General features: G+C 67.2%; 48 protein-coding genes and 1 tRNA gene (1 of these 49 running past the window's edge). 17 read left to right on the top strand and 32 right to left on the bottom strand.

Going from position 1 to position 57,671, the window contains the following annotated elements:
* From LWH48_RS06965 to LWH48_RS06930, 8 genes are all read right to left on the bottom strand, one after another.
* On the bottom strand, nt 1-43 hold the start of the coding sequence (locus tag LWH48_RS06965) for an AbrB/MazE/SpoVT family DNA-binding domain-containing protein (protein WP_232912013.1). The gene continues 197 nt to the left of window position 1, outside the view; only the first 43 of its 240 coding nucleotides appear in the window; its start codon is at nt 41-43; its stop codon lies off the left edge, out of view.
* Between the two features lie 66 nt (nt 44-109).
* A complete protein-coding gene (locus tag LWH48_RS06960) occupies nt 110-784 on the bottom strand; it encodes a zinc metallopeptidase (protein WP_161431442.1) in 675 nt (224 codons plus the stop codon).
* A gap of 159 nt (nt 785-943) precedes the next feature.
* Nucleotides 944-2,389, bottom strand: a complete 1,446-nt coding sequence (gene cysN, locus LWH48_RS06955; RefSeq protein WP_232912012.1) for a sulfate adenylyltransferase subunit CysN — start codon at nt 2,387-2,389, stop codon at nt 944-946.
* Complete coding sequence (gene cysD, locus LWH48_RS06950) at nt 2,389-3,360, bottom strand: sulfate adenylyltransferase subunit CysD (RefSeq protein ID WP_232912011.1); 972 nt, start codon at nt 3,358-3,360, stop codon at nt 2,389-2,391. The genes cysN and cysD overlap by 1 nt, the downstream gene beginning before the upstream one ends.
* Before the next feature lie 111 nt (nt 3,361-3,471).
* Nucleotides 3,472-4,218, bottom strand: a complete 747-nt coding sequence (locus LWH48_RS06945) for a phosphodiesterase (RefSeq protein WP_232912010.1) — start codon at nt 4,216-4,218, stop codon at nt 3,472-3,474.
* A gap of 101 nt (nt 4,219-4,319) precedes the next feature.
* Complete coding sequence (locus LWH48_RS06940; RefSeq protein WP_232912009.1) at nt 4,320-4,769, bottom strand: DUF1249 domain-containing protein; 450 nt, start codon at nt 4,767-4,769, stop codon at nt 4,320-4,322.
* Between the two features lies 1 nt (nt 4,770).
* Nucleotides 4,771-5,412, bottom strand: coding sequence for an NUDIX domain-containing protein (locus LWH48_RS06935; RefSeq protein ID WP_232912008.1), 642 nt, complete (start codon nt 5,410-5,412; stop codon nt 4,771-4,773).
* Nucleotides 5,413-5,483: 71 nt separating this feature from the next.
* A complete protein-coding gene (locus tag LWH48_RS06930) occupies nt 5,484-6,131 on the bottom strand; it encodes a tetratricopeptide repeat protein (protein WP_232912007.1) in 648 nt (215 codons plus the stop codon).
* A 137-nt stretch (nt 6,132-6,268) separates the two neighbouring features.
* Between LWH48_RS06930 and greB the strand changes: the two genes are divergently transcribed.
* Nucleotides 6,269-6,808: a transcription elongation factor GreB gene (gene greB, locus LWH48_RS06925; protein WP_232912006.1), complete on the top strand. Its 540-nt coding sequence runs from the start codon at nt 6,269-6,271 to the stop codon at nt 6,806-6,808.
* Between the two features lie 78 nt (nt 6,809-6,886).
* On the opposite strand, the gene LWH48_RS06920 is transcribed toward greB, so the two are convergent.
* Both LWH48_RS06920 and LWH48_RS06915 read right to left on the bottom strand, forming a co-directional pair.
* A complete protein-coding gene (locus tag LWH48_RS06920; RefSeq protein WP_232912005.1) occupies nt 6,887-7,942 on the bottom strand; it encodes a class I SAM-dependent methyltransferase in 1,056 nt (351 codons plus the stop codon).
* Complete coding sequence (locus LWH48_RS06915) at nt 7,939-8,769, bottom strand: methyltransferase domain-containing protein (RefSeq protein ID WP_232912004.1); 831 nt, start codon at nt 8,767-8,769, stop codon at nt 7,939-7,941. The genes LWH48_RS06920 and LWH48_RS06915 overlap by 4 nt, the downstream gene beginning before the upstream one ends.
* A 165-nt stretch (nt 8,770-8,934) precedes the next feature.
* Here LWH48_RS06915 and LWH48_RS06910 point away from each other — a divergent pair, with 165 nt between their 5' ends.
* Nucleotides 8,935-10,869, top strand: coding sequence for an FUSC family protein (locus LWH48_RS06910; protein WP_232912003.1), 1,935 nt, complete (start codon nt 8,935-8,937; stop codon nt 10,867-10,869).
* Nucleotides 10,870-10,995: 126 nt separating this feature from the next.
* On the opposite strand, the gene LWH48_RS06905 is transcribed toward LWH48_RS06910, so the two are convergent.
* Entirely contained in the window at nt 10,996-13,017 is a 2,022-nt protein-coding gene (locus LWH48_RS06905; protein WP_232912002.1) for a TonB-dependent receptor domain-containing protein, read from the bottom strand.
* A 441-nt stretch (nt 13,018-13,458) separates the two neighbouring features.
* Here LWH48_RS06905 and LWH48_RS06900 point away from each other — a divergent pair.
* Nucleotides 13,459-13,535 (top strand) — tRNA-Arg (locus LWH48_RS06900).
* 23 nt (nt 13,536-13,558) lie between these two features.
* Here the strand turns inward: LWH48_RS06900 and LWH48_RS06895 are convergent.
* A complete protein-coding gene (locus LWH48_RS06895) occupies nt 13,559-15,523 on the bottom strand; it encodes a sensor domain-containing diguanylate cyclase (protein ID WP_232912001.1) in 1,965 nt (654 codons plus the stop codon).
* 317 nt (nt 15,524-15,840) lie between these two features.
* On the opposite strand from LWH48_RS06895, the gene LWH48_RS06890 reads away from it, so the two are divergent.
* Both LWH48_RS06890 and LWH48_RS06885 read left to right on the top strand, forming a co-directional pair.
* Entirely contained in the window at nt 15,841-17,001 is a 1,161-nt protein-coding gene (locus LWH48_RS06890; RefSeq protein ID WP_232912000.1) for a DcaP family trimeric outer membrane transporter, read from the top strand.
* Between the two features lie 387 nt (nt 17,002-17,388).
* Complete coding sequence (locus LWH48_RS06885) at nt 17,389-18,564, top strand: hypothetical protein (protein WP_232911999.1); 1,176 nt, start codon at nt 17,389-17,391, stop codon at nt 18,562-18,564.
* 138 nt (nt 18,565-18,702) lie between these two features.
* Here the strand turns inward: LWH48_RS06885 and LWH48_RS06880 are convergent, their stop codons facing one another.
* The 8 genes from LWH48_RS06880 to LWH48_RS06845 form a co-directional block, all read right to left on the bottom strand.
* Entirely contained in the window at nt 18,703-19,746 is a 1,044-nt protein-coding gene (locus tag LWH48_RS06880; protein ID WP_232911998.1) for a hypothetical protein, read from the bottom strand.
* Nucleotides 19,747-19,850: 104 nt separating this feature from the next.
* Nucleotides 19,851-20,966 carry a porin gene (locus LWH48_RS06875; protein ID WP_232911997.1) on the bottom strand — a complete coding sequence of 372 codons (1,116 nt, stop codon included), beginning with the start codon at nt 20,964-20,966 and terminating at the stop codon, nt 19,851-19,853.
* A gap of 399 nt (nt 20,967-21,365) precedes the next feature.
* Entirely contained in the window at nt 21,366-22,454 is a 1,089-nt protein-coding gene (locus LWH48_RS06870) for a ProQ/FINO family protein (RefSeq protein ID WP_232911996.1), read from the bottom strand.
* 103 nt (nt 22,455-22,557) lie between these two features.
* Nucleotides 22,558-23,100 (bottom strand): dihydrofolate reductase, encoded by a 543-nt coding sequence (locus tag LWH48_RS06865; RefSeq protein WP_232911995.1) that lies wholly within the window; start codon nt 23,098-23,100, stop codon nt 22,558-22,560.
* On the bottom strand, nt 23,097-23,870 hold the full coding sequence (locus tag LWH48_RS06860) for a thymidylate synthase (protein WP_232912048.1): 774 nt from the start codon (nt 23,868-23,870) through the stop codon (nt 23,097-23,099). The genes LWH48_RS06865 and LWH48_RS06860 overlap by 4 nt, the downstream gene beginning before the upstream one ends.
* A gap of 111 nt (nt 23,871-23,981) precedes the next feature.
* Complete coding sequence (gene lgt / locus LWH48_RS06855; protein WP_232911994.1) at nt 23,982-24,779, bottom strand: prolipoprotein diacylglyceryl transferase; 798 nt, start codon at nt 24,777-24,779, stop codon at nt 23,982-23,984.
* A gap of 23 nt (nt 24,780-24,802) precedes the next feature.
* Nucleotides 24,803-25,597, bottom strand: coding sequence for a sulfite exporter TauE/SafE family protein (locus LWH48_RS06850; protein ID WP_232911993.1), 795 nt, complete (start codon nt 25,595-25,597; stop codon nt 24,803-24,805).
* Entirely contained in the window at nt 25,594-26,595 is a 1,002-nt protein-coding gene (locus LWH48_RS06845; protein ID WP_232911992.1) for a response regulator, read from the bottom strand. Before LWH48_RS06845 ends, LWH48_RS06850 begins: the two co-directional genes overlap by 4 nt.
* 107 nt (nt 26,596-26,702) lie before the next feature.
* Between LWH48_RS06845 and LWH48_RS06840 the strand changes: the two genes are divergently transcribed.
* Nucleotides 26,703-27,467 carry an NRDE family protein gene (locus LWH48_RS06840; RefSeq protein ID WP_232911991.1) on the top strand — a complete coding sequence of 255 codons (765 nt, stop codon included), beginning with the start codon at nt 26,703-26,705 and terminating at the stop codon, nt 27,465-27,467.
* A 78-nt stretch (nt 27,468-27,545) separates the two neighbouring features.
* Here the strand turns inward: LWH48_RS06840 and ptsP are convergent, their stop codons facing one another.
* Entirely contained in the window at nt 27,546-29,804 is a 2,259-nt protein-coding gene (gene ptsP, locus LWH48_RS06835) for a phosphoenolpyruvate--protein phosphotransferase (protein WP_232911990.1), read from the bottom strand.
* Nucleotides 29,805-29,855: 51 nt separating this feature from the next.
* Entirely contained in the window at nt 29,856-30,347 is a 492-nt protein-coding gene (locus LWH48_RS06830; protein ID WP_232911989.1) for an RNA pyrophosphohydrolase, read from the bottom strand.
* A gap of 155 nt (nt 30,348-30,502) precedes the next feature.
* Here LWH48_RS06830 and LWH48_RS06825 point away from each other — a divergent pair, with 155 nt between their 5' ends.
* Nucleotides 30,503-31,156 carry an HAD family hydrolase gene (locus LWH48_RS06825; protein WP_161431414.1) on the top strand — a complete coding sequence of 218 codons (654 nt, stop codon included), beginning with the start codon at nt 30,503-30,505 and terminating at the stop codon, nt 31,154-31,156.
* Nucleotides 31,157-31,297: 141 nt separating this feature from the next.
* On the opposite strand, the gene LWH48_RS06820 is transcribed toward LWH48_RS06825, so the two are convergent.
* On the bottom strand, nt 31,298-32,272 hold the full coding sequence (locus LWH48_RS06820) for a malate dehydrogenase (protein ID WP_232911988.1): 975 nt from the start codon (nt 32,270-32,272) through the stop codon (nt 31,298-31,300).
* Nucleotides 32,273-32,497: 225 nt separating this feature from the next.
* Here LWH48_RS06820 and LWH48_RS06815 point away from each other — a divergent pair, with 225 nt between their 5' ends.
* Both LWH48_RS06815 and LWH48_RS06810 read left to right on the top strand, forming a co-directional pair.
* Nucleotides 32,498-33,622 (top strand): efflux RND transporter periplasmic adaptor subunit, encoded by a 1,125-nt coding sequence (locus LWH48_RS06815; protein ID WP_232911987.1) that lies wholly within the window; start codon nt 32,498-32,500, stop codon nt 33,620-33,622.
* A 1-nt stretch (nt 33,623) separates the two neighbouring features.
* Nucleotides 33,624-36,695 (top strand): efflux RND transporter permease subunit, encoded by a 3,072-nt coding sequence (locus LWH48_RS06810; protein ID WP_232911986.1) that lies wholly within the window; start codon nt 33,624-33,626, stop codon nt 36,693-36,695.
* A gap of 75 nt (nt 36,696-36,770) precedes the next feature.
* Here the strand turns inward: LWH48_RS06810 and rsd are convergent, their stop codons facing one another.
* Nucleotides 36,771-37,274 carry a sigma D regulator gene (rsd, locus tag LWH48_RS06805; protein ID WP_232911985.1) on the bottom strand — a complete coding sequence of 168 codons (504 nt, stop codon included), beginning with the start codon at nt 37,272-37,274 and terminating at the stop codon, nt 36,771-36,773.
* 250 nt (nt 37,275-37,524) lie between these two features.
* On the opposite strand from rsd, the gene LWH48_RS06800 reads away from it, so the two are divergent.
* From LWH48_RS06800 to LWH48_RS06780, 5 genes are all read left to right on the top strand, one after another.
* Nucleotides 37,525-38,667, top strand: a complete 1,143-nt coding sequence (locus LWH48_RS06800; RefSeq protein ID WP_232911984.1) for an ABC transporter substrate-binding protein — start codon at nt 37,525-37,527, stop codon at nt 38,665-38,667.
* 59 nt (nt 38,668-38,726) lie between these two features.
* Nucleotides 38,727-39,647 (top strand): branched-chain amino acid ABC transporter permease, encoded by a 921-nt coding sequence (locus LWH48_RS06795; protein ID WP_232911983.1) that lies wholly within the window; start codon nt 38,727-38,729, stop codon nt 39,645-39,647.
* An 85-nt stretch (nt 39,648-39,732) separates the two neighbouring features.
* On the top strand, nt 39,733-40,674 hold the full coding sequence (locus LWH48_RS06790) for a branched-chain amino acid ABC transporter permease (RefSeq protein WP_232912047.1): 942 nt from the start codon (nt 39,733-39,735) through the stop codon (nt 40,672-40,674).
* Nucleotides 40,667-41,410: an ABC transporter ATP-binding protein gene (locus LWH48_RS06785; RefSeq protein ID WP_161431406.1), complete on the top strand. Its 744-nt coding sequence runs from the start codon at nt 40,667-40,669 to the stop codon at nt 41,408-41,410. The genes LWH48_RS06790 and LWH48_RS06785 overlap by 8 nt, the downstream gene beginning before the upstream one ends.
* 5 nt (nt 41,411-41,415) lie before the next feature.
* Nucleotides 41,416-42,096 (top strand): ABC transporter ATP-binding protein, encoded by a 681-nt coding sequence (locus LWH48_RS06780; protein WP_232911982.1) that lies wholly within the window; start codon nt 41,416-41,418, stop codon nt 42,094-42,096.
* Here LWH48_RS06780 and LWH48_RS06775 read toward each other — a convergent pair.
* The 4 genes from LWH48_RS06775 to LWH48_RS06760 all read right to left on the bottom strand — a co-directional run bounded on the left by LWH48_RS06775 (nt 42,081) and on the right by LWH48_RS06760 (nt 47,557).
* Nucleotides 42,081-42,947, bottom strand: coding sequence for an alpha/beta hydrolase (locus tag LWH48_RS06775; protein ID WP_232911981.1), 867 nt, complete (start codon nt 42,945-42,947; stop codon nt 42,081-42,083). The two genes, LWH48_RS06780 and LWH48_RS06775, sit on opposite strands and share 16 nt — an antisense overlap.
* 19 nt (nt 42,948-42,966) lie before the next feature.
* Nucleotides 42,967-43,470 (bottom strand): disulfide bond formation protein B, encoded by a 504-nt coding sequence (locus LWH48_RS06770; protein ID WP_232912046.1) that lies wholly within the window; start codon nt 43,468-43,470, stop codon nt 42,967-42,969.
* Between the two features lie 5 nt (nt 43,471-43,475).
* A complete protein-coding gene (gene gshA / locus LWH48_RS06765; protein ID WP_232911980.1) occupies nt 43,476-45,086 on the bottom strand; it encodes a glutamate--cysteine ligase in 1,611 nt (536 codons plus the stop codon).
* A 107-nt stretch (nt 45,087-45,193) separates the two neighbouring features.
* Nucleotides 45,194-47,557, bottom strand: a complete 2,364-nt coding sequence (locus LWH48_RS06760) for a Tex family protein (RefSeq protein ID WP_232911979.1) — start codon at nt 47,555-47,557, stop codon at nt 45,194-45,196.
* Nucleotides 47,558-47,763: 206 nt separating this feature from the next.
* Between LWH48_RS06760 and LWH48_RS06755 the strand changes: the two genes are divergently transcribed.
* The gene (locus LWH48_RS06755) at nt 47,764-49,473 is read left to right on the top strand and encodes an AMP-binding protein (protein ID WP_232911978.1); all 1,710 of its coding nucleotides are present in this window, start codon (nt 47,764-47,766) and stop codon (nt 49,471-49,473) included.
* Nucleotides 49,474-49,805: 332 nt separating this feature from the next.
* Here the strand turns inward: LWH48_RS06755 and LWH48_RS06750 are convergent, their stop codons facing one another.
* The 4 genes from LWH48_RS06750 to LWH48_RS06735 all read right to left on the bottom strand — a co-directional run bounded on the left by LWH48_RS06750 (nt 49,806) and on the right by LWH48_RS06735 (nt 54,578).
* On the bottom strand, nt 49,806-51,359 hold the full coding sequence (locus tag LWH48_RS06750; RefSeq protein WP_161431400.1) for a phosphoenolpyruvate carboxykinase: 1,554 nt from the start codon (nt 51,357-51,359) through the stop codon (nt 49,806-49,808).
* Between the two features lie 283 nt (nt 51,360-51,642).
* Nucleotides 51,643-52,518: an Hsp33 family molecular chaperone HslO gene (gene hslO / locus LWH48_RS06745; RefSeq protein ID WP_232911977.1), complete on the bottom strand. Its 876-nt coding sequence runs from the start codon at nt 52,516-52,518 to the stop codon at nt 51,643-51,645.
* 43 nt (nt 52,519-52,561) lie between these two features.
* A complete protein-coding gene (locus LWH48_RS06740) occupies nt 52,562-53,566 on the bottom strand; it encodes a glutathione S-transferase family protein (RefSeq protein WP_232911976.1) in 1,005 nt (334 codons plus the stop codon).
* 97 nt (nt 53,567-53,663) lie between these two features.
* Complete coding sequence (locus LWH48_RS06735; RefSeq protein ID WP_232911975.1) at nt 53,664-54,578, bottom strand: LysR family transcriptional regulator; 915 nt, start codon at nt 54,576-54,578, stop codon at nt 53,664-53,666.
* A gap of 101 nt (nt 54,579-54,679) precedes the next feature.
* Between LWH48_RS06735 and LWH48_RS06730 the strand changes: the two genes are divergently transcribed.
* Nucleotides 54,680-55,534: a pirin family protein gene (locus LWH48_RS06730; RefSeq protein ID WP_232911974.1), complete on the top strand. Its 855-nt coding sequence runs from the start codon at nt 54,680-54,682 to the stop codon at nt 55,532-55,534.
* Between the two features lie 229 nt (nt 55,535-55,763).
* Complete coding sequence (locus LWH48_RS06725) at nt 55,764-57,563, top strand: peptidoglycan DD-metalloendopeptidase family protein (RefSeq protein ID WP_232911973.1); 1,800 nt, start codon at nt 55,764-55,766, stop codon at nt 57,561-57,563.
* Nucleotides 57,564-57,671 lie beyond the last annotated feature (108 nt).

The raw sequence follows: 57,671 nt of genomic DNA, 5'->3' as shown, positions 1-57,671 counted from the left end.
GCACTCCCTTCGAGTTACCGATCTTTCTAAGGTGCGTCCGCATTTTTCCCTCCTACCAACAGGCCCGCCAAAAGTAATTACTTAGTTATTACATTCAGCCACCAGGATGTCAACGCCGCAGGATCACCAACCAGCGGCCCAGGTTGAGGATGCTGGACAGCGACGCCGCCACATAGGTGAAGGCACAGGCAGTCAGCACATGGCGGGCGCCGGCCATGTCGCCCGGCGGGATGTACTCCTTGAGCAGCGGCAAGGCGCGCTGGAAGCTGGCGTCGAACTCGACCGGCAGAGTCACCAGGTGCACCAGCGCCGCGGTGCCGAAGCTGATCACCGCCGCGACGACCACGATGGCGAGGCCGCCGGGCAGGCGGGTGAGCAGGAACAGGAACGGAGCCGCCATCATCAACAGCGCTCCGAGCTTCTCGGCCTTCTGGGCCACAGCCACCAGCCGCGAACGCGCCAGCAGCGGCGCATAGCCCCGGTGGTGCTGGATGGCGTGGCCCACCTCGTGGGCCGCCACCGTGACCGCGGTGAGCGAGCGGCCGCCATAGACCGACGGCGAGAGCCGCACACGGCGCGCCACGGGGTCGTAGTGGTCACCCTGCTCGGTGGGCTCCACCTTGACCCCCTCGATGCCCAGCCGGCGCAGCAGGTGGTCAGCCAGCTCCGCGCCGGTGCCGGGGTAGTCGTCACGGCCACGGGCATGACGCTTGAGCACCCACTGGGCCCAGACGTTGGGCAGCAGGAACAGGGCCAGCAACAGGGCAAGGGCGAGAAAAATCATCAGGGGTTGGCTCCGGAGCGGCTATGTCGCTTTGGACACAGCCTACCAGAGCCGGTTTCCCCGGTGGCCACTGTCCGGTATCGCTCAAGGCTGTTCCGGCGACAGGCCCTCGAGGGGGCGCGACATGGGCAACCGCGATTGAGTTGAGTCGCGGTATTGCTACTTCAGAAGCTCACGCAGGTCCTTCGCCTCCCAGTGGGGGAAGTAGCGGCGCACCAAGGCATTGAGCTCCAGTTCGAAGCCAGCCCAGTCCACCTCGGTGGCACTCGCCGACTCGCCCTCACCTTCCACGACGCTGCGGATCATCCCCGCCCCCACGGTAACGTTGGTCAGCCGGTCGATGACGATGAAGCTGCCGGTGCCGGGGCTGCGCGCGTATTCATCCAGCGCCACCTCGGCGGTCAGCGCTACCCGGCAGCGGGCGATGGCGTTGAGATCGAGCCTCTCGGCGGGATGGCGCTCCAGGGTATTGACGTCCACCTGATAGTCGATGGCACTCACCTGCCCCGCCACCGAGCGTCCCGCCAGGCGGATATCGACCTGACGGCCGGGCGCGAGAGGCTCTTCGTGCATCCACACGATGTCCGCCTCGAAGGCGTGGGAGAGCGCCACCTCGGCACCATCGGCGACGATCCAGTCCCCCCGTGAGATATCGAGCTCATCAGCGAGGGTCACGGTGATCGCCTGACCGGGAAAGGCCTCCTCCAGGTCGCCCTCCCAGGTCACGATGCGCTCGACCATGGAGCGCTTGCCCGACGGCAGCACCTTGACGGCCTGGCCGGGGCGCAGCAGTCCCGCCTCCAGGGTGCCGGCATAGCCGCGGAAGTCGAGGTCGGGGCGGTTGACGATCTGCACCGGCAGGCGCAGGTCGGTGAGGTTGCGGTCACGGCTCACCTCCACCGTCTCCAGCAGCTCGAGCAGCGTCGGTCCCGGCTTGCCGTCGACGGAGTACCAGGGCATGCGCTCGCTTGGGTTGACCACGTTGTCGCCCTTGAGGGCCGAGATCGGCACGAAGCGGATGTCCCGGGCGGAGAGCTTCTCGGCGATCGCCTGGTACTCGGCGACGATCTCCTCGAAGCGCGCCTCGGAGTAGTCCACCAGGTCGAGCTTGTTGACCGCCACGACCAGGTGCTGGATGCCCAGCAGGTCGGCAATGAAGCTGTGCCGGCGGGTCTGGGTCTGCACGCCGTGGCGCGCATCGACAAGGATGATGGCGAGGCTCGCATTGGAGGCGCCGGTGGCCATGTTGCGGGTGTACTGCTCGTGCCCCGGGGTGTCGGCGATGATGAACTTGCGTCGGTCGGTGGAGAAGAAGCGGTAGGCCACATCGATGGTGATGCCCTGCTCGCGCTCGGATTGCAGGCCGTCGACCAGCAGCGCCAGGTCGACCTCCTCGCCGGTGGTGCCGCTCTTCTTCGAGGCCTGGGTGATCGCCGCAAGCTGATCGTCGAAGATCATCTTGGAGTCGTGGAGCAGCCGGCCGATCAGGGTCGACTTGCCGTCATCGACGCTGCCGCAGGTGATGAAGCGCAGCAGGTCCTTGTTCTCGTGCTCGTGCAGGTACTGCTCGATATTGTCGGCAATAAGGCTCGATTGGTGTGACATCAGAAATAGCCCTCGCGCTTTTTCTTCTCCATGGAACCGGCCTGGTCGTGGTCGATGGCGCGGCCGCTGCGCTCGCTGGTGCGGGTCAGCAGCATCTCCTGGATGATCTCGGGCAGGGAGGCAGCCGTCGACTCCACCGCCCCGGTGAGCGGGTAGCAGCCCAGGGTACGGAAGCGCACCCACTTCTCCTCGGGCACCTCACCCTCGGCCAGCGGCATCCGCTCGTCGTCGACCATGATCAACATGCCGTCACGCTCCACCACCGGTCGCGGCGCGGCGTGGTAAAGGGGCACGATGGGAATGCCTTCGAGGTAGATGTACTGCCAGATGTCCAGCTCGGTCCAGTTGGAGAGCGGGAAGGCACGGATCGACTCGCCCTTGTTGACTCGGGCGTTGTAGAGGTTCCATAGCTCGGGGCGCTGGTTCTTGGGATCCCAGCGATGGAAACGGTCGCGGAAGGAGAACACCCTCTCCTTGGCGCGGCTCGCCTCCTCGTCGCGACGCGCCCCGCCGAAGGCGGCGTCGAAGCCGTACTTGTCCAGGGCCTGCTTGAGCGCCTGGGTCTTCATCACATCGGTATAGCCGCTGGAGCCGTGGTCGAAGGGGTTGATGCCTGCGGCGCGCCCTTCCTCATTGGTGTGCACCAACAGCTCCATGCCCGCCTCTTTCGCCATGCGGTCACGGAAGGCGATCATCTCGCGAAACTTCCAGGTGGTGTCCACGTGCAGCAGCGGAAAGGGCGGCGGCCCCGGATAGAAGGCCTTGCGGGCCAGGTGCAGCATCACCGCCGAGTCCTTGCCGATGGAGTAGAGCATCACCGGATTGGCGAACTCGGCGACCACCTCGCGGATGATATGGATCGACTCCGCCTCGAGCTGCTTGAGGTGGGTCAGCCGCCGCGGGTCGGGCGCGGCCACGGTGGCACCTGTCTCGGGCGACGCCGCACGCTGGGGGGCTTGAAGAAGGGTCATGGCCGGCTACCTCGCATGACGTGGCAAAGATGACGTGAAACATGTCGATGCCACGCAGGGTAACGCCGCCCTATAATAACCCAAAAGAATTAATATCTATCTTTTTATAACTTATTTATGGATATCGACCCGTTCTACCCGGGTGGCATGGCTCACGCCGTCCAGATCGACGACGCGATAGCCGGGACGCGCAACCGGGTCGACGGCGAAGGTCTCGCTGCCCGGCAGGAAGGGGTCGATGGTGGAGGGGCAGCCGTAGACCATGATCTCGCGCTCTCCCGCTGCATGGCGGCCCACGAAGGCCTGGTGGATATGCCCGCAGAGGATCGCCTGCACCCGAGGGAAGAGCGCCAGGGTCTCCCAGAACGCCTCGGCATGCCGCAGGCCGATGGCATCCAACCAGGCGGAGCCCACTTCCAGGGGTGGATGGTGCATGGCGATCAGCACCGGCCGCACCGGGTCCGCGGCGAGGCGCCGGGCCAGCGCCTCCAGGGCCGCCTCGCCAAGCTCGCCATGGGGCTTGCCGGGCACGTGGGTATCGAGCAGCAGGATGCGCCAGTTGCCGAGTGTCAGCTCCGCCGGCAACGGCCGGGTGGCTGCCATGGGTTCGATCACGTCGTGATTGCCGGGCAGCCACTCCCAGGGGGCCTCGAGGGCGTCCAGGGTGCGCCTGGCCAGGGCGTAGGAGGCGGAGCTGTCGTCGTTGCTGATGTCCCCGGTGACCAGCACCCGATCCGGCCGCTGATGGTTGACGGCCGCCACCACCGCCTCCAGCTGGCGCAGCGGAACACCGCACCGGCCGCGGGCCCGAGGGTCGGCACACAGGTGACAGTCGCTGATCTGGATCAGGCGGGGCATGGCAGGACTCCGGGGGGCATCAATGGCTCAGGGTGAATCCGGGAGGCAGTTTCGCGGCGACGCTTGAGGCGATGTTTCAGGGCAGCGCTTCAGGGCTTCAGTCAGGGAAGCTCGGGCAGGTCCAGGGAGTGGCCGTGGGCCAGGCCATGCTCCAGCCACTCGCCGAGGAAGCGGTTGAGCTGCAGCTTCTCGTCCGGCTGGTGCATCTGGGCATTGGGATAGCGGTAGCGACCGTGGAAGTGGCGCTGGCGCTGGAAGTCGGTCACCTCGGCCATGCGCACGTCGTGGTAGAGGTGCACCCGCATGCGTGGCGTCTCGAGGTAGTCGTCGAGGATGCCGCGCTGGGAGACGCGCACGATGCTGGTATAGGGCGCACGCTCCTGCAGCTTGAGACACAGCTCGCCCACCCGGCGGCCATGGCTCACCAGCTCCACCTCACGGGTCTCGCCCGGCTCCAGCTCGCCCATCAGGCGCACGAGCCGCAGGTAGTTGACGCTGCACTCGCCCTGCAGGCTCTTGAGGTCGGTCACATAGGCGTTTCTATTCGGCACGCTACCTCCTCGCTCGCAATGAGGCCCGCTCGCCCGCCAGCCAGTGGAAGGCGATCAGACACATGGCATTGTCGAGTCGTCCAGCCTGCAGGAGTTCCCAGGCCCGCGCAAACGGCAGCACATGCACGCGGATATCCTCGTGCTCCGCGTCCAGGCCGTGCACCCCGCCCAGCCCGCGGCTGTCGACCAGGCCACAGAACAGCGTGACCCGCTCGTCGCAGGCGCCGGGGCTGGGATAGTAGGCATGCAGCTCGATCAGCTCGCCCACCTCACAGCCCGCCTCTTCGAGGGATTCCCGGCGTGCCACCTCGGCGACACTCTCACCGCGCTCCACCAGGCCTGCCACCACCTCGAGCTTCCAGGGCGAGGCCGGGTCGTCGAGGGCACCGGGGCGGAACTGCTCCACCAGCACCACGGCGTCGCGCTCGGGATCGTAGAGCAGCACACCCACGGCGTCGTGGCGGTGGTGCACCTCGCGCACCATCGGCTCGCTCCAGCCGCCCTCGAACAGGCGGTGGCGCAGGTGCAGCTCCTCGAGCCGGAAGAAGCCCTGGTGCAGGCAGCGCCGCTCCAGCAGTTCCACATCGGCGCGGGTGAAGGGCGCCGCCGTTGCCGGGTCAGGTACCTCTGGCGTGTCACTCATGGCGGTCTCCACTGGCGCAAAGACGACCATTATCCTGACCCGAGGCGTGGATGCCAACCGCCGGCCTGGCGTCAGAGGCGTTGCTGCAGCGCACGCGCCTCGTCGCGGAGTGCCTCGTCGGAGGCCTGGCGATCGGGGCGGGCCTCGCCCTCCACCGCCCGGCGGGCATGCTCGCGAGCCTCGTCCAGGCGCCCCTCCTCCTCGAGGAAGGCGGCATAGTAGAAGTTGACGTCGATGCCGTCGGGGCGAATCGAAAGCGCCTGCTCGAACATCTGCTCGGCGGTCGCGCTGTCACCGAAACCCATCAGCCCGCCCGGCACGCGATCGTAGAGGGCTCCCAGGGTGACATAGGCGGAGCCGTTATGGCCCTGGGGATCGAGCTCGACGGCCCGCTCCAGGGCCTTGCGGGCGCTCTTGGCGCTGGAGAGCGCCCCCAGGCCGCTGCGCTCGCGGGCCCATGACGCCTCGATGATGCCCTGCCACACCAGCGGCACCGCCACGTCGGGGTGCTCGGCCACCAGCCGCTCGGCCTGGCCAGCGAGGGCCTTCAGGCCATCGCCGCGCTGGCCCTCGGGCTGCTCGGTAATCAGGCGTTCCCAGTGATTCTTCATGCCCTCCACGCGGGCCTCCCAGGCATGGGCAGCGGCCAGCGGCAGGACGGCGAGGCCGAGGCTCAGCCCCAGGCCAATGGCGGTATTCAGCAGACGACGACGCGGCATATCGGATCTCCTTCGGGGTGTTGGTATTGTGCTCCCGCCCTGAAATGTAACGAACGTTTGAATGATTGGCCAGCGGCTTGGCCGCCTGGCTGCCATGGCGTATGTTCGCCGCCATAGCCCGGATCAAGAGGAAGAGCATGAAAGGCCGCAACATGACCCGCTGGCGCGATCCGGCCAAGGACCCGCGCCAGGAACCCAAGAGCAACCTGATCACCGCCGAGGGGGCCGAGCGGCTGCGCGGCATTCTCGACCATCTCTCGCGGGTGAAGCGTCCCGCCCTCTCCACCAAGGTGGGCGAGGCGGCGGCCCTGGGCGACCGCAGCGAGAACGCCGATTACACCTACAACAAGAAGGAGCTCAATCGGGTCATCGCGCGCATCCGCTACCTGACCAAACGCCTCGACGAGCTGACGGTGGTGGATCGGTTGCCGGCGGATACCAGCAAGGTCTACTTCGGCGCCTTCGTCACCCTGGAGGACGAGGAAGGCGAGGAGATGAAGGTACGCATCGTCGGCCACGACGAGATCGCTCCGGACAAGCGCTGGATCAGCGTCGATTCCCCCCTGGCCAAGGCGCTGCTCGGCAAGCCTCTCGACGAGGAGGTGACGGTGGCCGCCCCGGGTGGCGAGACCACCTGGATCATTACCGAGATCGCCTATCGCGACCCTGGGAAATAGCCCAGCCATCGCCCGATAAATCGGACTCCTACATGCGCCGCAGGAGCGCGATTTATCGCGCGATGACTTTTCCGCTGATCAGCGCCTGACCGCCCGGTAGACCCGGAAGCGGCGGTCATCGGCGAGGATCTCGAAGCCGCCGAAGGCGCGTTCGAGCAGGTCGGGATAGGGCAGGAAGGCGTTGGCGACGATGACCAGCGCACCACCGGGTCGCAGGTGCGCAGGGGCATCAAGGATCAACCGTGCCGCCGGCCCATAGTCGATGGCTCGCTCCTGGTGGAACGGCGGATTGCTGACGATGGCATCGAAGACCCGGCCATCCAGCGCCGAGTAGACATCACTCTCCAGCGTTTCTCCAGACAAGGCCTCGCCGGCGAGTTGGTTAGCCGCCAGGCTGCGCCGGGTCGCCTCCACCGCGAAGGCGTTGACATCCACCGCGGTGACTCCTGCCCCCTGACGCGCCAGCCAGGCGGCCAGGATGCCGTCGCCGCAGCCCAGATCGAGGACATCGCCCGCAAGACCAATGGGCGCACTCCCCTCTCCCGACAGGGTCTCAATCAGCAGCCGGGTGCCGTCATCCAGCTTGCCGTGGCCGAATACCCCGGGATGGCTGGTCAGGGTCAGCCGCTCGCTGCCCAGCTCGGCATCGAAGGTGGTCCAGGCGGCATCGGGGTCGATGCCGACACGCCCGAGGCGGGTCTCGAACAGCGAGCAGCGCCGCGCGCTGTCGAGCTTGCGACAGCCCAGCCCGAGTGCCGCCAGCACCTTGAGCACCCGCCTGATGCCGCCCTGGTTCTCACCCACCAGCTGCAGCGGCGTGCCCTCGGGTAGCGTGGCGCACAGCCACAGCAGCCACCACTCGCCCAGGGCATGGCTCTTGGGCCAGAACAGCACCGCCCCGGCCGGCGTACCCACATCACCTGCGGATCCCGCCGCAAAGGGCGAGAGCGCCGAGCGCCCGGCGGCCTGCCAGGCCTCGCGCACCGCCAGGTCGGCACTGATCGCCGTGCCCTGCCCCGTCTCGAGCCAGGCATCCCGGGGCGGCGCCACCCACCACCAGCCGCGATAGTCGGCGGCCTGGCGCTCCAGCAGCTGGCAGACCGGATTCTCGGCACGAACCGTCTCGGCACTCATCTCGGGGACTCCTCGGTGGAAGAAGGCGATGCGCCGGGGCGCACCAGGGTATAGAGCAGGTAACGCCCCAGCCGCCAGTGGGGCTCGACCCGGCAGTAGCGCCACTCGAGCTCGAACAGCCGCTGTCGGTCGGCGTCACTTTCCGGGGGCTTGCGCAGGTAGTCGTGGAACACCCGCACTCCCGCCACGCTGCGCACTTCCAGGCCCAGTTCTTCGCTCCAGGCCATGAGCTGGGCGTGGGTCAGCGGCGAGATCGGCGTCAGCCGCCGGCGCAGCCCCTTGCCCTCCAGGCGGTCATCCAGGGCCTTCTCCAGATTGCCCTTCACCACATTGGAGAAGCGCAGGGCATCACGATTGAAGACCATCAGCGAGAGCTGCCCGCCCGGGGCCAACAGGCCCGCCAGGGTGGCCAGCGCTCCCCGCGGGTCGCCCAGCCACTCCAGCACCGCATGGCAGGCGATCAGAGACCAGGGCCCGGCGGCACGTTCGGGCAGCGCCTGCAGCGGCGCCTGCAGGAAGGTGACCTCGCGCTCCACCGATGCTTCCAGGAGCGCCTCGCGGGCCCGCTCCAGCATCTCGGCGGAGGGCTCGGCCAGGGTCACCGGGTGGCCGCGCCCGGCGAACCACGCCGCCAGCTGACCCAGGCCCCCACCCACGTCGAGCAGCGGCTGGCCACGGAGGTCGAGCATCTCCGGCAACAGGCGGTCGAGCAGCGCCAGGCGCAGCTCGCCACGCACGCCACCGTAGAGGCTGGCGGCGAACTTGTCGGCCAGGCCATCGAAGTGGCGATCACCATGGACGGAGAGCGGAGATGCGGGAGTGGTCATGGGGCTACCTTGAACAGAGATGCCGGCATTCTACCCGCAAGCCGCGCCGGTCTCATGCCCGTGACGCCGGCTTCACCAAACAGGGCCGCGTGATAAAGTCGCCGGCTAATAGTTTCAACCTTCAGTATTCAACCCTCACTGTTCACCACACCACGAGGACCGCCCATGCCTCTCTCACGCTGGCTCTCAGGCCAGGGCTTCGATCTCGAGCGGCTGCGCTTTTCCCTGCGCACGGCCCTGGCTGCCTGCCTGGCCCTGAGCGTGGCCTGGGCGATCGGCCTGGAGCATCCCCAGTGGTCGGCGATGACCGTATGGGCCGCCTCCCAGCCGGTGCGTGAGCTGCTGGTCGAGAAGAGCCTCTACCGTGCCCTGGGCACTCTGGTGGGCACCGCTGTAGGCCTGCTTCTGCTGCTCGCCACCGGCGACAGCCTGCTCTGGCTGGTGATCGGCCTGGCGCTCTGGGTCGGCCTGTGCGCCGGCATCGGCAACGCCCTGCACAGCATGATCGCCTACGCCACCCTGCTGTCGGGGTACTCCGCCTCCATGGTCGCCCTGCTCGGCACCGCCTCCGGCATGAACACTCTTGCGCTGGGTGCCGACCGCCTGCTAACCGTGCTGGTCGGCGTGATCATGGCGCTGGTGGTGGGGCTCGCGCTCACACCCCGCGCCTCGCGCAGCGCGCTCGAGGAGCGCGGCCGGCGCAGCACCGCACGGGTCCTCCACCTGCTGGCCCAACGACTGGGCCCGCAGCCACGCGGTACCCGCCTGGCCCCCAACGAGCTGCTCTCCGATATCGCCATCCTCGAGGCTGAGCTGGAGCCCAGCGCCGCCGGTTCTCGGCGTGCACGCCATTCGGCGCGCTCCCAGCGGGCGATTCTCGCCGCCCTGACGGCAGCGTTGCTGTGGGTTCGCCGTCGCGAGCATGGCCAGCGCCAGGCCGCCGCCCATGAGGCCGTGGCAGAGGCAGCACTCGCCATGGATAACGCCGAGCCCCTGCCCAGGGTGGCGGCGCACCTGAACCGGGCCAGCCAGCTGGCCGAAGCGGAGGACCCGGCCCTGGGCGAGGTACTGGGAAGGCTGGCCGCCACCCTGACCCAGCGCCAGCAGTTCCGCGATACCGGCCGCACCGACCGCGACGCGAGTCGCCGCCAGGTAACCCGGCACCGTGACTGGATCCACGCCCGCCATGCGATGCTGCGCACCACCGGCGTGCTGCTGGTGATCGGCCTGGCCTGGGTGGCCACCGGCTGGTCCGCCGGTGCCTACGTGATGCTGGGTACCTCGGTGATGGTGACCCTGTTCTCCACCTTCGAGAACCCCGCCTGGATCATGCGCCGCATCCTGGCCTGGCAGGCGGTCGGTGCGCTGCTCGCGGTGGCCCTGCGCTGGCTGGCCTGGCCTTTGGCCAGCGCCGAATGGCAACTGATCGCCATGCTGCTGCCGCTGATCCTGGTCACGGTGGTGCCCTTCTCCCACCGCCGCACCCAGAACGGCTCCATGGACTATGTGATGATCCTGCTGCTGCTGTCGCAGCCGAGCCTGCCGCTCACCGGCACCTTCGCGCACTCCCTGGCCCTGGCCCTGGCCGTGGTGGCCGGCCCGCTGCTGGCGTTGATCGCCTTCCGCCTGATCTTTCCCACCAATGCCCGGCGTCGTCAGCGCCACCTCGAGGGGATGATGCTCCACGAGTTGGAAACCCTCGCCTCCCGCGGCGACAGCCAGCGCGAAGCGCTATGGCAGGCGCGCCTCTACCATCGGGTGATGCGCCTGGTGCACTGGGCCCACCTGCAGGGCGAAGCGACCCACCGAGTGGTCGATGCCAGCCTGGCGGCCCTGACCCTGGGCGAGACCCTCGAGGCGCTGCGTCACTATAGTCAGGGTCAGAACCAGAATCAGGCCGACCCGGGCACCCGACGCCGCCTGGAGGCCAGCCTGCGCCGTGTCGCCCGGCTGCGCGAGGCCCCGTTGGAAGCCGCCGCGGCCCTGGAGCGCCTGGCGCGCACCCTGGCACGCCGCCAGCAGGTCGAGTTGGCCCGCCAGGCCAGGCACTCGGCCACGCTGCTGCGCGAGAACCGCGCCTTCTTCCAGGGTAAGACCTGAATCGCGCCCCGCCTCGAATCAGTCACCGCTGACCAAGAACGGCCTGCACAGCCCCAACGCAAGCGCCGCCAGCGATAGCTGGCGGCGCTATGTATCGCCTGTTCAACAGGCTGAACGACGATGCCTCTAGAAGGCATAGTCCACGGCCAGCCAGACACTGCGTCCCGGCTCGTTCAGCGGCAGCTCCGCGCTCTCCGGATCGCTGCTGAGGAAGGGGTCACTGCTGGAGCGATTGCGGTTCAGGAAGTCGCTGTAGGTCTTGTCCAGCAAGTTGCTGACGCCAGTGCGCAGGGTCAGCGCCTGCCACTGCCAGGCGGCCTCGGCATCCAGCACCACATAGCCGGAGGTGGCGACTTCATCCGGGCCCAGGCGGTCCTGATCGTCGGAGAAGCGCGCGGTCAGGCCCGCCTCCCAGGCATCGGCCACGTAGAACTGGGAGAGCTGGCCACGCAGCGGGGCGATATCCGACAGCGCGCCACCGTCATCGAGGTTGTCGCCGCGCACCCAGCTCAGCTGGCCACGGGTCTCCCAGTTATGGGCCCAGCGCAGGTCGCCGGTGAGTTCCAGGCCGTAGAGGGTAGCGTCGATATTGCGATAGGTGCTGACCCCATCGGCATTCGCTGACCGGAAGATGTAGTCGTCGACTCGGTCGGCGAAGGCCACCACCTCGAAGCCAGCCATATCCAGGCGGCGCTCAAAGCCCAGATCCAGCTGGTGGTGCACCTCAGGATCCAGCTCCGGATTGCCGACCCAGTCGTTCTTGGCGAAGTAGCGCTCGGTGGCGTCGGCATCGCGTTCGGCGCGGCTCACGCTGGCGAAGACGCTGTCGGACTCGTTGAGGCGCTGCTCGCCACGCAGGAAGGCGCCCACCAGCCAGGCATCATGGTCCAGATCGCCTTCGACGCCGTAGACATTGCGGTAGAGATCGGCAGCCACCACGCCGCTGTCACTGGACTGATAGGCCGCATCGGCGCTGGCCTCGGAGTAGTCCACCCGCAGACCCCCGCTGACAATGGTGTGCTCGCCCAGGTAGTGATCCAGCTCGGCGAAGGCGCCAGCCTGGCGGGTGGTCACATCCGGCCAGGAGAGGAAGGCCACCATATCCTTGGAGTCATTGATGATCTCGGCATTGCGCTCGTTCTGCAGCACATTGACCCCGTAGCGCAGGTCGCTGTCGGCCAGCTGCTGCGTGAACATGCTCTTCCAGGTGAAGGTGTCGGACTCGGTGGGCGAGCGCATCTGCTTGGTCGGCGGCGCATCACGCAGCGAGTAGTTGTCCATCACATGGTCGATGGTGGTGTACTGAAGCCGATTCTCCATGCTCAGGGTATCGGAGAAGGCATGGTCGAGGCGCAGGCGCACGGTGTCGTTATCGCTCTCGGGAGAGTCCATGCCGGCGCCGGCAAACTTGACGTCGCGCTCGCGCACCGCCTCATAGCCCAGGGCCAGTTCGGTGTTCTCGCTGGGCGTCAGGCCCAGGGTGATGCCGCCGCTGGTGGTCTCGAAGCCGCTGTGGATGCGCTGTCCGTCGCCGTCCTCGTAGTCGCTGGCATTCTGGTGCTCGCCGAACACCTGCAGGTAGCCCTGCTGGTTGCCGGCCTCCAGGTTGGCATACAGGCCGACACGCTCACCGTTATCGTCGTAGCTGGCACCCACGCTGCCCTGCTGGCCGACCACATCGCCCTCGAACTCCGGTGCACTGCGCTCGAACAGGACTGTACCGCCACTGCCCCCGGCACCATGCTGCAGCGTGGTCACGCCCTTGCTGACCGTCACGCGATCGATGCTGTGCAGCGGCGCATAGGCGGTGGGCGGATCCATGCGGTTGGGACAGCCACCGAACACATAGCCCCCGTCGATCAGGACATTCAGGGCGTTACCCTGCTGGCCGCGGATCACCGGGTCGAGGCCATGGCCACCCATGCGAATGCCTTCTACGCCATTCAGGCGCCGCAGCCATTCACCGGCATCGGCCGCCGGCGCGGGTGAGGATTTGGGCGAGAGCGACAGCTCCCCGGGCACCTGTTGGGTGCCTTCCACCACGATGGTGGAGAGGGTATCGGTGCCCTGTGCCTGGGCAAGCGAGCCCCAGGCCGCGGCAGCAACAAGGGCTACCAGTGGCAGGCGGCGTGGCATTTGGCTAGTCATGGATCCCGAGCTCATCTTCTTTTAGGTGTGTGTATAAGCGCCGGGAATATTAAATGCATGTTATGTGATGAGGTATGGGGCACGTTGCCGCAGCGATGTGCGAACCGTGAACTGACAGCTGTCGCACCAGAGCTATCGCAGTTACCGATAGGCTGATAGCGAAAGGTGCCGGGGGCAGGTCGGAGAGGGGGTCCGAGGACCAGGGGTGAGGAGCATTGCTCCGAACGGGCTGGCCAAGGATGGCCAGCACCGGACCTGCAAGCGGAGCGGGACACGAGAGCGCAGCAGGGCCGAGGTAGCCTACAAGGAAGTACTCGTAGCGCCCCCTCGACGGCCTGTCGTCGGAACAGCCTTGAGCGGTGCTGGCATCTGGGATAACCCTATGACAGCGGCACCACGGTTCCCCTCGGCGGTGCATTTCCCTATAATGCGCCGCGTGTTGCCCCCTTAGCTCAGCTGGATAGAGCGTCCCCCTCCTAAGGGGAAGGTCTCAGGTTCGAATCCTGAAGGGGGCGCCACCCCGCCCCACTCAACCGGCATATCACCCGAGACTCATCTCCTCGGCCATCACCACCCGGTTACGCCCCAGCCGCTTGGCCCGATAGCTGGCCTGATCGGCACGCTCCATCAGCGCCTCCGGCGACTCCTCCTCCGCCGTCAGCATGGCCACGCCGACACTGGCCGAGACCAAATAATGCTCCCCGGCATGCTCGAACACCATGCGCTCCAGCGCCTCGCGGATACGCTCGGCGACGTGCAGGGAGGCATCATGGGGTGCCGGTGCCAGCAGCACGGCAAACTCGTCACCGCCCAGCCGCGCCACCTGATCCTCCTCGCGCACCACCTCGCCCAGCACCCGTGCCACCTGCTGCAGCAATGCATCACCGACCGCATGGCCGGCGCGGTCATTGACCGTCTTGAAGTGGTCCAGGTCGAGCATCACCAGCGCACGGGGTGTCTCCGGCGCGGCACCCAGGCGGCTGGCATCCGCCAGCCGACGCAGGAAACCCCGGCGATTGAGGCTGCCGGTCAGGGCATCGTGCTCGGCCTCCCAGCGGTGGCGACGCTCACGCTCATGGTGCTCGGTAACATCGCGGATCAGGCCGACGAAGCCCAGCGGACGCCCATCCAGCACCACCCGGCTGGCCTGGACGTCGAGACGCCGCCAGCCCCCCGCCGGACCACGAAGGCGGTAGTGCTGCTGCAGGGCCGAGCCCTGACTCAGCGCCTCGCGCCAGCCGGCCAGGAAGCCGGCACGATCCTCGGGGTGTATGCGTCGCAGCCAGGCCAGCGGCCGATAGCTTGACAGCGAGACGCCGGTCAGGCGTTCCAGGGCGGGATTGAGGTAGCTGACATGGCCCCGGGTATCAGCGATAAACATGCCCACCGGTGACGATGCCAGCACCGCTCGCAGGAAGGCCTCGCGCGCCTCCAGCGAGACATGCACCGCGCGGCGCTGCCCCTCCAGGCGATTGAACGCCTCCTCCAGCTGACGCAGCTCCTGCATCCCGGTGGCCAGCTCCAGACGCTGCGACTCGCCACGCCCGATCCGGGCGATCTGGCGCTCCAGTCGGTGTAGCGGGCGCAGCCCAAGGCCCAGCAGCCACCACAGCAAAGGCAGCATCAGCAGCACCGTGCCGATCCCCACCCAGCGCAGCTCGACGGCATAGCGCCGCAGCGGCGCCTTTACCTGCTCCAGGGGCAGATAGACCCCCACCACCCAGTCGGCGGCCCAAACCTGGCGAAACGACGCCAGGGCCGGCTCGCCATCGAGGGTCAGCGTGGTGCCACCGCCCTGCCAGCCCAGCAGGGCCTGATCGAGCAGGGGGCGCTCTTCGAGATCCTCCAGCGGCAGCATCAGGCGCTCAGGGTCCGGGTGGCTGATCACCTGACCCTCGGCAGTCATCAGCAGCACATGGCCAGCCTCGCCCAGGTAACGTCCACGCAGGTTGAGATAGGCCTCGCCGTCGCGCAGTGCGGTGTTGCCGCCGAGAATGCCCAGGAACTCGCCCTGCTCACCAAGCAGCGGCTGCACCACCATCACCTGATCGATGGCGGTCTCGCCGCCGCTATAGGGCTCGGTGACCAGCGGGCGCCGAAAGGCCCTGACCTTCTTGAAATAGGGCCGCTCGGCAATGGTCGGCCCACCCTCGGCAAAGGGCGGCCAGTCGGCCACCGGCCTCCCCTCGGCATCGAACACCATCAGCCGGTCGAACATCGCCAGCAGCGGTTGCTGGCCGCGCAGCCGTTCGACCAGTTCGGGATCGTCGAGATCTATCTCCTGGGCCAGCCGCGCCAGCAGCGCCTGGCGCTCGGCCAGCTCCCGGGTCATCTGATCAGCGACCAGCCGCACCTCATACTCCAGGTGCACCAGGTTCTCGTGCCGGGTCAGCTTGCCGCCGCTCAGGTGGCTGTAGCCCAGCAGCGCCGCCACCAGAGCCAGCCAGCCCAGGCCGATGCCGAGCAGCAGGCGGGTACGCAGGGAGAGAGGAAGAAGGATCGACAACGGGCGGCTCCAGGAGCGTCGTTCACTGGCGACATGATGCCACAGAGCCGAACCCCCTGAAGGTGAAACGGGCAACAGCGGTCAACGCTGGGGTCGAGGCCCAGAGACGAACGCTCGGGTGGAAACGCCGGATAGGAAAGTTCCTACAACTTTGGTCGCCTTGGGCATTCATGGCGTTGTCATCAACGCAGCGTCTCGCTTCTTTCACCCTGACGTTAACGTCAGACGCATCGCCAATCCGCGAGATCGGCATGCATCGCAGGACCAACACAATAACGCCGCCTCTGCGCGGCCAGACGATTCAAGGAACAACGCACGTGACCCAATACAACAAGCTCAAGCTGGCATCGGTCTTTACCGCCTCCGCCCTGGCATTGGCGGTCGCCAGCGCCTCTCACGCCGTGGATTTCGAAGTCGGCGATACCAAGGCCAGCGTCTACGGCTACGCCAAGCTGGATATCATCTATGACGTGGATGCCGATATGGGCAACCTCGTCACCCATAGCAACATCAAGCTGGATGGCGAGCCTAGCCAGGACGGGCATTTCAATATGCACGCCTACCAGAGCCGTATCGGCTTCAAGACCGTGACCCCGGTATCCGGCAGCGACCTGGTGACCCAGATCGAGGGCGACTTCTACGGAACCAACAACAACTTCCGCCTGCGTCACGCCTACGGTTCCTGGAACGGCATCCTGGCCGGCCAGTACTGGACCAACTTCTACGGCTTCGTCGCCGGCACCCCGACCATTGACTTCCGCGGCCCGCCCGGGGTCGGCAACCAGGCGCGCCAGCCGCAGCTGCGCTATACCGCCGGCAACTTCTCGGCATCCATCGAGGATCCGGACACTCTGGGCTCCTCAGAAACCACCGAAAATAATGTGGTCCAAACCTCAGCGGACGCTGCCAAGAGCGAACTCCCGGACGTGACAGCGCGCTATACCGATACCTCCGGTCCGTTCAAGTACTCCGCCTCAGCGGTGCTGCGTCAGCTCGAATTTGATGCCGAAGCCGATCCCAATGCCACCGTCAATGACGACTCCGCCTTTGGCTGGGGTATCGCCCTGGAAGCCGCCATGGCAGTCAACGAGGCTGTAACGCTACGTGCCGGCGTGACCCACGGCGATGGTATCGGCGGCTACATGAACGTCAGCCCGCAGACATCCCCCGCTTATGTGGCCGACAACGGCGATCTCGAAACTCTGGAGAGCACCGGCGGTACCCTCGGCGCCAGCCTCAAGGCCGGCCCGGGGGCCATCAACGCCTCCTATAACGTCTCTACCGTCGATCTCGATGACGAGGATTACTACGGCGCCACTGATAACGACACCTTCGAGACCGCTTATCTTAACTATATCTGGTCGCCGGCCGAACGTATCAGCTACGGCATCGAGGCCAGCTGGGCCAGCCGCGAGACCAAGGGTGGCGACGATGGCGACGCCACTCGCCTTCAGGGCATGGTGATGTACAGCTTCTAAGCCACCGACCGCTGGCGGGGCGCGCCCCGCCATCATGGTGATAGCACCGACAGCACAAGCAGAATGCTTCGATCCTTCCGCCCCGGCCACTGGCCGGGGCTTTTTGCGTCAAGCCGGCGACTTCTCGCCGCAAGCATGACCCCGAACAGGGCGTTAATCCTTTCTTAATCGACTGATTCAGCAGGATTATTTGACCATCTTGGAATAGCCATCAGATCTTCCTACACCTTGACCCATATCAAGCTTTTCCTTCGACTCGACTGTGGGCCCGGGGCGTCGGGGTGGTTAGCATGACAACCATCGGCGGCAAGCGGAATCATCAAGGGAACCCGCAGGCGTCGCCGAATCGCTTCCGCCCACTGGGCGCCCCGCAAGAAGGAAAAGCCAATGACTGCTCCCATCCGCCTCAAGCACGCCACGCTGCTCGCCGGCAGCACCCTGGCGCTGGCCATCGCCTCGGCCTCCCACGCCGTCGACTTCGAGGTCGGCGACACCAAGGCCAGCGTCTATGGCTACGCCAAGCTGGACATGATCTACGACGTCGACAACGAGCTCGGCGACCTGGCCGCCCGTCCGCGTATCCTGATCGACGGTCAGGAAGGCAGCGACGGCCATACCACCATGCACGCCTACGAGAGCCGCCTGGGCTTCAAGACTGCCACCCCCATGGGCGGCAGCAACCTGACCACCATGGTCGAAGTGGACTGGTTCAACAACGCCCCGGAAGGCGGCGACCTGCGCCTGCGTCACGCCTTCGGCAGCTGGAACGGCATCACGGCGGGCAAGACTTGGACCAACTTCGGCAGCCTGCTGGGCAAGACTCCGACCATCGACCTGGCGCCCCAGCCGGGCCAGAGCAAGGTGGGCCGCAAGGCGCAGCTGCGCTACTCCTTCAACAACTGGCACGTCGCCCTGGAGAATCCGGATCCGGAAGACTACCGGGACGGCGTCGCTTCCAGCTTCAACCCCAACCGCGGCATCTACACCGAGCATGAAGGCGCCAAGACCGGCCTGCCCGATCTGACTCTGCGCTATCAGAACCAGGCCGCCGGCCTGCACTACTCCGCCTCTGCCATGGCCCGCCAGCTGGAAGTCGAAGAGGTCAACGGCGTCGATGACAACGCCACCGGCTATGGCCTCAACCTGGCGGCCCGCTATCCCGCCACCGAGGCGCTGACCCTGCGCGGCGCGCTGACCTGGGGCGAAGGCATCGGCGAATATATGCAGAACAACCCCTCGGCGCCGGCCTACCTGGATGGCGACAGCATCGAGACCATCGAGGCCTGGGGTGCCAACCTGGGCATGAGCCTGGCCGCCGGCCCGGGTGCCATCAACCTGGGCTACGGCATATCCAAGGCGGACCTGGATGATGCCCGCGATGCTGGTATTGCCGGGGTGGAAGGCGCCAACGAACAGTTCGAGGCGGTGCACCTGAACTATATCTGGTCACCGATCCAGCGCGTCAGCTACGGCATCGAAGCCGCCTACCATACCCGTGAGGTGGTCGACGGTCGCGACGGCGACGCGGTACGCCTGCAGGGGATGGTCAAGTACAGCTTCTGAGCTGTCGGATGACGGCGCGATGATGACGGCCGGAACGGAAGAGAAGGTTCGATCGATTGCGCCCCGACCAGAGACTGGCCGGGGCGCTTTTTGGTGGTCCCGATCGAATGGCGGGATGCGGGACTCGAGGACCGAGTCCTAGCGGCGATCCAGCTGCCGTACCTCGAGCTCGTAGTTGTTGACGCCACTCATCGCCGAGCCGAACTTCTGGCCGTTGACGCGGATGGTGTAACGCCCCGGTTCCAGCTCGGTGCGCAGGTCGATGTCGCCGTCGAAGCCTTCACCGGCGTCGCTGGCCACCACGCGGCCCTGCGCGTCCACCACCTCGGCCTCGATACGGTAGGTGCCCTCGTTGCCGGGGAAGGTGGAGGTGGTGATGGCCACGGTTCCCGCCTCCAGCACCTCGAAGGTCAACACCTCGCCACGGGCACGGATCTTCACATCGGTGACGACCCGCTCGAAGCCCTGCGGCGACTCGGGCTCCGCCGCCACGGGAGGAGCACTCTCCGGTGCCGTCGCCTGGGACTCGGCGGCCGCGCCCATGGCCGGCTCGGTGGCGGAAGGCCGGGCATCCGCCTGTGCCGGACGACGCGACTCGGCGGCCTCGCTGGCCGCGGGGGCGGCGATGGCGGCCACCACGTCCGGGCGCCGCACGAAGGCGTTGCGACCGCCTTCACGGCTGGTGCCGGTAAAGACGATGCCCTCGCCGGCGGAGACGCCCTCCTCGACATCCACCCCGGAGACGCTCACCGAGAAACTGTTGCCGCCGCGGCGCACGGTGCCGAACTTGCTGCCCTGCACCTGCAGCACATAGTCACCCGGTTCCAGGCGCTCCTCGAAAGCCAGCCCGCCGCTCTGACCCAACCCCTCGCTGCGGGCCAGGACGTTCCCCTGCTTGTCGAGCAGCAGCGCCTCGATGCGGTACGCCTCGGATTCGCCGATCGGCACCCGGCTCGCGAAGCGGTAGGTGCCGCTCTCCTTGACGGTGAAGTCGTGTTCCTGCACTCCGCCGTAGAGGAAGCTGCGGCTGCGGGCGTCATTATCGGCCTGCAGGAAGCCGGTCAGGTCGAGCTGCTTGCCCGACTCGCGGAAACGATCCTGCATCTCGCTGGCCAGCACCTGGGAACTGGCCAGGGCGAGCCCCAGGGTCAGCAGGCCGGCGGTCACGATAGGCTTGTTCATGGAACCTCACTGATCACTCGATAAATGAAAAAAGCCGACCCCGGAGGATCGGCTTTCGATGTCGAAACCCATCGGGGCAGGGTCAGGCCCTGCGACCGAACGGTTTAGAACATGTAGACCGCGCCGACGGCGACACCGTCCTTCTCATCATCTTCGCGATCGTACCATGCTGCCTCCACAAAGGTGTACATGGCATCGGAGACGTTGTAGGTGGCACCAAGAACAATCTCGTTGTAACTATCGTCACCACGGTCTTCATTCAGGTCAGACGGAGAATCACCGCCTGTAGCATCGTCGAGTGCATCCAGCAGTTTGCCACCACCCACGTCTACGTACTGGTAGGCGCCGTAGATATCGCCCATGCCGTTGCCGTAGCCGTAGCGGGCGCCCAGTGCATAGAAGTTGGCATCATCGATGAGGTCAGTATTATCCGACTCGAATCGCTCGACCTTGGCGGAGACACGCAGGGTGTTCCAGGCATACTGGGCGGTAATACCGTACTGCTCACCGAGCTCATAGTCTGATCCATCGTCAAACTCGGCCTGGTAGTTGTCCAGGTTGTCATAGACTGCTGCAACAGAGAAGGCGCCCGCAGAGTACTTCAGACCACCAAAGGCGGAGGCGTTGCCTGAGTCAGTCAGGTTCTCGCCTTCAGCATCACCCTCGTACTGGGTACCCACGGCAAACTGGAAACCAGCGAGTGAAGGTGAGGTGTAGGAGAGCTTGTTGCCCTCTCGCTTAGCTTTATGTTCGGTCGAGAAAGAGTAGGACGAAGAATCACTTGCATCGAAGTACTCGTTATTGGTGATCGGATCCTGGATCCAGTCGTCGATCAACGGATCCCAGGAACCCACGCGAGCATCACCGAAGTTACCCTTCAGACCCATATAGGCCTGATCGCCGGTGTCGATGCCACCCGCATCTTTGGCCTCATCGACGTCATGCTCCCACTCGGCCTTGAAGTAGCCGGTCAGGCCCGGATTAATTACATGCTCACCGGAGAGGCCCACGGTGGAGCCGTTGTCGAAAAGGTCATCTTGAGACTGGACGTCACGCGGATCGCCCGCATCAGCAACGTTCTTCTCGATGGAACGGTAGGCAATCTGGATGTTGCCGTACAGGTCCAGCTTGGTGCCATCCTGGTTATAGATGGTGGCGGCCTGGGCGCCGGAGGCAACCATGGCACCGGCAATAGCAGTCGCTAACAGTGTCTTTTTCATGATGACGTTCCTTTGACTAGCAGTCTGTTTCGATCGTTTTGTGCCGACCGCTCTGAGGCGATTCGGCGGGCTTTGCCGGTCTGCGCCGGTTCGTCGCGGCTGTACTCCTCGCGGAGGGCGCCGATGCGAGCCGACTTCGGCGAAGCCTTGTTATAGTCCAATGCTCGCAAGAGGAACCTTATACCGGATTCTGGGGGAACGCAAGAAGAAAAAACACTGTTTTCCTTCGCGATGAACCCATCCCATGGAACTTTCCCCTGCCTACGCAAACACTCGCCTCACGGCAGTTGCTGCATCATGCCTTGCCGATATGACGAAGACAAGTCAACGCCCACCAACGCGCCTTAATGGCGGTGTGGCGGGCGATGAGAAATGGAAAAAGGCTTTCCTGGCAGGGTGTTAGCGACCGTTATGCTTGGCCAGCAGGGCCGAGAGCTTCTCTTCCATGGTGACGGGTGCCGGCTCGGCACGCTCACGGACGGGCCCGGCGCTGGTGCCCTTCCCCTGCGACGAGGGCCTGCCCTTCGCGCCATCCTTCGGCTTGCCGTGGGCTCGGTCCTGAGACCCTGCCTTGGCCAGCTTGCCGCGTCCCTTGTGGTTATGGGGCTCGTTCTGGCGCCCCTGGGCCTTGCGGCCTTGAGTGTTCCGCTTCTCGCCCTGCAGGCGGTCGAGCTTGCGGTGGGCGTGATCGGCCGACTGGGCATCCACCTTGCCGGCGGGCTGGCCGTCGAGATCGATACGCGCGGCGTCCTCGCGCACCGCCTTGAGGTAGCGTGGCAGGTTGACGTAGCAGGCCAGCGCCCGGCGCACCAGCTTCTCGGGCCAGGGCTCGCGGCTGGCCAGCACCTCGTGGATGCCGACCATCAGCGGGCGGGTATGACCCTTGAAGAAGGCCGAGGGATAGCGTGCATACCATTCATCGAGCAGGGCCTGAGGAGAGGGGGCCTCGCCGATGGCTAGGGAATCCTGGTGGGCGCCTGGCGATTCAGGCGAGCCCTCGGCGCCAGCTGAGGTGGCCTGATCGCCAACAGATTGGGTTTCCACAAGGGATGAGACACCCTTGGCATCAGCATCCGGTCCAGCAGCGGCACTCTTATCGCCGATGAATCGGGCTCCCACAGGGGCTTCCGAGGCAGGTGCGGGCGCGGGGCGCCGGCCAATCAGCGCCGAGAGCCCCTGGGAGCGACGCCCGGGGCGGAAACCGCCCTCGGCGGGCTCGCCGGCGGCCAGGCGTTCGTGGAGATGGCGGTTGTGGTCTTCCAGCTCACCATTCTGCTCGCCGAGCTCGCGGCACTCTTCACTGAGTTCCAGGCGGGAGGCCTCGGCCTCGGCCAGTTGCCGCTCCAGTTCGGCGAGGCGCTGGGCCAGCTCGCCCTGCACGGCCTCGGCGTGGCGGCGCGCCTCGCGCTCGAGGGTCAGGCGCTCCAGCAGCGATCGGGTGCGCCCATCCAGGGCGTCCAGCAGCGAGTGTAGGCGTTGCTCGGCCAAACCGGTCTCCTCCCGCAGGCTCTGTGATACAGGCGTTGCCATCAAGTCTGTGCCAGAAGCACGTTCATGACAAATGTCGTCAGCCGCCGACAGCTTCGCGGCGCTACCCTTCGCGACGACGATACTCGACGAAGTCATAGGCAGGCTGCCCCTCGGCGGGGGTGCCCGGCACGCGCTGGACCTCCTCCCACTCCGCGGGATCGATCTCCGGGAAGCGGGCGTCGCCCTCCACCTCGACATCCACCTCGGTGAGGTAGAGGCGGCTGGCATGGGGCAGGGCCTGGGCGTAGATCTCGGCGCCGCCCATCACCATGATCTCCTCGACGCCATCGATGATGGCCTGCTGGTCGGCCAGGACCAGGGCGGATGGCAGATCGTGGCAGACGCGCACGCCGTCATGGGCGAACCCGGGGTCGCGGGTGACCACGATATTGAGCCGCCCGGGCAGCGGCCGGCCGATGGACTGGAAGGTCTTGCGCCCCATCACCAGCGGCTTGGCCTGGGTCATGCGCTTGAAGAACTTGAGGTCCTCGGGCAGGTACCAGGGCAGCTGGTTGTCGACTCCGATCACGCGGTTTCTCGCCATGGCGGCGATCATGGCGACTGGAACGAGGGTGTCTTCGCTCAAGGGGTCTGACTGGTTCATACCGCCACCTCGGCCTTGATATGCGGATAGGGATCGTAGCCTTCGATGGCGATATGCTCGATGCCAAAGGCGAACAGATCATCGATGCTCGGGTCGAGCACCAGCCTGGGCGCCTGCCGCGGTGTGCGAGACAGCTGCTCCTCGGCCTGCTCCAGGTGGTTCAGGTAGAGGTGGGCGTCGCCCAGTGTGTGGATGAACTCGCCGGGCTCGAGGCCCGCCACCTGGGCGACCATCTGGGTCAGCAGGGCGTAGCTGGCGATATTGAAGGGCACGCCCAGGAAGATATCGGCGCTGCGCTGATAGAGCTGGCAGGAGAGCCTGCCATTGGCCACATAGAACTGGAACAGGCAGTGGCACGGCGGCAGCTGCATCTCGTCGACCAGGGCGGGATTCCAGGCGGAGACGATCAGCCGCCGCGAGCGGGGATTCACGCGCAGCTGCTCGAGCAGCTGCGCGATCTGATCGACGTGGCCACCGCGCGGGTCGGGCCAGCTGCGCCATTGATAGCCGTAGATCGGGCCGAGATCGCCGTTCTCGTCGGCCCACTCGTCCCAGATCCGCACGCCATTTTCCTTGAGGTAGGCGATATTGGTGTCGCCGGCCAGGAACCACAGCAGCTCGTGGAAGATCGAGCGGGTATGCAGCTTCTTGGTGGTCAGCAGCGGGAAGCCGCGGGCCAGGTCGAAGCGCATCTGGTGGCCGAAGATCGAGCGCGTGCCTACCCCGGTGCGGTCGTCGCGCTCGACCCCTTGGTCGAGCACCTGGCGCATCAGGTCGAGGTAGGGCTGTTCCAGGGCGGGCAGGGTTTCGTCGGTCACGGTGTTCTCTGGCTGATGAATGCAGGGACAAAATTCTACCGTATCGCGCGATAAATCGCGCTCCTACGGGGTGCCGATACGGGCATCGACGGGTTGGCGGCGCGACCAGGCGATCAGCCCCAGGCCGGCGGCGATCATCGGCAGGGTCAGCAGCATGCCCATAGTGAACCAGTCGAAGGCCAGGTAGCCGATATGGGCATCCGGCAGGCGGTAGAACTCGACCAGGAAGCGGAAGGCGCCGTAGAGCGCGAGGAAGAGCCCCGAGGCCAGGCCGCGGCGGCGCGGGGTGGCGGTAGCGAACCACAGCACCACGAACAGTACCGCCCCCTCCAGAGCCGCCTCGTAGAGCGAGCTGGGGTGACGCGCCTCGGGCCCGAGACCGGGGAACGGCATGCCCCAGGGCATCTCGGTCACGCGGCCGGGCAGTTCCCGATTGATGAAGTTGCCGATGCGCCCGGCCCCCAGGCCGATGGGCACCAGCGGGGCGACGAAGTCGGTGAGGGTCAGGAAGGCCAGGCCCTTCTTCCTGGCAAACCACCAGGCGGCCACCAGCACGCCGAGCAGGCCGCCGTGGAAGCTCATGCCGCCATCCCACACCCGCACGATCCACAGCGGGTCGGCCAGCCACTGGTCGAGGCCATAGAAGAGTGCATAGCCCAGCCGGCCGCCCAGCACCACGCCCAGTGCCGCGTAGAACAGCAGGTCACCGATATCGTCGGGGGTAAGGCCGATGCGCGCGGCGCGACGACGTCCCAGGAACCAGGCGGCGACGAAGCCCACTACATACATCAGGCCATACCAGTGCACCTGGAAGGGGCCCAGGGAGATCGCCACGGGATCAATATCGGGATACGAAAGCATGAAGGTCCTTTAGAGCTGGAAGCTTATAAAACGAAGGTCAGGCCGACACCGGCCAGCAGGCCGGCGAAGGCCAGGCGCAGCACCCTGGCCGGCAGGCGATGGGCGAGCCACACCCCGAGGCGGGCACAGGGAACGCTGGCCAACACGATACCCAGCAGGGCCGGCGACATCACGAAGCCCACGGCGCCGGCGGGCAGCAGGGCATTGCCCCAACCCAGCACCATGAAGGTAGCCGCCCCGAACAGGGCGATGGGAATGCCGCAGGCGGCGGAGGTACCCACGGCCTGGGTCAGCGGCGCGCCACAACGGGTCAGCCAGGGCACGCAGAGGGTGCCTCCGCCGATACCGAACAGCGCCGAGACGCCGCCGATCACCCCGCCGGCGGCGGCCATCACCGCCCGCCCCGGCGCCACGCTGCCGGGGCGCGGCCCGCGGGAGAGCGCCATGCGCACCGCCATTACCAGCACGAAGATACCAAACAGGGTGCCGAGGCTGCCCGCGGAGAGTCCGTCGGCGACGAACACCCCGGCCACGGCTCCCAGCAGCAGCCCGGGCAACAGGGCCAGGAACCACTGGCAATGGATGCTGCCGCGGCGGTAATGGCCCCAGGCCGAGGAGGCGCCGGTGACCACGATGGTGGCAAGCGACGTGCCCACCGCCAGGTGCATGGTGACCTCCGTAGGCACGCCCTGCAGGCCGAAGGCGAAGACCAGCGCCGGCACGATGATCAGCCCGCCGCCCACGCCGAACAGCCCGGCCATGGTCCCGGCCACGGCCCCAAGTGCCAGGTAGCCGACAATCACCGGCAGCAGGCTCATGGGGTGCCGCGCTCCACCAGGCGCTCGGGGAGCCAGCGGGCGACCCGTTCGACCAGCTCCTGGGGGCGGTAGGGCTTGGCCAGGAAGTCATCCAGCCCGGCCTCGGCGAAGCGCCGGCGGTCGGCATCGCTGGCGTTGGCGGTCAGCGCCACCAGCACACTGCCGGCGGCGACGTGCCGGGCACGCTCGTGCTCGCGCCAGCGGCGGCTCGCCTCCATGCCGTCCATGCCCTCCATGAAGATATCCATCAGCACCAGGTCGAAGTGTTCCTGCTCCTGAAGGGCCAGGGCCTCGGCCCCCGAGGTCACGGTGGTGACCTCGAGCCCCTCGCGCTCCAGCACCTGCCGGGCCAGCATCAGGTTGACCGGGCCATCGTCGACGATCAGCACCCGCCCCTGGCGCGTGGCCGGAGGCAACGGCGGCGGCTCGGGTACGCCGGCCAGCCCCTCCAGGAGTTCCGTCAGGTCGGCGAGACGCTCGCGCAGCTCGGCAGCCATGGACTGGCCGGCCTCCGGGCTCGACGCCTGCTCGCCGGCCAGCTGATCGATACGCAGGCGTAGCCGCTGCAGTTCGCGGCTCATCAGGGTCAGGTAGTCCGACTTGAGCCGCGACTCCTCGCGAGCTCTCTCGCGTCCGGCCGCCAGGCGGCTGAGTCGCTGCTCACGGTGTGCGAGGTCGTCTTCCAGGTCGCTCACCCGACGCCGCAACCGCTCCTCGGTCACCGAGGGCTCGGCAACCGAGTCCTGCACCATTCGGCGTCGCTCGGGGGCCTCGGCGGGCGGCTCGGCCTGCGGGTCGCGCCGCCAGCAGCTGGGCTGCAGCACCACCAGTATCAGGTTGAGGCTGGCCACCAGCAGCAGCACCATCAGCCAGGCAGCCGACCCGCCGGTGTGGAACAGCAGGAGACCGCCACCGGCCAGCAGCAGGAGCAGCTGGACCAGCAGCGCCATCACGATGAGTGTTGGAAGGCGCCGGGCGCGCCTCGACTCGTCTCGCATCCGTCATCCTTGGCCGTTAACGAGGTAGCGCTCGAGTGTACGCCGGCTCACGGGCGCTGTCATCGCGGGCGCTTCCCCGCCCGGCAGCGAGCCGCTAAGCTGGCCGCATGTGCCTGATTGCCTTCGACCACCGCCCCGGTAGCGCCTGGCCCCTGCGCCTGGTCGCCAACCGCGACGAGTTCCACGCCCGCCCCGCCGCGCCGCTGGCCGCCTGGGACGATGCCCCCGAGATCATCGGCGGGCGCGATCTGGAGGCCGGCGGCACCTGGCTGGCGGTGCACTGCCGCGGCCGCTTCGCGGCGGTGACCAACGTGCGCGATCCCGAGCAGCGTGTGCCCGATGGCGCACCGAGCCGCGGCGGACTGGTCCATGATGCCCTCACCCACCCCGACCTGCCTGCCTGGCTGGCCCGGCTGGAACGCAGCGAGGCACTGCGCTATGCCGGTTTCAACCTGCTGGCGGGCGACGGCGAACGGCTGTGGCATCTGCACCGCGGCAGGCAAGGCGCCGTGCTCCGCGAGGTGCCGCCAGGTATCCACGGCCTCTCCAACGCCGCCCTCGACACGCCCTGGCCGAAGCTGATCGGCGCCCGCCAGGGCCTGGCCAGTGCCCTGCAACATGGCCACTGGCCGGATGACGCACTGGCGGCGATGGCCGATCCGCACCCCGCCGATGACCACGCCCTGCCGGATACCGGCGTGGGGCTCGAACTGGAGCGCACCCTCTCCTCCCCCTTCATCATCGGAGAGCAATACGGCACCCGCGCCATGACCTGGGTGAGCTGGCACGCCAGCGGGAGCATGGAGATCGGCGAGCGACGCTTCGGGCCGGGGGGAGTGGCAGAGGGAGAGACCCTTATGATCGCGCGATAAATCGCGCTCCTACGATGATGGTGGCATAACCCGCCGTAGGAGCCCGATTTATCGGGCGATCGGTGGGTTATGGCGCGCTCAATCCCTCGGCGGCAACAGGTGGGCGAGATCCCACTCGGCCATGCGGGCATCGAGGTGGCGGCGCACCTCGCCGGGGGAGTCGAGGCGCAGGGTCTGGTCGACCAGTTGCTGGGCGTCCGACAGCGACACGCGGCGAATGGCGGCGCGCACCCGCGGCAGGCTGGGGGCATTCATGGAGAGGGCGCCGAAACCCATGCCCATCAGCAGCAGCGCGCCGGCCGGATCACCGGCGAGCTCGCCACACACCGAGACCGGCATGTCGAGGCGCCGCGATTCGCTGGCCAGGGTGGCCATGGCGGAGAGCACCGCCGGGTGGCAGGCGTCGTAGAGGTCGGCGACCCGTGGGTTGTTGCGATCCACCGCCAGCAGGTACTGAGTCAGGTCATTGCTGCCCACCGAGAAGAAGTCGGCCCGCTCGGCCAGGGCATCGAGCTGGTAGAGCGTCGCCGGCACCTCGATCATCACCCCCACCTTGGGACGCGGCACCACCACGCCCTCCTCGCCCAGTTCGACGATGGCGCGCTCGAGCAGGCGCTGGGCGGCGTCGACCTCGTCGACATTGGTGATCATGGGCAGCAGCACCTGCAGGTTGTCGAGCCCCTGGGAGGCACGCAGCATGGCGCGCAGCTGCACCATCAGCACCTCGGGATGATCGAGGGTCACGCGAATGCCGCGCCAGCCGAGGAAGGGGTTGGCCTCCTCGATGGGAAAGTAGGGAAGGTCCTTGTCGCCGCCGATATCCAGGGTGCGCATCACCACCGGCAGCGGCGCGAAGCTCTCGAGCTGGTCGCGGTAGAGGCGGGTCTGCTCCTGCTCGCCGGGGAAGCGCTCGGTGACCATGAAGGGCACCTCGGTACGGTAGAGCCCCACCCCGCTGATACGTGGCTTGAGCGAGGCCACCGCGTCCACCGCCAGGCCGGTGTTGACCATCAGCGGCATGTCGTAACCGTCCGGCGTGCGGCTGGGCAGGTGCTGCTCGTGCTCGAGCACCTCGGCCAGCGCCTCCTCCTCGGCGATCATGCTTGAGTAGTGGGTCAACAGCTCCTGGCCGGGGCGAATGAACAGACGCCCACGGTGGCCGTCGAGGATCAACTGTGAACCGGAGAGCCGCGGCAGCGGCAGGTCGACCATGCCCAGTACCGTGGGGATGCCCATGGCCCGGGCCAGGATCGCCACGTGGGAGGTGCTGGAACCGCGCACCGAGACCAGGCCGACCAGTTTGTCGCGGGGTACCTCGCCGAGCAGCGCCACGCTCAGCTCGTCGCCTACCAGGATGGTGCGCTCGGGATAGACACTGGGGGTCTGGGGGGTCTCCTCCTGAAGATGGGCCAGCACCCGCCGGCCCAGGTCTCGCACGTCGGCGGAACGTTCGCGCAGGTAGTCGTCGTCGACCCGCTCCAGGTACTGCACGTGGCGCTTGACCACATCGGCCAGGGCCCCCGGCGCCCACTGCCCCTCGCGGATGCGCTTCTCCACTTCCTGGGAGAGTGCCGCCTCGCTGAGCATCTGCTGGTAGACCTCGAACAACGCCAGCTCCTGGGCGGAGATGCGATTGGCGAGGCGGGCACCGGCGGCACGGATCTCCTCGCGCACCCGACCGATCGCCTCCTTGAGTCGGGTGATCTCGTAGTCGACATCGGTGGGGATCAGGTCGGGCACGCTGTCGAGGTCGGCGGGCGGAGTGATCACCACTGCTTCACCGATGGCCATTCCCGGCGAGGCCGCCACGCCCTTGAACTGCACCTGGCCCTCCAGGCTCGGGCGGGTCAGGTTACCGGTGGCCAGGGCATGGGCCAGCACGCCGCCAAGCTGGGCGGCCATGGTGACCAGAAAGGCCTCGTCCTCCTCCCCGTAGCGACGCTTCTCGGCCTGCTGTACCACCAGCACGCCGAGCATGCGGCGCTGGTGGATGATGGGTACCCCGAGGAAGCTGGAGTAGCGCTCCTCGCCGGTGGATTCGAAGTAGCGGAACTGGGGATGCGCCTGGGCATCCTCCAGGTTGAGCGGCTCCTCGCGCCTGGCCACCAGACCCACCAGGCCCTCGCCGATGGGCAGGGTCACCTGCCCCACCGCCTGACTGCGCAGGCCGATGGTCTCCATCAGCACCAGGCGGTCGATCTCCTCGTCGAACAGGTAGAAGGAGCAGACGTCGGTCTGCATCGCCTTGCGAATGCGGCGCACCATGGTGGAGAGCGCCGCGTCCAGGCTGCGGGCCCCGTTGACTTCCTGGATGATGCGGCGCAAGACCTCGAGCATGTCGAGCGGGTATCCCTGTTGTCATTGGACGTTGTTGTGGGTGACGCGCGGCTAGCCGTGCCCCAGCGCCAGGCGCTGGGCGCGCGGCGAGAGCTCCTTCAGGGCGCGGCGATAGACCTCACGCTTGAAGGGCACCACCTGCGCCAGTGGATACCAGTAGCTGACCCAGCGCCAGCCGTCGAACTCCGGCTTCTCGGAGATATCCATGCAGATCTGGCTCTCCTGGCAGCGGATCCGGAGCAGGAACCACTTCTGTTTCTGGCCGATACACACCGGCCGGGAATGCGTGCGAATCATGCGTCGTGGCAGGCGGTAGCGCAGCCACCCCCGAGTGCAGGCAAGAACCTCGACATCACCGGCCGTCAGGCCGATCTCCTCATGGAGCTCTCGAAATAGCGCCTGTTTGGGTGTCTCGTCAGCCTTGATGCCTCCCTGGGGAAACTGCCACGCATTCTGCCCTACCCGACGCGCCCAAAGCAGCTGCCCCTGGTCGTTGGCGATGATGATGCCAACGTTGGGGCGAAAGCCGTCAGCGTCGATCACGGACTTCACCTTGTTGAATCCAGTATTGCAGCCATTCTTCCACAAGGCCGTGAAGCGCATCAATACGCCTTCCGCCGCAGTGATGCAGGGGACCTCGCCATCTGCCATAATCGCCGGCTTTCCATCCACCTTGTCAGCCATCCTGGGGAGTTTCCGTGAGCCTGGCCATCTTCGACCTGGACAATACCCTGCTGTCGATCGACAGCGACCATGCCTGGGGCGAGTTCCTGCTCGAGCAGGGCGCCGTCGACCCGGTGGCCTACCGCGAGGCCAACGATCGTTTCCTGGCCGACTACGAAGCCGGCACTCTGGATATCCACGCCTTCCTGGAAGTCGCACTCAGGCCCCTGGCCGAGAACAGCCCCGAGCAGCTCGCCGCCTGGCACCAGCAGTTCATGGCCAGCAAGATCGAGCCGCATATCCTGGACAAGGGCGAAGAGTTGCTGGCCCGCCACCGCTCCCGCGGCGACACCCTGCTGATCGTCACCGCCACCAACCGCTTCATCACCGGCCCCATCGCCGAGCGGCTGGGCGTCGACGACCTGATCGCGGTGGAACCCGAGATTGTCGACGGCCACTACACCGGCAAGGTGCGAGGCACGCCCAGCTACCGCGAGGGCAAGGTGAAGCGCCTGGAGGAGTGGCTGGCTGACAAGGACCAGACCCTCGACGAGGCCTGGTTCTACAGTGACTCCCACAATGACCTGCCGCTGCTGGAGATCGTCGAGTACCCGGTGGCCGTCGACCCTGATCCCAGCCTGCGCGAGGTGGCCGAAGCCCGTGGCTGGCGGATCATCAGCCTGCGCTGACCCGGCTGCGCCGGGAGCTGTACGCTATACGCCGTAAGCTGTAAGAAGGCGATTCGCGCCTTGGGAAAATGAAAACCCCGCTCAGGCATGGCCTGGCGGGGTTTTTCTTACGGCTTAGAGCTTACAGCTTCAAACTGGGGTTCAGCCCAGCAGATGCTCGACCGCGGCGCGCTCTTCACGCAGCTCCTGCTCGGTGGCGTTCATCCGCTCGCGGCTGAAGTCGTCGACGTCCAGACCCTGGACGATCTCGTACTTGCCGTTCTTGCAGACCACCGGGTAGGAATACATGATCCCGGGCCCGACGCCGTAGCTGCCGTCGGCGGGAATACCCATGCTCACCACCTCATCGGTGCCCAGCGCCCAGTCGCGCATATGGTCGATGGCCGCGGAGGCCGCAGAGGCCGCGGAGGAGGCTCCACGCGCCTTGATGATGGCCGCGCCGCGCTGCTGCACGGTGGGGATGAAGTCGTTCTCGTACCAGTCACGCTCGATCAGATCGAAGGCCGGAGTGCCGGCCACCTTGCAGTGGGCCAAATCAGGGTACTGGGTCGCGCTGTGGTTGCCCCAGACGATCATCTGCTCGACATCGGTGACGTGCTTGCCGGTCTTCTGGGCCAGCTGGGTCTTGGCGCGGTTGTGGTCCAGACGCATCATCGCGGTGAACTGGCCCGCATCCAGGTCCGGCGCGTTGCAGGAAGCGATCAGCGCGTTGGTGTTGGCCGGGTTGCCCACCACCAGCACCTTGACGTCGCGGCTGGCGTTGTCATTCAGCGCCTTGCCCTGCACGGAGAAGATCGCCGCGTTGGCTTCCAGCAGGTCCTTGCGCTCCATGCCCGGACCGCGCGGACGTGCACCCACCAGCAGGGCGAAGTCGGCATCCTTGAAGGCGACATTGGCATCGTCGGTGGCGACGATGTCCTGCACCAGCGGGAAGGCACAGTCGTTGAGCTCCATGACTACGCCGTTCAGGGCGTCCATGGCCGGGGTGATCTCGAGCAGCTGCAGGATGACCGGCTGGTCCTTGCCCAGCATGTCGCCAGAGGCGATGCGGAAGGCCAGGGAGTAGCTGATCTGGCCGGCGGCGCCGGTAATGGCAATGCGAACGGGTTCTTTCATGGTGGCTCCTTGGGTTGTCAACGCGCGGGTTGTCGCCGTGAGGACGAGCCGGGCGGGCACCGGGCCCGCACTGGCCTGAAAACAAACCGCCAAGATGGTATGCCTGCACCGCACAAAACTCAATGCGACGTAGGGTGGGAGTGAGTGGTGCGACAAACGGCTGTATGAGAGCAGCTCCCGAGAATAGTATGCTGGCGCCTTCATGCCGCTGATGGATCACACCGCATGCCCCGCCGTCGCCTTCCCCCCTTCCCCGCCCTGCTGGCCATCGGGCTGGTCATCGCACTGCTCGCCTGGCTGCTGCTGGGTGACATCCAGGGCTTTCGCGATGCCCCGCCGGAGGCCCAGCCGGCCGCCGAGGCCGACGCGCCGCGGGTCGAGGTGGAGAGCCGCAAGGCCGAGCCCCATGCCCCTACCCTGATACTCCAGGGCGAGCTCGAGGCACAACGCGAACTGGAGCTTCGCGCCCGCCAGTCCGGCCACGTGGAGGCACTGCCGGTGGCGGAAGGCAGCCGGGTCGAGGCGGGCGAGGTCATGCTGGCGCTGGCCCGTGAGGAGCTGCCGGCGCGCCTGAGCCAGGCCGAGGATGATCTGGCACTGGCCCGGGCGGAGCTCGCCGGCGCCGAGTCACTGCTCAGCCGCAAGCTGATCTCACGCCCCGAATACCTGCGCCTGCAGGCCCAGGTGAGTCGTGCCACGGCCGAGCTGGCCGCGTTGCAGCGCCAGCTCGACGACACCCGCCTCGAGGCTCCCTTCCCCGGCACCCTGGACCGACTCGACGTGGAGCTCGGCGAACTGGTGCAGGTGGGCGAGGCCTGGGGTCGACTAGTGGACGACTCGCGGCTCGTTGCCGCGGCCTGGGCGCCCCAGCGCGACGCCCTGGACCTCGCCGCCGGTCTGCCCGCCGAGCTGCGCCTGCTGGACGGCTCGCGGCTCTCCGGCGAGGTCAGCATGGTGGCCCGCCGCGCCGAGGAGGCGACTCGCAGCTTCCGGGTCGAGGTCAGCGCCGACAACCCCGAGGGGCGCCGCCTGGCCGGCGCCAGCGCCACCCTGGCGATCACCCTCCCCGAGCGCCGGGTCCATCGCCTCTCGCCTGCCCTGCTGGTGCTCGACCCCGATGGCGAGCTGGCGGTCAAGCACCTCGATGCCGACGACCGGGTGGTGCAGACCAGGGTCACCCTGGTCGATGCCGACCTCGAGACCGCCCGGGTGGCCGGCCTCCCCGACCCGGTGCGGCTGATAACCCTGGGGGCCGGCCTGGTGGAGGTCGGCGAGCGCGTCACGCCGGTGGCCCCCGACAGCCTCGAGCGCGACACCGACGCTGCCACCGCCGGCACGGGGGCTCGTTGAGATGCGCCAGTTGATCGCGGCCGCTCAGGAGCGCGCCCGCACCACCCTGCTGCTGCTGACCGCCCTGCTGCTGGCGGGCCTCGGCGCCTGGCAGGCGATCCCCAAGGAGGCCAATCCGGACGTCGCCATCCCCATGATCTACGTGGCGATGAGCCTGGAGGGGGTCAGTCCCGAAGACGGCGAGCGGCTGCTGGTGCGCCCCATGGAGCAGGAGCTGCGCAGCATCGAGGGGCTGCGCAAGATGACCGCCCAATCGAGCGAGGGCCACGCCTCCATCACCCTGGAGTTCGATGCCGGCTTCGACGCCGACCAGGCGCTCTCCGACGTGCGCGAGAAGGTCGATATCGCCAAGGCCGAGCTGCCCTCCGAAGCCGACGAACCGCGCGTCGTGGAGGTCAACGTCAGCGAGTTCCCGGTGCTCTCCATCGGCCTCTCCGGCAACGTGGAGGAGACCCAGCGGGTGGCCATCGCGCGACGCATCAAGGACGAGATCGAGGGCATCGCCGAGGTGCTGGAGGTGGATATCGGTGGCGACCGCGAGGAGCTGCTGGAGATCGTGGTCGATCCGCTGGTGCTCGAGAGCTACGGCATCGACTTCGCCACCCTGTTCAATCTGGTCAGCCGCAACAACCGCCTGGTGGCGGCCGGCAGCCTGGACAGCGGCGCGGGCCGCCTGGGCATGAAGGTGCCCGGGGTCATCGAGACCCTGGAGGATGTGATGGCCATGCCGGTGAAGGTGGACGGCGACCGGGTGGTGACCTTCGGCGACGTGGCGATCATCCGTCCCACCTTCAAGGACCCCGAGGGGTACGCGCGCATCGACGGACAGCCGGCGCTGGTGCTGGAGATCTCCAAGCGCGCCGGCGCCAATATCATCGCCACCGTGGAGCAGGTCCAGGCACTCTTCGACGAGGCCGCCGGCATGCTCCCCGAAGGGCTCAAGGTCACCACCATCACCGACCAGTCCGAGTTCGTCGAGGACATGCTCTCGGAGCTGCTCAACAACGTGGTCACCGCGGTGGTGCTGGTGCTGATCGTGATCCTGGCGGCCATGGGAGGGCGCAGCGCCCTGATGGTGGGCCTGACCATCCCCGGGGCCTTCCTCAGCGGCATCCTGATGATCTGGGCGGTGGGCTACACCCTCAATATCGTGGTGCTGTTCGCGCTCATTCTCGTCGCCGGCATGCTGGTGGACGGCGCCATCGTGGTCAGCGAACTGGCCGACCGCCACCTGCACCAGGGCATGGCGCCGCGGGAGGCGTGGCTGGAGGCGGCGACCCGCATGAGCTGGCCGGTGATCGCCTCCACCGCCACCACCCTGGCGGTATTCGTGCCGCTGCTGTTCTGGCCGGGCATGGTAGGCGAGTTCATGAAGTACCTGCCGGCCACGGTGATCCTCTGCCTGCTCGCCTCGCTGGCCATGGCGCTGGTCTTCCTGCCCACCCTGGGCAGCGTGTTCGGCGCTCGCGCGGCCTCTGCGGGCTCGGCGCCGGTGGACGCCACGGCCGGCGGCCGGCTCTATCGCACGGCGCTGTCACGGCTGCTCGCTCACCCGGCACTGACCCTGCTGTTCGCGGTGCTGCTGATGGCGCTGATCTACACCGCCTATGCGCGCTTCAACCACGGCGTGGAGTTCTTCCCCAGCGTGGAGCCCGACACCGCCCAGGTGATGGTGCGCACCCGCGGTGACTTCTCCATCGAGGAGAAGGACGCCATGGTGCGCCGGGTCGAGGCGAGACTGGGCGGAATGAGCGAGGTCGAGGCGCTCTATGCGCGCTCCTTCGCCAACCCCAACGAGCAGCTCGGCGCCGATGTCATCGGCGTGCTGCAGTTCCAGCTGATCGACTGGCACCGGCGCCGGCCGCTGACCGGCATCTTCGACGAGATGCGCCAGCGAACCGCCGACCTGCCCGGCCTGACCCTGGAGTTCCGCGAGCAGCAGATGGGGCCCGGCGAGGGCAAGCCGATCGTGCTGGAGATCGGCGGCCGGACGCCCGAGCTCGCCGACCAGGCGGTGGACCGGCTGCGCGAGCTGATGGGGGAGCTGGGCGGCTTCCGCGACATCGAGGACAACCGCAGCCTGCCCGGGGTGGAGTGGCGAATCATCGTCGACCGCGAGGCGGCGGCCCGCTTCGGCACCGACGTGACCAGCGTGGGCAGCGCGGTCCAGCTGCTGACCACCGGCGTCCAGGTGGCCAGCTATCGCCCCGAGGGGGTCGACGACGAGGTGGATATCCGGGTGCGCCTGCCCGAGGGCGACCGCACCCTGGACCAGCTGGGCCGGCTTAGCCTCAACACCTCCCGGGGGCAGGTACCGCTATCGCACTTCGTGTCGGTGGAACCGGCCCCCAAGGTCGGCACCCTGCACCGCATCGATGGCCGCCGCGCCATTACCCTGGAGGCCGACGTGACCAGCGACGCCAGCGCCGACGAGCGGCTGCGCGCCCTGCTCGAGGCCGCCGGCGAGCCCCCCGAGGGCGTGCAGCTGAGCGTGGCCGGCGAGCAGGAGGACCAGCAGGAGGCAAGCCGCTTCCTGGCTGGCGCCTTCATGGTGGCCATCGGGCTGATGGCGCTGATCCTGGTGACCCAGTTCAACAGCTTCTACCAGGCGGGGCTGGTGCTCTCGGCAATCGTCTTCTCCACCGCGGGGGTGCTGCTGGGGCTGCTGGCCAACGCCCAGCCCTTCGGCATCGTGATGGTGGGGATGGGCATCATCGCCCTGGCGGGGATCGTGGTGAACAACAATATCGTGCTGATCGACACCTACAACGAACTGCGCGGGGAGGGGCTCAGCCCCTTCGAGGCGGCCCTGGAGGCGGGCAGCCTGCGTCTGCGGCCGGTGCTGCTTACCGCGGTGACCACGGTGCTGGGCCTCACGCCCATGGTGCTGGGGATCAACGTCGACCTGCTCGCTCCCAGCCTGGGGATCGGCGCCCCCTCCACCCAGTGGTGGACCCAGCTCTCCAGCGCCATCGCCGGCGGACTGACCTTCGCCACCGGTCTGACGCTGCTGCTGACGCCCTGCATGCTGGTGCTGGAACCCAAGTGGAAAAAGCCTGAATCCAAGCAGTAGGAGGGAGACTGCGTCTCGCGACTGGAGGCCGATACAGCGGCGTTGGGCCGTGTAATCGCGCGATCAATCGCGCTCCTACGAGGTACGGCTGGCGGCTTCCGCACGGGCCGCATCCGGCGCGTGGCGGGCATGGATGCGCCCGATCAGCTGGTCTTCCAGGGAGAAGCGTTCGGTGAGGCCGTGGGCCAGGCGCTCCAGCCAGGCAGGCAGGCGGCCGAGGTGCTGGCGCACGCGGCCGGGACTGGCGTACTCGGCATCGAAGTCGAGCACCAGTTCGGTGGACATCTCCAGGCGCTCCAGCAGGCGGTCGGCCAGGGTGAGAGCCGATTCATCCTCGAAGGCGCGGGCCTCCTCGCGCAGCTGGGGGTAGACCTCGAAGTGGCCGGCGCTGATGTAGTCCATCAGCAGTTCGCTGAAGCCGTCGATGCGCTCCTTGGTCACCGCTTCCAGCTCGGCGTCGCAGGCCTCCTTGAGCTCGACGAAGTTGACCAGCAACTCGCGGCGCTCATCCAGCCAACGATCGATCAGCTTGTGTACGCCGCCCCAGCGCTCAAGGGCGCTCTTGCAATCTTCCAGCATGGGGGCCTCCATTCGTTTGGTCGAGCAAGCTCGCGAGTACCGAGGGCGTCCAGCACCCGGCCGGGTGAGCCTCAGAGTCGCGCTACCATCGACGGCTGTCAATCCTGCGACCGCAAACGTGGAGAACCCATGGCGTCAAGAGGACCATCGCGGCCTTTTCGATTGCCTGGCGCCGGCGTTTACTTGGTAGTCTATGTCGACGCCAACAACACCAAGCCACTGCTTAACAACAACACTCCCGAGGTTCTCCATGAAACAGCTTGCTCGCCTGGGTCTCGGCCTGCTCCTCGCCGGCGGCCTTGCCACAGCCCACGCCGAAGAGGTGAAGATCGGCATGATCACCACCCTCTCCGGGGGTGGCTCCCACCTGGGTGTCGATGTGCGCGACGCCTTCCTGCTGGCCATCGAGCAGTCGGGGCGTGAAGATATCGAGGTGCTGGTGCAGGACGATGCCCGCAAGCCCGACCTGGCGCGCAACCTGGCCAACGAGTTCATGCAGCGCGATGACGTGGACATCATGACCGGCATCATCTGGTCCAACCTGGCCATGGCCGTGGTGCCCTCGGTGGTGCGCCAGGGGACCTTCTACCTCTCCCCCAACGCCGGGCCCTCGGACCTCGCCGGTCGCATGTGCCACGAGAACTACTTCAACGTCGCCTACCAGAACGACAACCTGCACGGTGCCATGGGCGCCTGGATGCGCGAGCAGGGCTACGAGAACCCCATCATCATGGCCCCCAACTACCCGGCGGGTACCGATGCCCTGGCCGGCTTCAAGCACCTCTACGAGGGCGAGGTGGCAGACGAGCTCTACACCCAGATGGGCCAGACCGACTACGCCGCCGAGATCGCCCAGATCCGCGCCAGCGATGCCGACAGCCTGTTCTTCTTCCTGCCCGGCGGCATGGGCATCTCCTTCATGAAGCAGTGGCAGAACGCGGGCGTGGAGATGCCGGTGTTCGGTGCCGCCTTCTCCTTCGACGAGATCCTGATCAAGGCGGTGGGCGAGGCCGCCATCGGCGCCAGGAACACCTCGCTGTGGGCCTACGACCTCGACAACGCCACCAATCACGCCTTCGTCGAGAGCTTCCGCGAGGCCTATGGCCGCACGCCGACCCTGTATGCCGCCCAGGGCTTCGATACCGCCAACCTGATCCTCTCCGCCCTGGATAAGGCCCACCCCGACGACCAGGACGCCTTCCGCGAGGCGCTGCGAGAGGCGGACTTCGACTCGGTGCGCGGCGAGTTCCGCTTCGGCCCCAACCAGCACCCCATCCAGGACATCTATGTCCGCGAGGTGGTCGCAGGCGAGGATGGCGAGCCCACCAACCGCCTGCTCGGCATCGCCGTGGAAGATATCCAGGACATCTACCACGTCGACTGCAAGATGTGATGCGCCACGCCGGGCGCTGACGCCCGGCCTCTCCCCTGCCCCCGCCTAGGATGCCTGACGTGTCGGCGACCCTGTTTCTCGAACAACTGATCAACGGCCTGCAGCTGGGCACCATGCTGTTCCTGATGGCCAGCGGCCTGACCCTGGTGTTCGGAGTCATGGGGCTGATCAACCTGGCCCACGGCTCCTTTTTCATGGTGGGCGCCTACCTCACCGCCGCGGTGACCGCCGCCAGCGGTTCCTTCCTGCTGGGCGTTTCGGCGGGCCTGCTGGGCGCCGCCGCGGTGGGTGCCGTGGTGGAGCTGGTGGTGATCCGTCGCCTCTACCACCGCCCGCACCTGGATCAGGTGCTGGCCACCTTCGCGCTGATCCTGATCTTCTCCGAGGGGACCCGCTGGCTGTTCGGTTCCTCGCCGCTGTGGCTGAACACGCCGCCGTGGCTGTCGGGCTTCGTCACCCTGCCCGGAGACGCCCGCTACCCGCTCTACCGCCTGGTGATCATCGGTGTGGGCATCAGCGTGGCGATCGTGCTCTACCTGCTGATCTCGCGGACCCGGCTGGGCATGCGCGTGCGCGCCGGGGAGAGCGACCGCGAGATGATCGGCGCCCTGGGCATCGACATCTCACGCCTCTACACCGCGGTGTTCGCGCTGGGGGCGGGACTGGCCGGCCTGGCCGGGGCCATGGTCGGCGCGCTGCAGTCGGTGCAGGTAGGAATGGGCGAGCCGGTGCTAATCCTGGCCTTCGTGGTGATCGTGATCGGCGGCATCGGCTCCATCAAGGGGGCGCTGTTCGGTGCCCTGCTGGTCGGCGTGGTGGATACCCTGGGTCGGGTCTTCCTGCCGCTGTTCTTCCGCGGCTTCCTGCCGCCTTCCGAGGCCACCGACGTGGGTGCCGCCCTGGCCTCGATGCTGATCTATATCCTCATGGCCGTGATCCTGGCCTTCAAGCCCAAGGGACTCTTCGCCGCCAATGACTGACCAGACGCCTTCCGGCACCCTCCCCGGCGACCTGCCCGCCCGTCCACCGCGCCGCCTCGGCCGCCGGGGCACGGTGCAGCTCGTCATGCTCGCCCTGCTGCTGGCGCTGCCGGTGGCCGCCGACTTGCTGGGGCACCCCTATTACGTGACGCTAGCCTCGCGGCTGACGCTGATCGCCATGGCCGCGGTAGGCCTCAACCTGGCGCTGGGCTACGGCGGCATGGTCAGCTTCGGCCACGCCGCCTACTTCGGCCTGGGCGGCTATGTGGCCGGCATCGGCGCCTACCACGCCTTCGACGCCACCGCCTTCATGGGCATGTTCCCCGGCAGCGACAACCTGCTGGTGCTGTGGCCCATCGCGATGCTGGCCTGCGGCCTGCTGGCGCTGCTGATCGGTGCCGTCTCGCTGCGCACCTCCGGGGTCTACTTCATCATGATCACCCTGGCCTTCGCCCAGATGGTCTACTACTTCGCCAACTCCTGGCCCACCTACGGTGGCCAGGATGGCCTGCCGATCTACATTCGCAACCAGCTGCCGGGCCTGGATACCCAGGACCCGCTGACCTTCTTCCTGATCTGCTTCACCGGCCTCGTACTGGCCATGGCGCTCACCTCGCGGCTGATGGGCTCGCGCTTCGGCGCGGCGCTGACCATGGCGCGACTCAACGACACCCGCCTGGCCACCGCCGGCATCAACCCCTACCCGGTGCGCCTGGTGAGCTTCGTCATCTCGGCGATGATCACGGGCCTTGCCGGTGCGCTGTATGCCGACCTCAACGGCTTCGTCAGCCCCAGCATGTTGAGCTGGCACATGTCCGGCGAGCTGATGGTGATCGTCATCCTGGGTGGTGTGGGCCGCCTCTACGGGCCCCTGGCCGGCGCCGTACTGTATATCAGCATGGAGACCCTGCTCGGCGGGCTGACCGAGTACTGGCAGCTGTTCCTGGGCCTTACGCTGCTCGGCGTGGTGCTGTTCGCACGCCACGGCGTGATGGGCTGGCTGGCGGGGAGGGAACCCCATGGCTGAAGCGGTGCTGGCCCTGGAGGGGCTCCACAAGCGCTTCGGCGCCCTGACGGCGACCGACGACGTCTCGCTGACCCTGAGGCCCGGCGAGATCCACGCCCTGATCGGTCCCAACGGCGCCGGCAAGTCGACGCTGATCGCGCAGATCGCCGGCAGCCTGCGCCCCGACGCCGGGCGCATCCTGCTCGGCGGCGAGGAGATCACCGGGTTGAGCGTCGCCGCGCGCGCCCGTCGCGGGCTGGGCCGCAGCTTCCAGGTCTCGTCGCTGGCCGAACCGTTGCCGGCGATCCGCAACGTGATGATCGGTGTCCAGGCCCAGGCCGGCCACAGTTTCCGCTTCTGGAAGCCGGCGGAGCGCGACCCGCGCCTGATCGAACCGGCGCTGGCGGCGCTTGCGCGCATGGGACTCGCCCACCGCGCCTGGACGCCGGTGGCGGAGCTCTCCCACGGTGAACGCCGCGCGCTGGAGGTGGCTTGCGCCCTGGCGATGAAGCCTCGTGCCCTGCTCCTCGACGAGCCCATGGCCGGCCTCGGCCCCGAGGGCTCGGCGCGACTCACCGAGCTGCTCGAGTCGTTGAGGCTCGAGGTGCCGATCCTGCTGATCGAGCATGACATGCAGGCGGTGTTCCGGCTGGCCGAGCGCATCTCGGTGCTGGTCGCCGGCCGGGTCATCGCCCATGGCGATGGCGACACCATCCGTCGCGACCCGCAGGTTCGCGACGCCTACCTGGGAGAGTGACCGTCATGCTCAAGGTGGAAGCCATCGAGACACGCTACGGCCCGGCCCAGGCCCTGTTCGGGGTGGACCTGGCAGTGGAGGCGGGCCAGATGGTGGCGCTGATGGGGCGCAACGGCATGGGCAAGACCACCACCATCCGCTCGATCTTCGGGCTCACCCCACCCCACGCCGGGCGCATCACCTTCGAGGGGCGCGAGCTGCGCGGCCTGGCGCCCCACCGCATCGCCCGCCTGGGGCTGGGCCTGGTGCCGGAGGGACGACGCTGCTTCCCCAACCTGACGGTGCGCGAGAACCTGCTGGTGGCCGCACGCGCCGGCGAGTGGACGCTCGAGGCCGTGGAGGCGCTCTTCCCGCGCCTGGGGGAGCGCGACCGCCAGGCCGCGGCGACCCTCTCCGGCGGCGAGCAGCAGATGCTGGCCATCGGCCGGGCGCTGATGACCAACCCGCGGCTGCTGGTGCTCGACGAGGCTACCGAGGGGCTGGCACCGGTGATCCGTCAGGAGATCTGGCAGGCGATCGGCCGCCTCAAGGGCCAGGGCCAGGCGATCCTGATCGTCGACAAGAGCCTCTCGGAGCTGCTGCCCCTGGCCGACCGCTGCGTGCTGCTGGAGAAGGGCCGCAGCGCCTGGACGGGGCCGCCCGAGGCACTGACCGCGTCGCTGCGCGACCGCTATCTGGGGGTGTGAAACCCCATGACGGTACTGGCCAGCCGCCCACCATCGAGATAGTGCTCGAGGATCGAGAAGTGGTCATCGCCGGGCAGCACGGCCTGCTCGACCGCGATGCCCTGCTCGCCCAGATGGGTGGCGTAATCCGTCATCTGTCGGCTGAACTCGCCGGACTCCTCACCACCCGCCACCAGGCTCACTTTCGCCGCTACTCGGCAGGGCAGGAAGGCCGGGCTGAACTCGGCGACGTCGCGTCCGTCCAGCCGCAGCTTGGGCTGTAGCCAGGACCAGGGGAAGGGGCTGAGGTCATACAGGCCACTGACGCATAGCGCTCCCCTGATTAGATCGTTGGGAAGGCCGTAGACACCTTCCCAATCGGTAGCCAACAACATCGCACACAGGTGCCCGCCGGCGGAGTGGCCAGAGACGCTGATGCTGGCCGGGTCGCAGCCCTCCTCGGCGGCGTGGCGATACGCCCAGGCCAAGGCGGCGCGGGCCTGACGCACGATCTCGGCGAAGCGCACCGCCGGGCAGAGCGCATAGTTGACCACCCCCACCGAGATCCCTGCGGCCACCAGGTCGTCGACGATGAAACCGAACTCCCGGTGGCCCAGCGAACGCCAGTAGCCGCCGTGGAAGAAGAGGTGCAACGGCGCGCGCTCGCCCTCCTTGCGATCCTCGGCGTGATAGAGGTCGAGACGCTCGGCCAGGCTGGGCCCGTAGGGCACGTCGAGGGAAACGCGATGGCGGGCTCGGGTGGCGTCGCTGCGGGCCCGCCAGTCGGCCACCAGCGCCGCCGGGTCGCGACCGATCATGGGATCGTAGGCGCGGTCGATGACTTCCTGGGTGGCGAAGTCGCGGTAGAGCATGGTGATCCTCGCCGGCAGTTCAGCGCTCGCGGAAGGCCGACAGCAGCATGCCCAGCGGTGCCAGCGCCAGCACGATGAAGCCCACCAGGGTCCAGCCCGGCAGCGTGATGCCCAGGAACAGGAAGTCGATCTCGGCGCACTCCCCGGAGCCGGAGAGGACCATGTTCACCACCTCCTGCAGCGGCAGGATATCCAGCATGTAGTCGAGGCCCGGGCCACAGCTGGGTACCTCATCGGCGGGCAGCGACTGCAGCCACAAGTGGCGGCTCACCACGCCGATGCCGCCACCCACCGCGGCCAGGCCCAGCATGCCGTAGAGTGCTGAGCCGAGGCGACCGGCGGGGTTGTGGATGGCCGCCAGGGCGAACACCACACCGGCACTTATCACCGCCACGCGCTGGAAGATGCACAGCGGGCAGGGCTCGAGGCCGACGATATGCTCGAGCCCCAGGGCCACCGCCATCATCAGGACACAGAAGGCCAGGCCGGCGAGGCTCCACTGGCGCACGGAGAGGCGAGACAGGGCGCTCACTGGCTGACCCCATCGGTGACACGGGATTCCCGGGCACGGGCGAAGTAGTCGCTCAGGAAGTCGGCGAAGGAGACGCGATCGGCGGCCTCGATCTCCGCCTGCTGTCGATGGGAGGTCTCCACCAGCTCGTCGAACATCCCTTCGCGACCGGGGTCCATCGGCTCCTGGCGCAACCGGTCGGCCTGCTCCCGGGCGATGCCCAGCATGGCATCAGACAACTCCTCACCACGCTCCTGCAGGCGCGCCAGCAGCTGGCCGGAGGGAGTCAACGCCGGGTCCTCCAGCCGCGGCAGCATGGCGGCCACGGCATCGGCATGGGGCGTGCCCTCGTCCAGGCGGTCGAGAAGCTCGGCCACCCGACGCATCTCGCCGAGGATCTCGCCGCCCCAGTCGGCGACGCTGCGCGGCGTGCCGGCGTGGCACAGGCGCAGCTCGGGATCGCGGCCGCGCTCCACCACCAGGCGCCGGTTGTCGTCGAGGGTGTCGCACTCGGCATCGGGGATCCAGGGGCTCTCGGACAGCAGGCACCACATCACGAAGGTGTCGATGAAGTGGATCTGGGACTCGTCCACGCCCAGGGTCAGCAGCGGATTGAGGTCGAGACAGCGCACCTCGATATACTCCACCCCGCGGGCCTCCAGGGCCTGGCTGGGAGTCTCGTCGTGACGGGCCACCCGCTTGGGCCGGATATCGCTGTAGTACTCGTTCTCGATCTGCAGGATGTTGGCGTTGAGCTGGCGCCACTCGCCGTCCTCGTTGACGCCCAGCGCCTCGTAGGCGGGCCACGGCGTGGAGATGGCGTGGCGCAGGGTGTTGACGTAGTTGGAGAGCGAGTTGAAGCAGATCTTGAGCTGCTCCTGCACCTTGTTCTGGTAGCCGAGGTCCGACATGCGCAGGCTGGTGGCGTAGCGCGAGATCAGTGTCTCCTCGCCGTGGGCCTCGAGCTTGTCGGGGATCCTGCCGTCGGGAAGGAAGCTGCGGTCGATGGCCGGCGAGGCGCCAAACAGGTAGAGCAGCAGCCAGCTGTGGCGACGGAAGTTGCGGATCAGGCCGAAGTAGCGCGCCGAGCGATAGTCGTTCAGCGGCGTGGCCTGTTCGCCATCGAGGTCACGCAGCAGCGTCCACAGGTCGTCGGGCAGCGAGACGTTGTAATGCACCCCAGCGATGGCCTGCATGATGCGCCCGTAGCGCACATCGAGCCCCTGGCGGTAGACCCGCTTCATGGTGCCCACGTTGGAGCTGCCATAGTCGGCGATCGGGATGCTGTCGTTGCCGTCGAGGCGTGCCGGCATGCTGCCCGGCCAGATCAGCTCATCACCCAGGTAGCGATAACTGAAACGGTGCAGGTCGCCGAGGAACTCCAGGGCGTCGGCGGGCCGACAGGTGACCGGGGTGATGTACTCCAGCAGCGCCTCGGAGTAGTCGGTGGTGATATGCGGATGGGTCAGCTTGGAGCCCAGCGCATGGGGATGCAGCGTCTGGGCGACGCGCCCCTCGGGGTCGACGCGCAGCCCCTCCTTCTCGAGGCCGCGACGCAGTCGGCTGAACTCACCCTGGCGGGCATGGCCCTCCAGGCGGGAAACAAGACTGGCGAGTGTATCGGACAAGGTAACACCCCTTGTGTTGGAAAGGCGCGATGATAAGCGCCGAGGCGGCGCGCCTCGCTGATAGTGAGACGGGCGCCCTGGCGGCGCCCGTAGAAGGCCTGATTGTATCAGCCTTTCTGCTTGGCCTTGAGCAGGGCCGCCCCCAGGGCGCCCATCTGCCCGCCCTGGCTGGCATCGCTGCCGCGCCCGGCGCCCTTGCGCGGGGCCTTGCCGCCGCGGGCCTGGCGTTCGCCGCCATTCCCTTCACGTCGGCGCCGAGGCTTGTCGCCCTCCTCGCCCGGCTGGTCGTCGAGGCGCATGGAAAGGCCGATGCGCGCACGCTCCAGGTCGACGCTCATCACCTTGACCCTGACGATATCGCCGGCCTTGACCACCGAGCGCGGGTCCTCGACGAACTTGTCGGAGAGCGCCGAGATATGCACCAGGCCGTCCTGGTGGACACCGATATCGACGAAGGCACCGAAGTGGGTGACGTTGGTGACGCTGCCCTCGAGGATCATCCCCGGCTCCAGGTCCTTGAGGGTCTCGACCCCCTCGCGGAACTCGGCGGCCTTGAACTCGGGGCGCGGGTCGCGGCCCGGCTTGTCGAGCTCGACCAGGATATCGGTGATCGTGGGCACCCCGAAGCGCTCGTCGGCGAACTCGGCGGGCTTGACCGCCTTGAGGGTGGCGCTGTCGCCGATCAGGCTGGAAAGCGCTCGACCACTCCTCTCCGCGATGCGCTCCACCAGGGGGTAGGCCTCGGGGTGCACAGCGCTGGCGTCGAGCGGGTTGTCGCCGTTCATGATGCGCAGGAAGCCGGCACACTGCTCGAAGGTCTTGGGGCCCAGGCGGCTGACGTCGAGCAGCTGCCGGCGACTGGCGAAGGGTCCCTCGGCGTTGCGCCGCGCGACGATGGCCTCGGCCAGCGCCGGCGAGAGGCCCGCCACCCGCGAGAGCAGCGCGCTCGAGGCGGTGTTGAGATCGACACCGATGGCGTTCACGCAGTCCTCGATCACCGCCTCCAGGCTGCGCGACAGCTGCACCTGGGAGACGTCGTGCTGGTACTGGCCCACGCCGATGGATTTGGGTTCGATCTTGACCAGCTCGGCCAGCGGGTCCTGCAGGCGGCGGGCGATGGAAACCGCGCCGCGGATGGTGACATCGAGGTCGGGCAGCTCGCGGGAAGCATACTCCGAGGCGGAGTAGACCGAGGCACCGGCCTCGCTGACCATCACCTTGGAGAGCGAGCGCTTGCCAGCCAGCAGCTTGACCAGATCGCCGGCGAGCTTGTCGGTCTCGCGACTGGCGGTGCCGTTGCCCACGGCGATCAGCGCCACGTCATGCTTCTCCACCAGCCTGGCCAATTCGGCCAGCGAGGCGTCCCAGGCGTTGCGCGGGGCGTGGGGATAGATGGTGGCGTGCTCGAGGAACTGGCCGGTGGCGTCGACCACGGCAACCTTGCAGCCGGTGCGCAGGCCCGGGTCGATGGCAAGCGTCGCCTTCTGCCCCGCCGGGGCGGCCAGCAGCAGGTCCTTGAGGTTGGCAGCGAACACCTCGATGGCCGCAAGCTCGGCACGCTCGCGCAGCCGGCCCAGCAGCTCGGTCTCGAGATGGGTATAGAGTTTGACCCGCCAGGTCCAGCGCACCACGTCGCGCAGCCACTTGTCTGCGGCGCGTCCCTCGTCACGGATGTCATAATGGCGGGCGATGGCCACCTGGGCCGGATGGATCGGCGCCTCCTCCTCGCCGGGCAGCCGGATGGCCAGGGTCAGCACACCCTCGTTACGGCCGCGGAACATGGCGAGCGCGCGATGCGACGGCGCCTTGGCGAGCTTCTCGTCGTGCTCGAAGTAGTCGGAGAATTTGGCGCCCTCGGCCTCCTTGCCGGGAATCACCCGGGCGCTGAGCTCACCCTCGCTCCAAAGCCGCTCGCGCAACCGCCCTACCAGCTCGGCATCCTCGGCGAAGCGCTCCATCAGGATCTGGCGCGCACCATCCAGGGCCGCCTTGGCGTCCTCGATGGCGGGGATATCACCTTCCGCGGGGCGCAGATAGTTGGCCGCCTCGGCCTCGGGGTCCAGGGTGGGGGCGGCCAGCAGGGCGTCGGCCAGGGGCTCGAGGCCCGCTTCCCGGGCGATCTGGGCCTTGGTGCGGCGCTTCTTCTTGTAGGGCAGATAGAGGTCTTCCAGGCGCTGCTTGGTGTCGGCGGCCTGAATCAGCCCCTTGAGCTCATCGCTGAGCTTGCCCTGCTCGTCGATGGCGGCGAGCACCGCCGCGCGGCGCTCCTCCAGCTCGCGCAGGTAACCCAGGCGCTCATGGAGGTTGCGCAGCTGGGTATCGTCGAGCCCACCGGTCACCTCCTTGCGGTAGCGGGCGATGAAGGGCACGGTCGCCCCGCCGTCGAGCAGCTCCACCGTGGCCGTGACCTGCTGCGGGCGAACGGAAAGCTCCTCGGCGAGGCGCGTGATGATGCGGTTGGTGGCGTCCATGTAACCCCTTCACTGATGCTCGAAAAACGATCGCGACAAGGTATCACAAACGCCGGGGCTAGCCACGCGCGGCGGGTGCCGCCGGGAAAGAGGCAACTTTAGTCCAAGCGTTCGCTTGGTTCTTGGACAGGAAGGGTGGAGTCTGGCTAGAGTTTCTAGCCTCATCACCTTCTACACAATGCATCAACAACACGAAGGGACAGCACATGCCGACATCATCGAGCTCACCGGCGCTGGAGCGCTTCCTCGCCGCCCGCGACTTCCTGCAGGCGAACCGCGAGGACTACGACACCGCCTATCGCGACTTCCGCTGGCCGACGTTCAGCGAGTTCAACTGGGCCCTGGACTACTTCGATGTCATGGCCCGGGACAATGACGCCCCGGCGCTGTGGATCGTCGAGGAGGATGGCCGGGAGGCGAGGCTCAGCTTCGCCGAGATGGCGCGGCGCTCCAATCAGGCCGCCAACTGGCTGCGCTCCCTGGGCGTGGCGCGGGGCGACCGGGTGCTGCTGATGCTGGGCAACGAAGTGGCGCTGTGGGAGGTGATGCTGGCCTCCATCAAGCTCGGTGCGGTGATCATCCCCGCCACCACCCTGCTGACCCCGGAGGACCTCGAGGACCGCATCACACGCGGCCAGGTCAGGCACCTGGTGATCGGCCATGAGCACTTGGAGAAGTTTGCCGGTCGTCAGGACACTCTGACGCGGATCGCCGTGGGCGGCACCGCCGGGGGATGGCTCGACTTCGCCGAGTCCCATGATGCCAGCGACGCCTTCACCCCCGACGGGCCGACGCCCGCCGACGACCCCATGCTGCTCTACTTCACCTCGGGCACCACCTCCCAGCCCAAGCTGGTCACCCATACTCACCAGTCCTACCCGGTGGGACACCTCTCCACCCTCTACTGGATCGGCCTGCAGAAGGGGGACCGCCACCTCAACATCAGCTCTCCGGGCTGGGCCAAGCACGCCTGGAGCTGCTTCTTCGCCCCCTGGAACGCCGGCGCCTGCGTCTTTCTCTACAACTATTCGCGCTTCGACGCCGCCGCCCTGCTGAAGGTGCTGACGGACTACGAGATCACCACCCTCTGCGCGCCGCCCACGGTGTGGAGACTGCTGATCCAGCAGGACCTGGCCTCCCACCGGGTCGCCCTGCGCGAGGCGGTGGCCGCCGGCGAGCCCCTCAACCCCGAGGTGATCGAGCAGGTACGCCGCGCCTGGGGCATCACCATCCGCGACGGCTTCGGCCAGACGGAGACCACTGCCCAGATCGGCAACTCCCCGGGCCAGCCGCTCAAGGCGGGCTCCATGGGGCGCCCGCTGCCCGGCTACCGGGTGGCGATGCTCGACGCCGAAGGCAACCCGGCCGCAGAGGGAGAAGTCGCACTGGCGCTGGGCGAGGAGCGCCCCGCCGGCCTGATGGTGGGCTATGCCAATGACCCGGAACGCACGGCGGCGGCCATGCAGGGCGGCTATTACCGCACCGGCGACGTGGCGAGCGTGGATGAACAGGGCTATATCACCTACGTGGGCCGGGCCGACGATGTCTTCAAGGCATCCGACTACCGCATCAGCCCCTTCGAGCTCGAGAGCGTGCTGATCGAGCACCCCGCAGTGGGCGAAGCGGCTATCGTGCCCAGCCCCGACCCGGTGCGCAGCTCGGTGCCCAAGGCCTATGTCATTCCCGCCGCCGGCTACGAGCCCAGCGCCGAACTGGCCCGGGATATCCTCGCCTTCGCCCGTGAGCGACTGGCGCCCTACAAGCGCATCCGCCGGCTGGAGTTCGCCGACCTGCCCAAGACCATCTCGGGCAAGATCCGCCGGGTGGAGCTGCGCCAGGCCGAGGTACACAAGGCCAGCGATGAGCGCGGCGAGCTGGAGTTCCGGGAGGAGGATTTCCCCGACCTGAAGGAATGAAACAACAGGCGCCGGATAAGGTGGCGTACCTCCCGCCTCGCAGGAGCCCGATTTATCGGCGATGGAGAACCCAATCGCCGGATGAATCCGGCTCCTACAGGGCGAGCGTATTGGCCCCTTCACCGTGGGCCCGATTTATCGGCCGATGCAGAGCCCAATCGCCGGATGAATCCGGCTCCTACATGGAGGTTCTCGGCCACCCGACGCGTAGGAGCCCGATTTATCGGGCGATGCCATGCCACCCCACCATACGAAAGAACCCGGCGCCGCCTAGGCGGTGCCGGGTTCTTTCATGCAAGCCAGGGGTCCCGCGAGGGGCCCGAGTGCTGCGCTCAGGTCAGGCTGGGGCCCGCCTTGACGATCGCATCGCTGACGCCGTCGAACTTCTTGAAGTTGTCGACGAACTTGGCGGCCAGCTCCTGACACTGACGGTCGTAGGCGTCCTTGTCTTCCCAGGTCTCGCGCGGGTTGAGCAGGCTGGAGTCGACGCCCGGCACCGCGGTGGGCACGTCGAGGTTGAGGCCATCGAGGCGATGGGTCTCGACCTCGCGCAGCATGCCGGACTGAATGGCACTGATGATGGCGCGGGTAGTCGGGATGGAGAAGCGTGCACCGCCCTCGCCGTAGGCGCCGCCGGTCCAGCCGGTGTTGACCAGGTAGACCTGGGCGTCCTTCTCTTCCACGCGCTTGATCAGCAGGTCGGCGTACTCGCGCGCCGGACGCGGGAAGAACGGCGCACCGAAGCAGGTAGAGAAGGTGGCGGCCAGGCCCTCGGAGGAGCCCATCTCGGTGGAGCCCACCTTGGCGGTGTAGCCGGAGAGGAAGTGGTAGGCCGCAGCCTCCTTGGAGAGCACGGACACCGGGGGCAGCACGCCGGACATGTCACAGGTCAGGAAGACGATGGCGTTGGGCTCGCCGGCGCGGTTCTCGGGAACACGCTTCTCGACGTGCTCCAGCGGATAGGCGGCGCGCGAGTTCTGGGTCAGGCTGTCATCGGCGTAGTCCGGCTCGCGACGGTCGTCGAGGACCACGTTCTCCAGCACGGTGCCGAACTTGATGGCGTTCCAGATGACCGGCTCGTTCTTCTCGGAGAGGTCGATGCACTTGGCGTAGCAGCCGCCCTCGATATTGAAGACGGTGCCCGGGCCCCAGGCATGCTCGTCGTCACCGATCAGGTAGCGCGCCTGGTCGGCGGAGAGGGTGGTCTTGCCGGTACCGGAGAGGCCGAAGAACAGGCAGGTCTCGCCATCCTCGCCGACGTTGGCAGAGCAGTGCATCGGCAGCACGTCGAATTCCGGCAGCAGGAAGTTCTGTACCGAGAACATCGCCTTCTTCATCTCGCCGGCGTAGCGCATGCCGGCGATCAGCACCTTCCTCTCGGCGAAATTGATGATCACGGTGCCGTCGGAGTTGGTGCCGTCGCGAGCCGGGTCACATTCGAAGCCGGCGGCATTGAGGATGGTCCACTCCTCCTTGGCGGAGGGGTTGTAGGCCTCCGGACGCACGAACATGGTGCGGCCGAACAGGTTCTGCCAGGCGGTCTCGGTCTGTACGCGCACCGGCAGGTAGTACTCCGGGTCACTGCCCACGTGCAGCTCGGAGACATAATGCTCGCGGCTCTGCAGGTAATCCTCGACACGCCCCCAGAGCGCACCGAACTTCTCGGCGTCGAAAGGACGATTGACACTGCCCCAGTCGATCTTGGCGCTGGTGGTCGGCTCGTCGACGATGAAGCGATCCTTGGGCGAGCGACCGGTGCGGACGCCGGTGCTCACCACCAGGGCGCCATTGGCTGCCAGGCGGCCTTCGCCGCTGGCCACTGATCGCTCGATCAGTTCGGCGCTGCTGAGGTTGACGTGGGCGTGGGAAGCTTGGGGTGTGGTCATGTCGATTCCTGGGCCGTGGGCCGATTCTCTCGTGTGCCTGGCGTCGCCGGAGACGCGAAAAGCCGGGGGTAGCATGGCGATCGGGCCCTGCGGCTGACTGCCTGTGGACCATGATCGCGCCTGAAAGCGGCGCCATTATGGCAAAAAGGACGAGGGCGGGGAACGCCATTTTTGGGCGAAATTCATGTAGTTTTTCTACAACATGCGCGGAATTCGCCACGCGTTCACTTGTGCACCGCAAAAAGGATGCGCCGGCAAGGCATGCCGGACGCCAGCCTCGTCATCAGTGCAGGGTCGTCGGTGGCTCGCTGGCGCCGGCCAGCAACGCCTCGACCTCCTCCTCGGAGAAGGCGTAGCGAGTGTGGCAGAAGTGGCATTGGGTCTCGATGCCGCCCTGCTCCGCGACCACGTCGCGCAGCTCCTCGGCACCCAGCGTCACCAGGGCATCGGCGATGCGCTCCCGGGAACAGGTACAGCCGAACCGCAGCGCCTTGGGCGGGAAGATGCGCACCGTCTCCTCGTGATAGAGGCGCTGGAGAAGCGCCTCGGGGGCCAGGCCCAGCAGCTCCTCCTGCTTGACGGTCGCCGCCAGGTGCACGCTGCGCTCCCAGGCATCGAGATCCTGGTTCTGCGACTCGTCAGGCATGCGCTGCAGCAGCAGGCCTCCGGCGCGCAGACCATCGGCGGCAAGCCACAGTCGGGTGGGCAGCTGCTCGGACTGGGCGAAGTAGTCGGCCAGGCAGTCGGCCAGGCTATCGCGATCCAGGGCGACGATGCCCTGGTAGCGGTGCCCCTCGCGGGGGTCCAGGGTGATCATGATCTGCCCCTCGCCCACCAGCTCGCGGAAGCCGGCACTCTCGTCGGGGATCGCCGCGTCCTCGGCCATACGGGCGATGGCACGCAGCTCGCCGCCGGGGTTGGACTCGGCCATCAGCAGGGCCAGGGCGCCGTTGCCGCGCACCTCGATGCTCAGGGTGCCATCGAGCTTGACGGTGTCGGTGAGCAGGGCCACCGCGGCGAGCAGTTCGCCGAGCAGGTGATTCACCGCGGGAGGATAGGCGTGGCGATCGAGGACCTCGGCATAGGCCTGCTCGAGGGTCACGAGCTCGCCGCGCACGTTGGTGTTGTCGAACAGGAAGCGCTGGATCTGGTCGGTCATGGGACTCGTATCTGGATATGAAGTTGGGCGCATTCTAGCAGCCTCACCCCTTCTCGCGGATACCCTGCCCCGGCAGGCGCTCGCGGTCGTGGGGGCGCGAAAGCTCGAGGATGGGGCCGTGGGGCACGATCCGCGTGGGATTGATGGTGTCGTGGCTGTAATAGTAGTGGCGTTTGATATGGTCGAAGTCCACGGTCTCCTTGACTCCCGGCCACTGGTAGAGCTCGCGCAGGTAGTTCGAGAGGTTGGGGTAGTCCTCGATGCGCCGCAGGTTGCACTTGAAGTGGCCGTGATAGACGGCATCGAAGCGCACCAGGGTGGTGAACAGGCGAATATCCGCCTCGGTGAGCCACTCGCCGGCCAGGTAGCGGTGCTCGGCCAGGCGTGCCTCCATGCGGTCCAGCGCCTCGAACAGCGCCACCACATGCTTCTCGTAGACCGCCTGCTCGGTGGCGAAGCCGGACTTGTAGACGCCGTTGTTGATGTGGTCGTAGACATCGGCGTTGACCGCATCGATGGTCTCGCGCAGCTCCTCGGGATAGAAGTCCAGGCGGTTGCCGGTGAGCCCATCGAAGGCCCCATTGAACATGCGCAGCAGCTCGGCCGACTCATTGTTGACGATGCGCCCTGCCTGCTTGTCCCACAGCGCCGGTACCGTCACGCGCCCGGTGTAGTGCGGATCGGTGAGGGTGTAGAGCTCGCGATGATAGGCCACGCCATTGACGGGATCGCCACTCGAGCCCTCGGCCTGATCATAGGTCCAGCCCTGGTCGAGCATCAGCGGGCTGACATGAGAGAGGCCGACAAGGTCCTCCAGCCCCTTGAGCCTGCGCATGATCATGACGCGGTGCGCCCAGGGACAGGCCAGGGAGACATAGAGGTGGTAACGCCCCGCTTCGGCGGGCAGCCCCGGCTGGCCGTCGTGTCCCTCGCTACCGTCGCGGGTCACCCAGTCGCGCAGCTGGGCGGACTCGCGCACGAATTCGCCGCCGTGCTTGTCGGTGTCGTACCACTGGTCGTGCCACTTGCCGTCGATCAACAGGCCCATGGAAATCCTCCTCTGGTGGGCGGCCTTCGCCGCGATGGGTCAGTCCTCCCAGAGTAAGACGAAACTATCGATGCTTCAGCGCATATTCTGGGCGCTTTCATTCGATAGCATCGAATTCCACCCTGCCCGTGCCGCGCTGCGCCTCACTGGTCAGGGCACCGGCCAGGAAGCGTGTCGCCGGGCCCGCGCGGTCGCGGTCGCGATGGATCAGCTGCACGGGAATCTCACGGATACCCCCGGCGGTGAGCGGCAGCGGCTGGAGGCGTCCGGTATCGAGTGCCTGGCGAATCCGCGTCTCCGGCAGCCAGGCGAAGCCGAGGCCGCGCTCCAGCATATCGATGGAAGTCTCCAGGTGGCTCAGGGTCCAGCGCTGCTCGGCCTTGAGCCATCCCGCATCCATGGATTGCCGCAACGCCGAGTCACGCACCACCAGTTGGCGGTGCTGCACCAGGTCCCGCAGGTCCAGCGGCCGCCCCAGACGATGCAGGGGGTGGTCGGGATGGGCAACCGCCACGAAGCGCACGGTGGCCAGCGGCTCGCCCAGGAACCCCTGGGCGGAGAGGCCCGAGATCACCAGGTCGGCCCTGCCGTCGTAGAGCATCTCGATGCCGCCGTTGAGTACCGTCTCGTGAAGCTGTACCCGCACATGGGGATAGGCCGCCGAGAAGGTGGCCAGGGCGCGGGCCAGGGCGTCGGGGGGAAACACCTGGTCCACCGCCAGCACCACTTCGGCCTCGAGGCCCTCGGCGAGGCTGCCGGCCACCTCCTCAAGGGCCGCCGCGCTCTCGATCAGCTGCCGTGCACGACGCAGCAGCATCTCGCCCGCTTCGGTCAGGCGCACCTGGCGGCCTGCCGGCTCCAGGACACGCACCCCGAGCTGCTCCTCCAGCTTGTGCACCGCGTGATTGAGAGTGGAGGGACTCTTGTGGATCGCCTCGGCGGCACGCGCAAAACCACCGTGATCGACGACCGCCGCCAACATCTGCCACTGGGCCAGGGTGACACGGGACATTTCGAACTCCTCGAACATACAAAGCGAAACTATGCGCTTAAGTTTCGAAAAAACCGACCTAAAATACCAGCCATTACCCGACAGATCACAAGGCAATCACCATGAGCGCATCACAACTCCGCCAGGTCCAGCAGCTGCAGCCGAGCCGCCCCAGCCAGGACGGTGACGGCGTCAAGATTCGCCGGATCCACGACTTCGGCGGCGGCCTGGACCCCTTCCTGATGCTCGATGAGCTGGGCTCCGAGCGCCCCGACGACTATATCGGCGGCTTCCCGCCGCATCCTCACCGTGGCATGCAGACGCTGACCTATGTACTCCACGGTGGCCTGACCCACGAGGACCACCTGGGACACTCCAGCACCATTCGCGCCGGCGACGCCCAGTGGATGCACACCGGCCGCGGCATTATCCACTCGGAGATGCCACTCACCGACAGCCAGGGCCTGCACGCCTTCCAGCTGTGGATCAACCTGGCCGCCAGCGAGAAGATGAGCGCCCCCACCTACCGCGACGTGCGCGCCGTAGAGATGCCGCAGCTCGTCGAGGGCGATAGTCGGCTGGTCGCCCTGGGTGGCCACTGGCGGCGCGACGATGGCGAGGCCGTCGATGGGCCGCTGGATGCACTGGCCGGCCGGGGAGGGGTGGCCCATGTCCACCTGGGGGCGGGAGGCGACATGGCACTGCAGGCCGATGCCCCGACCCTGCTGGTCTATGTGTTCGCAGGCGAGCTCGACATCGGCGAGACTCGGGTACCGGCCGGCCAGTTGGCGCGGCTGGGCTCGGGCAGCCGTCTCGCGTTGACCAGCGCCGAGGGCGCCGACGCCCTGCTGCTGACGGGCATCCCCCACGGCGAGCCCATCGCTCACTACGGCCCCTTCGTGATGAACCACCAGCACGAACTGGAGCAGGCGCTGCGTGACTATCGCGACGGTCACTTCGCCGAAGGCATGGCCTGAGCGGCACCCCGGGACGTATTGGCCGGGGGTTGCAATCCCCGGCCGACTTCGTTCCAATGCATACTTAGCAAACAGCGTTCACTTTCCTCTTCTGCCACCCACGGCACGGACACCACAGCCGCCCGGGGCGGCACAACTGTGGATGCGTACAGCCTAGGCAGCACCCCCATCATGGGTTATGGTTCAAGGGCCTTTTTCTACCTTTATCTATATTCACTGGCCTTTATCCATGCTGCGAGTCCTCCATTCGCTGCCCCGCACGCACAAATTGTTGCTGTTACCGGTCGCCACCATGGTCACCGTGCTGGGCGCACAGAAGATCATCACCACCTATCAGGATGTCCAGCGCGACTCCCGGTCGCTGGAAACCGTCGTCATTCCCCTCGACGCCGACGCTACCTCTCGCCTGCCCTCGCTGAGTCTTCAGCGCGGCCCCGTGGGTGACGCCATCGAACTGGCCAACCAGGCGCTGGACGCCACGCGACAGCGTGTGCCCATCACCCAGCTGAAGGTCAGCGAGGTGGTCGACCTCGAACTCATCGATGAGGCCGGTGCCGCCAGCGCAGGCACCGCACCTCCGCTGCTGGCCCGCCCTGTTGAAGACGCCACCCAGAGTGGCGACACGCCCTTGGTGATGGCCCAGGCACCGACCCGCGCCACCCTGGACAAGCAGGCCGTGCGGATCGCCAGCGAGATCGCTGCTCGGGAGACCGGCAGGCTGGATCGCGGTGCCCTGCATATCGCCACAGTGATCGGCACCATCGGAAGCGGCATGCTTGACCACGATGGCAGCCTGGTGGCCGATGCCACCTCCTACGAGGAGATCCCCGAGGGCGAGTTGAGCGTGCTCGACGACGTGCCGGTGCTTCTCGAACGTGAGATCGCCGCGCGTGAGCCCTATGTCCCCGAGTGGGAGACCTATACGGTACAGTCGGGCGATGCCTTCGCGGCAATGGCCGAGAACCGCCTGGGCCTGGGTTACAGCGAGGTCCTGGCCTTGCTGGAACAGCTGCCCGACAGGAACATGCTGGAGCGCTGGCGGGTCGGCAGTCGCCTCGACTACCAGCTGGACAAGGACGGCAAACTGCTCTCGCTGCGCATGATGCGCGATGCCCGCAGCGGCTTCGTCGCCGAGCGCGAGGGCGAGGCATTCGAGGTCGCCAGCATCGAGCACACCGGCGAAGCCGCCCAGCGCCTGTTCGCCGGCACCGTCAGCGGCAGCTTCACCCGCTCGGCCCAGGCCACCGGCCTCTCCAGCACCGAGGTCTCGCGCCTGACCCACGTGCTGGGCAAGAAACTCGACTTCCGCCGCGACACCCGTCGCGGCGATCGTTTTCAGGTGCTGGTCGAGTCCGATGTGATCAACGGCGAGAGCTTCGATCCGCGCATCCTGGCAGTTCAGTATGAGGGCGAGCGCACCGCGCTGACCCTGGTACGCAACAGTGCCGACAACAACTTTTACACTCCGGAGGGCGAGAGCCTCGATCCCGCCTTCAATCGCTACCCCTTCGAGGGTCGCTACCGGCTGAGCTCCAACTTCAACCCGCGTCGCAAGCACCCGGTGACCGGGCGCATCAGCCCACACAAGGGCACCGACTTCGCCATGCCGATCGGCACACCGATCACCGCGCCCTCCGACGGCGTAGTCGAGTCGGTGCGTAGCCACTACGCCGCGGGCCGCTACGTGGTGATCCGCCACGACAACGGCTACCGCACCCGCTACCTGCACCTTTCCAAGCCGCTGGTCAGCCGCGGCGAACGCGTGACCATGGGGCAGCGTATTGCGCTCTCCGGCAACACCGGCCGCAGCACCGGACCACACCTCCATTACGAGGTGCTGGTCAGCGACAACCAGGTCGACGCCATGAAGGTCAAGCTGCCGGAGAACAAGAGCCTCGCGGGCGATCGACTGGTGGCCTTCCAGCGTGAGGCAGAGCCGCTGCTCGCCGCCCTGCAGTCCGGCGAGGTCGGCCCGGTGGTGGCCAGCACCGCCGAGACGGATCCCGACGAGGAGGCCGACGAGGGCTGATCGCGCGTCGTACCATCCCCGCTGTTCCGCTGCGCCCCGCCATCGTGCGGGGCGTCTCGATTCTGCCCCGCCTCCGGAGAGCCCCGTGTCATCCCCCCACACGCGCCC

The organism is Halomonas sp. G15 (assembly GCF_021282295.1).
Taxonomy (GTDB): Bacteria; Pseudomonadota; Gammaproteobacteria; order Pseudomonadales; family Halomonadaceae; genus Halomonas; species Halomonas alimentaria.
This window is presented reverse-complemented; position numbering and strand designations above follow the sequence as displayed.

Coding starts and splice junctions, on each gene's coding strand:
- LWH48_RS06960 (WP_161431442.1), bottom strand. CDS start 784: ATGATTTTTCTCGCCCTTGCCCTGTTGCTGGCCCTGTTCCTGCTGCCC.
- LWH48_RS06945 (WP_232912010.1), bottom strand. CDS start 4,218: ATGCCCCGCCTGATCCAGATCAGCGACTGTCACCTGTGTGCCGACCCT.
- LWH48_RS06735 (WP_232911975.1), bottom strand. CDS start 54,578: ATGTCCCGTGTCACCCTGGCCCAGTGGCAGATGTTGGCGGCGGTCGTC.
- LWH48_RS06725 (WP_232911973.1), top strand. CDS start 55,764: ATGCTGCGAGTCCTCCATTCGCTGCCCCGCACGCACAAATTGTTGCTG.
- LWH48_RS06780 (WP_232911982.1), top strand. CDS start 41,416: ATGCTCAAGGTGGAAGCCATCGAGACACGCTACGGCCCGGCCCAGGCC.
- LWH48_RS06845 (WP_232911992.1), bottom strand. CDS start 26,595: ATGCGAGACGAGTCGAGGCGCGCCCGGCGCCTTCCAACACTCATCGTG.
- LWH48_RS06905 (WP_232912002.1), bottom strand. CDS start 13,017: ATGACTAGCCAAATGCCACGCCGCCTGCCACTGGTAGCCCTTGTTGCT.
- LWH48_RS06740 (WP_232911976.1), bottom strand. CDS start 53,566: ATGGGCCTGTTGATCGACGGCAAGTGGCACGACCAGTGGTACGACACC.
- LWH48_RS06910 (WP_232912003.1), top strand. CDS start 8,935: ATGCCTCTCTCACGCTGGCTCTCAGGCCAGGGCTTCGATCTCGAGCGG.
- LWH48_RS06865 (WP_232911995.1), bottom strand. CDS start 23,100: ATGAACCAGTCAGACCCCTTGAGCGAAGACACCCTCGTTCCAGTCGCC.
- LWH48_RS06800 (WP_232911984.1), top strand. CDS start 37,525: ATGAAACAGCTTGCTCGCCTGGGTCTCGGCCTGCTCCTCGCCGGCGGC.
- LWH48_RS06790 (WP_232912047.1), top strand. CDS start 39,733: ATGCTCGCCCTGCTGCTGGCGCTGCCGGTGGCCGCCGACTTGCTGGGG.
- LWH48_RS06840 (WP_232911991.1), top strand. CDS start 26,703: ATGTGCCTGATTGCCTTCGACCACCGCCCCGGTAGCGCCTGGCCCCTG.
- LWH48_RS06775 (WP_232911981.1), bottom strand. CDS start 42,947: ATGCTCTACCGCGACTTCGCCACCCAGGAAGTCATCGACCGCGCCTAC.
- greB (WP_232912006.1), top strand. CDS start 6,269: ATGAAAGGCCGCAACATGACCCGCTGGCGCGATCCGGCCAAGGACCCG.
- LWH48_RS06820 (WP_232911988.1), bottom strand. CDS start 32,272: ATGAAAGAACCCGTTCGCATTGCCATTACCGGCGCCGCCGGCCAGATC.
- LWH48_RS06880 (WP_232911998.1), bottom strand. CDS start 19,746: ATGAACAAGCCTATCGTGACCGCCGGCCTGCTGACCCTGGGGCTCGCC.
- LWH48_RS06935 (WP_232912008.1), bottom strand. CDS start 5,412: ATGAGTGACACGCCAGAGGTACCTGACCCGGCAACGGCGGCGCCCTTC.
- cysD (WP_232912011.1), bottom strand. CDS start 3,360: ATGACCCTTCTTCAAGCCCCCCAGCGTGCGGCGTCGCCCGAGACAGGT.
- LWH48_RS06875 (WP_232911997.1), bottom strand. CDS start 20,966: ATGAAAAAGACACTGTTAGCGACTGCTATTGCCGGTGCCATGGTTGCC.
- LWH48_RS06730 (WP_232911974.1), top strand. CDS start 54,680: ATGAGCGCATCACAACTCCGCCAGGTCCAGCAGCTGCAGCCGAGCCGC.
- LWH48_RS06930 (WP_232912007.1), bottom strand. CDS start 6,131: ATGCCGCGTCGTCGTCTGCTGAATACCGCCATTGGCCTGGGGCTGAGC.
- LWH48_RS06885 (WP_232911999.1), top strand. CDS start 17,389: ATGACTGCTCCCATCCGCCTCAAGCACGCCACGCTGCTCGCCGGCAGC.
- LWH48_RS06915 (WP_232912004.1), bottom strand. CDS start 8,769: ATGACCACTCCCGCATCTCCGCTCTCCGTCCATGGTGATCGCCACTTC.
- ptsP (WP_232911990.1), bottom strand. CDS start 29,804: ATGCTCGAGGTCTTGCGCCGCATCATCCAGGAAGTCAACGGGGCCCGC.
- LWH48_RS06760 (WP_232911979.1), bottom strand. CDS start 47,557: ATGGACGCCACCAACCGCATCATCACGCGCCTCGCCGAGGAGCTTTCC.
- LWH48_RS06850 (WP_232911993.1), bottom strand. CDS start 25,597: ATGAGCCTGCTGCCGGTGATTGTCGGCTACCTGGCACTTGGGGCCGTG.
- cysN (WP_232912012.1), bottom strand. CDS start 2,389: ATGTCACACCAATCGAGCCTTATTGCCGACAATATCGAGCAGTACCTG.
- rsd (WP_232911985.1), bottom strand. CDS start 37,274: ATGCTGGAAGATTGCAAGAGCGCCCTTGAGCGCTGGGGCGGCGTACAC.
- LWH48_RS06785 (WP_161431406.1), top strand. CDS start 40,667: ATGGCTGAAGCGGTGCTGGCCCTGGAGGGGCTCCACAAGCGCTTCGGC.
- LWH48_RS06920 (WP_232912005.1), bottom strand. CDS start 7,942: ATGAGTGCCGAGACGGTTCGTGCCGAGAATCCGGTCTGCCAGCTGCTG.
- LWH48_RS06860 (WP_232912048.1), bottom strand. CDS start 23,870: ATGCGCCAGGTGCTCGACCAAGGGGTCGAGCGCGACGACCGCACCGGG.
- hslO (WP_232911977.1), bottom strand. CDS start 52,518: ATGACCGACCAGATCCAGCGCTTCCTGTTCGACAACACCAACGTGCGC.
- LWH48_RS06755 (WP_232911978.1), top strand. CDS start 47,764: ATGCCGACATCATCGAGCTCACCGGCGCTGGAGCGCTTCCTCGCCGCC.
- lgt (WP_232911994.1), bottom strand. CDS start 24,779: ATGCTTTCGTATCCCGATATTGATCCCGTGGCGATCTCCCTGGGCCCC.
- LWH48_RS06815 (WP_232911987.1), top strand. CDS start 32,498: ATGCCCCGCCGTCGCCTTCCCCCCTTCCCCGCCCTGCTGGCCATCGGG.
- LWH48_RS06810 (WP_232911986.1), top strand. CDS start 33,624: ATGCGCCAGTTGATCGCGGCCGCTCAGGAGCGCGCCCGCACCACCCTG.
- LWH48_RS06750 (WP_161431400.1), bottom strand. CDS start 51,359: ATGACCACACCCCAAGCTTCCCACGCCCACGTCAACCTCAGCAGCGCC.